Annotated in this window: 51 protein-coding genes, 2 tRNA genes, 1 rRNA gene and 1 riboswitch (1 of these 55 cut by a window edge); of the genes, 29 read left to right on the forward strand and 25 right to left on the reverse strand. The window is 70.3% G+C overall.

Translation table 11 applies throughout. The annotated features are described in order from the left end of the window. The 7 genes from AW274_RS37785 to AW274_RS37815 form a co-directional block, all read right to left on the reverse strand. Nucleotides 1-281, reverse strand: a 16S ribosomal RNA gene (locus tag AW274_RS37785); the annotation flags it as partial. A 435-nt stretch (nucleotides 282-716) separates the two neighbouring features. After that, nucleotides 717-3299, reverse strand: coding sequence for a valine--tRNA ligase (locus AW274_RS37790; RefSeq protein ID WP_439648812.1), 2583 nt, complete (start codon nucleotides 3297-3299; stop codon nucleotides 717-719). Nucleotides 3300-3347: 48 nt separating this feature from the next. Next, a complete protein-coding gene (clpX, locus tag AW274_RS37795) occupies nucleotides 3348-4625 on the reverse strand; it encodes an ATP-dependent Clp protease ATP-binding subunit ClpX (protein WP_030456815.1) in 1278 nt (425 codons plus the stop codon). A 198-nt stretch (nucleotides 4626-4823) separates the two neighbouring features. Further along, nucleotides 4824-5468 (reverse strand): ATP-dependent Clp protease proteolytic subunit, encoded by a 645-nt coding sequence (locus tag AW274_RS37800; RefSeq protein WP_062443779.1) that lies wholly within the window; start codon nucleotides 5466-5468, stop codon nucleotides 4824-4826. An 11-nt stretch (nucleotides 5469-5479) separates the two neighbouring features. After that, a complete protein-coding gene (locus AW274_RS37805; RefSeq protein ID WP_083975497.1) occupies nucleotides 5480-6124 on the reverse strand; it encodes a ClpP family protease in 645 nt (214 codons plus the stop codon). A gap of 217 nt (nucleotides 6125-6341) precedes the next feature. Further along, nucleotides 6342-7721 carry a trigger factor gene (gene tig, locus AW274_RS37810; RefSeq protein WP_062443782.1) on the reverse strand — a complete coding sequence of 460 codons (1380 nt, stop codon included), beginning with the start codon at nucleotides 7719-7721 and terminating at the stop codon, nucleotides 6342-6344. Between the two features lie 173 nt (nucleotides 7722-7894). After that, on the reverse strand, nucleotides 7895-8764 hold the full coding sequence (locus tag AW274_RS37815; protein ID WP_062443783.1) for a Sco1979 family transcriptional regulator: 870 nt from the start codon (nucleotides 8762-8764) through the stop codon (nucleotides 7895-7897). Nucleotides 8765-9028: 264 nt separating this feature from the next. Here AW274_RS37815 and AW274_RS37820 point away from each other — a divergent pair, with 264 nt between their 5' ends. Beyond that, complete coding sequence (locus AW274_RS37820; RefSeq protein ID WP_062443785.1) at nucleotides 9029-9496, forward strand: ATP-binding protein; 468 nt, start codon at nucleotides 9029-9031, stop codon at nucleotides 9494-9496. A 110-nt stretch (nucleotides 9497-9606) separates the two neighbouring features. On the opposite strand, the gene AW274_RS39915 is transcribed toward AW274_RS37820, so the two are convergent. From AW274_RS39915 to AW274_RS37840, 3 genes are read right to left on the reverse strand one after another with little or no spacing between them, the layout of a single operon-like run. Next, complete coding sequence (locus AW274_RS39915) at nucleotides 9607-10503, reverse strand: GNAT family N-acetyltransferase (RefSeq protein ID WP_232320690.1); 897 nt, start codon at nucleotides 10501-10503, stop codon at nucleotides 9607-9609. An 11-nt stretch (nucleotides 10504-10514) separates the two neighbouring features. Then, the gene (locus AW274_RS37835) at nucleotides 10515-11411 is read right to left on the reverse strand and encodes an SDR family oxidoreductase (RefSeq protein ID WP_062443787.1); all 897 of its coding nucleotides are present in this window, start codon (nucleotides 11409-11411) and stop codon (nucleotides 10515-10517) included. Beyond that, the gene (locus tag AW274_RS37840; protein ID WP_062443789.1) at nucleotides 11408-11887 is read right to left on the reverse strand and encodes a flavoprotein; all 480 of its coding nucleotides are present in this window, start codon (nucleotides 11885-11887) and stop codon (nucleotides 11408-11410) included. Before AW274_RS37840 ends, AW274_RS37835 begins: the two co-directional genes overlap by 4 nt. Before the next feature lie 25 nt (nucleotides 11888-11912). On the opposite strand from AW274_RS37840, the gene cutA reads away from it, so the two are divergent. The 3 genes from cutA (at nucleotide 11913) to AW274_RS37855 (ending at nucleotide 15466) form a co-directional block, all read left to right on the forward strand. Beyond that, a complete protein-coding gene (gene cutA, locus AW274_RS37845) occupies nucleotides 11913-12233 on the forward strand; it encodes a divalent-cation tolerance protein CutA (protein WP_062443792.1) in 321 nt (106 codons plus the stop codon). Nucleotides 12234-12321: 88 nt separating this feature from the next. After that, nucleotides 12322-14571 carry an Hsp70 family protein gene (locus tag AW274_RS37850; protein ID WP_198169601.1) on the forward strand — a complete coding sequence of 750 codons (2250 nt, stop codon included), beginning with the start codon at nucleotides 12322-12324 and terminating at the stop codon, nucleotides 14569-14571. A gap of 13 nt (nucleotides 14572-14584) precedes the next feature. Continuing rightward, nucleotides 14585-15466 carry an NUDIX domain-containing protein gene (locus AW274_RS37855; protein WP_198169602.1) on the forward strand — a complete coding sequence of 294 codons (882 nt, stop codon included), beginning with the start codon at nucleotides 14585-14587 and terminating at the stop codon, nucleotides 15464-15466. Nucleotides 15467-15468: 2 nt separating this feature from the next. Here the strand turns inward: AW274_RS37855 and AW274_RS37860 are convergent, their stop codons facing one another. Further along, complete coding sequence (locus AW274_RS37860; RefSeq protein WP_062443801.1) at nucleotides 15469-16092, reverse strand: hypothetical protein; 624 nt, start codon at nucleotides 16090-16092, stop codon at nucleotides 15469-15471. Next, nucleotides 16089-16769, reverse strand: coding sequence for a Crp/Fnr family transcriptional regulator (locus tag AW274_RS37865; protein ID WP_062443805.1), 681 nt, complete (start codon nucleotides 16767-16769; stop codon nucleotides 16089-16091). Before AW274_RS37865 ends, AW274_RS37860 begins: the two co-directional genes overlap by 4 nt. 95 nt (nucleotides 16770-16864) lie before the next feature. Between AW274_RS37865 and AW274_RS37870 the strand changes: the two genes are divergently transcribed. The 5 genes from AW274_RS37870 to AW274_RS37890 are packed head-to-tail and all read left to right on the forward strand — an operon-like array spanning nucleotide 16865 to nucleotide 21468. Next, nucleotides 16865-17377, forward strand: a complete 513-nt coding sequence (locus AW274_RS37870) for a cysteine peptidase family C39 domain-containing protein (RefSeq protein ID WP_157520942.1) — start codon at nucleotides 16865-16867, stop codon at nucleotides 17375-17377. Further along, nucleotides 17374-17922: a hypothetical protein gene (locus AW274_RS37875; RefSeq protein WP_062443811.1), complete on the forward strand. Its 549-nt coding sequence runs from the start codon at nucleotides 17374-17376 to the stop codon at nucleotides 17920-17922. Before AW274_RS37870 ends, AW274_RS37875 begins: the two co-directional genes overlap by 4 nt. Then, entirely contained in the window at nucleotides 17919-18164 is a 246-nt protein-coding gene (locus AW274_RS37880; RefSeq protein ID WP_062443815.1) for a hypothetical protein, read from the forward strand. The genes AW274_RS37875 and AW274_RS37880 overlap by 4 nt, the downstream gene beginning before the upstream one ends. Next, nucleotides 18161-20005, forward strand: a complete 1845-nt coding sequence (locus tag AW274_RS37885) for a dynamin family protein (protein WP_062443818.1) — start codon at nucleotides 18161-18163, stop codon at nucleotides 20003-20005. The genes AW274_RS37880 and AW274_RS37885 overlap by 4 nt, the downstream gene beginning before the upstream one ends. Beyond that, nucleotides 20002-21468 (forward strand): dynamin family protein, encoded by a 1467-nt coding sequence (locus tag AW274_RS37890; RefSeq protein WP_062443822.1) that lies wholly within the window; start codon nucleotides 20002-20004, stop codon nucleotides 21466-21468. The genes AW274_RS37885 and AW274_RS37890 overlap by 4 nt, the downstream gene beginning before the upstream one ends. On the opposite strand, the gene AW274_RS37895 is transcribed toward AW274_RS37890, so the two are convergent. Together AW274_RS37895 and AW274_RS37900 are read right to left on the reverse strand one after the other, a co-directional pair. Beyond that, nucleotides 21447-21965, reverse strand: a complete 519-nt coding sequence (locus tag AW274_RS37895; RefSeq protein WP_062443825.1) for a hypothetical protein — start codon at nucleotides 21963-21965, stop codon at nucleotides 21447-21449. The two genes, AW274_RS37890 and AW274_RS37895, sit on opposite strands and share 22 nt — an antisense overlap. A 106-nt stretch (nucleotides 21966-22071) precedes the next feature. Next, a tRNA-Gly gene (locus tag AW274_RS37900) sits at nucleotides 22072-22145 on the reverse strand. Between the two features lie 89 nt (nucleotides 22146-22234). On the opposite strand from AW274_RS37900, the gene AW274_RS37905 reads away from it, so the two are divergent. Together AW274_RS37905 and AW274_RS37910 are read left to right on the forward strand one after the other, a co-directional pair. Then, nucleotides 22235-22308: transfer RNA gene (locus tag AW274_RS37905), tRNA-Pro, on the forward strand. A 227-nt stretch (nucleotides 22309-22535) separates the two neighbouring features. Further along, a complete protein-coding gene (locus AW274_RS37910) occupies nucleotides 22536-24272 on the forward strand; it encodes an ATP-binding SpoIIE family protein phosphatase (RefSeq protein ID WP_062443828.1) in 1737 nt (578 codons plus the stop codon). Between the two features lie 7 nt (nucleotides 24273-24279). Here the strand turns inward: AW274_RS37910 and AW274_RS37915 are convergent, their stop codons facing one another. After that, nucleotides 24280-24696: a DUF7144 family membrane protein gene (locus AW274_RS37915; protein WP_157520943.1), complete on the reverse strand. Its 417-nt coding sequence runs from the start codon at nucleotides 24694-24696 to the stop codon at nucleotides 24280-24282. A gap of 153 nt (nucleotides 24697-24849) precedes the next feature. On the opposite strand from AW274_RS37915, the gene AW274_RS37920 reads away from it, so the two are divergent. Continuing rightward, on the forward strand, nucleotides 24850-26064 hold the full coding sequence (locus AW274_RS37920) for an ion channel protein (protein ID WP_062443835.1): 1215 nt from the start codon (nucleotides 24850-24852) through the stop codon (nucleotides 26062-26064). 59 nt (nucleotides 26065-26123) lie between these two features. Beyond that, nucleotides 26124-26696 (forward strand): TIGR03086 family metal-binding protein, encoded by a 573-nt coding sequence (locus tag AW274_RS37925; RefSeq protein ID WP_083975501.1) that lies wholly within the window; start codon nucleotides 26124-26126, stop codon nucleotides 26694-26696. Here AW274_RS37925 and AW274_RS43185 read toward each other — a convergent pair. Next, nucleotides 26693-26770, reverse strand: a complete 78-nt coding sequence (locus tag AW274_RS43185; protein ID WP_407929421.1) for a 50S ribosomal protein bL37 — start codon at nucleotides 26768-26770, stop codon at nucleotides 26693-26695. The genes AW274_RS37925 and AW274_RS43185 overlap by 4 nt on opposite strands. A 99-nt stretch (nucleotides 26771-26869) precedes the next feature. Here AW274_RS43185 and AW274_RS37930 point away from each other — a divergent pair, with 99 nt between their 5' ends. The 10 genes from AW274_RS37930 (at nucleotide 26870) to AW274_RS37975 (ending at nucleotide 40757) form a co-directional block, all read left to right on the forward strand. Further along, nucleotides 26870-27646 (forward strand): DeoR/GlpR family DNA-binding transcription regulator, encoded by a 777-nt coding sequence (locus AW274_RS37930; RefSeq protein WP_062443838.1) that lies wholly within the window; start codon nucleotides 26870-26872, stop codon nucleotides 27644-27646. Further along, entirely contained in the window at nucleotides 27643-28659 is a 1017-nt protein-coding gene (locus tag AW274_RS37935; RefSeq protein WP_062443841.1) for a galactose-1-phosphate uridylyltransferase, read from the forward strand. Before AW274_RS37930 ends, AW274_RS37935 begins: the two co-directional genes overlap by 4 nt. 74 nt (nucleotides 28660-28733) lie before the next feature. Continuing rightward, a riboswitch (cyclic di-AMP (ydaO/yuaA leader) is annotated at nucleotides 28734-28870 on the forward strand. Between the two features lie 52 nt (nucleotides 28871-28922). Beyond that, on the forward strand, nucleotides 28923-29846 hold the full coding sequence (locus AW274_RS37940) for a coiled-coil domain-containing protein (protein ID WP_062443844.1): 924 nt from the start codon (nucleotides 28923-28925) through the stop codon (nucleotides 29844-29846). A gap of 895 nt (nucleotides 29847-30741) precedes the next feature. Further along, nucleotides 30742-32007, forward strand: a complete 1266-nt coding sequence (locus tag AW274_RS37945) for a glycosyltransferase family 2 protein (RefSeq protein ID WP_083975503.1) — start codon at nucleotides 30742-30744, stop codon at nucleotides 32005-32007. Between the two features lie 5 nt (nucleotides 32008-32012). Further along, on the forward strand, nucleotides 32013-34106 hold the full coding sequence (locus AW274_RS37950) for a right-handed parallel beta-helix repeat-containing protein (RefSeq protein ID WP_157520944.1): 2094 nt from the start codon (nucleotides 32013-32015) through the stop codon (nucleotides 34104-34106). Beyond that, a complete protein-coding gene (locus AW274_RS37955) occupies nucleotides 34103-35968 on the forward strand; it encodes a right-handed parallel beta-helix repeat-containing protein (RefSeq protein ID WP_062443850.1) in 1866 nt (621 codons plus the stop codon). The genes AW274_RS37950 and AW274_RS37955 overlap by 4 nt, the downstream gene beginning before the upstream one ends. 2 nt (nucleotides 35969-35970) lie before the next feature. Beyond that, on the forward strand, nucleotides 35971-37179 hold the full coding sequence (locus AW274_RS37960) for a right-handed parallel beta-helix repeat-containing protein (RefSeq protein ID WP_062443853.1): 1209 nt from the start codon (nucleotides 35971-35973) through the stop codon (nucleotides 37177-37179). A gap of 21 nt (nucleotides 37180-37200) precedes the next feature. Next, complete coding sequence (locus tag AW274_RS37965) at nucleotides 37201-38532, forward strand: UDP-glucose dehydrogenase family protein (protein WP_062443856.1); 1332 nt, start codon at nucleotides 37201-37203, stop codon at nucleotides 38530-38532. Between the two features lie 111 nt (nucleotides 38533-38643). Beyond that, entirely contained in the window at nucleotides 38644-40338 is a 1695-nt protein-coding gene (locus AW274_RS37970; RefSeq protein ID WP_062443862.1) for an MFS transporter, read from the forward strand. Then, nucleotides 40335-40757 (forward strand): MarR family winged helix-turn-helix transcriptional regulator, encoded by a 423-nt coding sequence (locus tag AW274_RS37975; protein WP_062443865.1) that lies wholly within the window; start codon nucleotides 40335-40337, stop codon nucleotides 40755-40757. Before AW274_RS37970 ends, AW274_RS37975 begins: the two co-directional genes overlap by 4 nt. On the opposite strand, the gene AW274_RS37980 is transcribed toward AW274_RS37975, so the two are convergent. Next, complete coding sequence (locus tag AW274_RS37980) at nucleotides 40752-42305, reverse strand: peptidoglycan-binding domain-containing protein (protein ID WP_062443869.1); 1554 nt, start codon at nucleotides 42303-42305, stop codon at nucleotides 40752-40754. The two genes, AW274_RS37975 and AW274_RS37980, sit on opposite strands and share 6 nt — an antisense overlap. 140 nt (nucleotides 42306-42445) lie before the next feature. Between AW274_RS37980 and AW274_RS37985 the strand changes: the two genes are divergently transcribed. Further along, complete coding sequence (locus AW274_RS37985; RefSeq protein WP_157520945.1) at nucleotides 42446-42880, forward strand: hypothetical protein; 435 nt, start codon at nucleotides 42446-42448, stop codon at nucleotides 42878-42880. 8 nt (nucleotides 42881-42888) lie between these two features. Here the strand turns inward: AW274_RS37985 and AW274_RS37990 are convergent, their stop codons facing one another. From AW274_RS37990 to AW274_RS38005, 4 genes are read right to left on the reverse strand one after another with little or no spacing between them, the layout of a single operon-like run. Then, a complete protein-coding gene (locus tag AW274_RS37990) occupies nucleotides 42889-45513 on the reverse strand; it encodes an AAA family ATPase (RefSeq protein ID WP_083975505.1) in 2625 nt (874 codons plus the stop codon). Further along, on the reverse strand, nucleotides 45498-45911 hold the full coding sequence (locus AW274_RS37995; protein WP_062443878.1) for a hypothetical protein: 414 nt from the start codon (nucleotides 45909-45911) through the stop codon (nucleotides 45498-45500). The genes AW274_RS37990 and AW274_RS37995 overlap by 16 nt, the downstream gene beginning before the upstream one ends. Then, on the reverse strand, nucleotides 45908-46483 hold the full coding sequence (locus AW274_RS38000; RefSeq protein ID WP_062443880.1) for an RNA polymerase sigma factor: 576 nt from the start codon (nucleotides 46481-46483) through the stop codon (nucleotides 45908-45910). Before AW274_RS38000 ends, AW274_RS37995 begins: the two co-directional genes overlap by 4 nt. 11 nt (nucleotides 46484-46494) lie before the next feature. Beyond that, entirely contained in the window at nucleotides 46495-48018 is a 1524-nt protein-coding gene (locus AW274_RS38005) for a S8/S53 family peptidase (protein ID WP_062443882.1), read from the reverse strand. 231 nt (nucleotides 48019-48249) lie between these two features. Between AW274_RS38005 and AW274_RS38010 the strand changes: the two genes are divergently transcribed. Continuing rightward, nucleotides 48250-50715 (forward strand): CHAT domain-containing protein, encoded by a 2466-nt coding sequence (locus AW274_RS38010; RefSeq protein ID WP_198169603.1) that lies wholly within the window; start codon nucleotides 48250-48252, stop codon nucleotides 50713-50715. On the opposite strand, the gene AW274_RS38015 is transcribed toward AW274_RS38010, so the two are convergent. After that, nucleotides 50710-51492: an SDR family NAD(P)-dependent oxidoreductase gene (locus AW274_RS38015; protein WP_062443886.1), complete on the reverse strand. Its 783-nt coding sequence runs from the start codon at nucleotides 51490-51492 to the stop codon at nucleotides 50710-50712. The two genes, AW274_RS38010 and AW274_RS38015, sit on opposite strands and share 6 nt — an antisense overlap. A 58-nt stretch (nucleotides 51493-51550) precedes the next feature. Between AW274_RS38015 and AW274_RS38020 the strand changes: the two genes are divergently transcribed. Beyond that, complete coding sequence (locus tag AW274_RS38020) at nucleotides 51551-52051, forward strand: DinB family protein (RefSeq protein WP_062443889.1); 501 nt, start codon at nucleotides 51551-51553, stop codon at nucleotides 52049-52051. On the opposite strand, the gene AW274_RS38025 is transcribed toward AW274_RS38020, so the two are convergent. Next, entirely contained in the window at nucleotides 52052-53326 is a 1275-nt protein-coding gene (locus AW274_RS38025) for a M50 family metallopeptidase (protein WP_369408698.1), read from the reverse strand. It lies immediately after the preceding gene. 216 nt (nucleotides 53327-53542) lie between these two features. Between AW274_RS38025 and AW274_RS38030 the strand changes: the two genes are divergently transcribed. Then, nucleotides 53543-54148: a response regulator transcription factor gene (locus AW274_RS38030; protein ID WP_062444016.1), complete on the forward strand. Its 606-nt coding sequence runs from the start codon at nucleotides 53543-53545 to the stop codon at nucleotides 54146-54148. A gap of 171 nt (nucleotides 54149-54319) precedes the next feature. On the opposite strand, the gene AW274_RS38035 is transcribed toward AW274_RS38030, so the two are convergent. Next, on the reverse strand, nucleotides 54320-55432 hold the full coding sequence (locus AW274_RS38035; RefSeq protein ID WP_062443895.1) for a PP2C family protein-serine/threonine phosphatase: 1113 nt from the start codon (nucleotides 55430-55432) through the stop codon (nucleotides 54320-54322). 117 nt (nucleotides 55433-55549) lie between these two features. Between AW274_RS38035 and AW274_RS38040 the strand changes: the two genes are divergently transcribed. Next, the gene (locus AW274_RS38040; protein WP_062443899.1) at nucleotides 55550-56773 is read left to right on the forward strand and encodes a GNAT family N-acetyltransferase; all 1224 of its coding nucleotides are present in this window, start codon (nucleotides 55550-55552) and stop codon (nucleotides 56771-56773) included. Between the two features lie 10 nt (nucleotides 56774-56783). Continuing rightward, nucleotides 56784-56930 (forward strand): hypothetical protein, encoded by a 147-nt coding sequence (locus AW274_RS40935; RefSeq protein ID WP_157520946.1) that lies wholly within the window; start codon nucleotides 56784-56786, stop codon nucleotides 56928-56930. Here the strand turns inward: AW274_RS40935 and AW274_RS38045 are convergent. After that, nucleotides 56927-57064: the 3' portion of a ribose-5-phosphate isomerase gene (locus tag AW274_RS38045; RefSeq protein ID WP_062443903.1), read on the reverse strand. It continues 330 nt past the right edge of the window; the window shows 138 of its 468 coding nt (coding positions 331-468); its start codon lies off the right edge, out of view; it ends in the stop codon at nucleotides 56927-56929. The two genes, AW274_RS40935 and AW274_RS38045, sit on opposite strands and share 4 nt — an antisense overlap.

The raw sequence follows: 57064 nt of genomic DNA on the forward strand, positions 1-57064 counted from the left end.
TACCCGTCGTCGCCTTGGTAGGCCACTACCCCACCAACAAGCTGATAGGCCGCGAGTCCATCCCTGACCGAAAAAACTTTCCACGTCCATCCGATGCCGGAAGACGTCACATCCGGTATTAGACCCAGTTTCCCAGGCTTATCCCAGAGTCAGGGGCAGGTTACTCACGTGTTACTCACCCGTTCGCCGCTCGAGTACCCCGAAGGGCCTTTCCGCTCGACTTGCATGTGTTAAGCACGCCGCCAGCGTTCGTCCTGAGCCAGGATCAAACTCTCCAAAAGATGTCTTCAGAGAATTTTCCCGGCTGACATAATGTCAACCAAAGGAATCCGTCATCAAATGACGGGGTTGTGCATCATGCACTGGCTTTTAGCACACTGTTGAGTTCTCAAGAAACGGACTTGCTTTTTTCTTTGTGTCTTTATCTTCGCAGCGCTTCCGGTTAGTGTCAAATTCAGTGATTCGACATTTTCCTTTTCCCGCTGGAAGTGCTCCCTTTCGAGAGCAACCCGTCTAACTTACCCGAGCTCCGGGCGATGTCAAATCGCCCGGTTTCCCGGAGGAAGTTGTTGGGGACGCCTTGGGGATCTGATCGCCCCGGCTCTTCCGAGTCCGGGCCGCGCCGTCCCGCTTGGCGTAACAAGAACATTAGCACCTTGGCGGGGATGCCGCGACCCAGTTCGGCAACCCGGTAATCATTCCCTGGCCACGAAACCCTAAACCTGGGGCAACGAGGCAAGTTGAGCCTCAAGACGGGCGATGTCCTCGACCGCCTGGGCGGCCCGCGCACGGACCTTCGCGACTACGTCGTCGGGGGCCTTCGCCATGAACTGCTCGTTGCCGAGCTTGCCCGTGACCTGGGCCTGTTCCTTCTTCGCGACCGCGAGGTCCTTCTCCAGGCGCTTGCGCTCGGCCGCCACGTCGATGGCGCCGGCCGTGTCGATCTCGACGATGACCGTGCCCACCGCGAGGCGGGCGGTCGGGGTGAAAGTTTCTCCCGACGGGTCGAGCCTGAGGAGGGAACGGATGGCGTCTTCGTGGGCGGCGGTGGCCGTACCGGAGAGAGACAATCGGGCCGCGACCCGCTGACCGGGCTTGAGGCCCTGGTCGGAACGGAACCGGCGGACCTCGGTGACGAGGTTCTGGACCGCCTCGATCTCCGACTCGGCTCCCGGGTCGGCGAGAGCCGGGTCGTGCGCCGGCCACGGCGCGACCACGATCGACTCCTTGCCGGTGACCGCGCGCCACAGCTCCTCGGTGACGAACGGGATCAGCGGGTGGAGCAGGCGCAGCAGCGCGTCGAAGACGTGGCCGAGGACACGCTTGGTGTTCTCGGCGACCTGGCCGCCGCCGGCGATCTGGATCTTCGCGAGCTCCAGATACCAGTCGCAGACCTCGTCCCACGCAAAGTGGTAGAGCGAGTCGCTGATCTTGGCGAACTCGAAGTCGTCGAAGGCCGTGTCGACCAGCGACACCACCGAGTGCAGGCGCGACAGGATCCAGCGGTCGGCCGCGGTCAGCTCCTCGGGCAGGCCGTCGCTGACGGCGCCGTTCATGAGGGCGAACCGGGTTGCGTTCCAGATCTTGTTGCAGAAGTTGCGGGAGCCGGCCGCCCAGTCTTCGCTGATCGCCACGTCGGAGCCGGGGTTGGCGCCGCGCAGCAGGGTGAAGCGGGTGGCGTCGGCGCCGTAGCGCTCGATCCAGTCGAGGGGGTCGATGACGTTGCCGAACGACTTCGACATCTTCTTGCCGAACTGGTCGCGGACCATGCCGTGCAGCGCGACGGTCTTGAACGGCGGCTGCCCGTCCATGGCGTAGAGGCCGAACATCATCATTCTGGCGACCCAGAAGAAGAGGATGTCGTAGCCGGTGACCAGGACGGTCGTCGGATAGAACTTCTTGAGGTCGTCGGTCTGCTCGGGCCAGCCGAGCGTCGAGAACGGCCACAGGCCCGAGGAGAACCAGGTGTCGAGGACGTCGGGGTCCTGCGTGTAGCCCTCGGGGATCTCGTCGTCGGGGCCGACGCAGACGACCTCGCCCTCGGGGCCGTACCAGACCGGGATGCGGTGGCCCCACCACAGCTGGCGCGAGATGCACCAGTCGTGCATGTCGTCGACCCAGTCGAAGTAGCGCTTGGCCAGCTCCGGCGGGTGGATGCGGGTGCGGCCGTCGCGGACGGCGTCGCCCGCGGCCTTGGCCAGCGGCGAGACGTTGACGAACCACTGCAGCGACAGCCGGGGCTCGACCACGGTCTTGCAGCGCGAGCAGTGGCCGACGCTGTGGAGGTAGGGACGCTTCTCGGCGACGATCCGGCCCTCGGCGCGCAGCGCCGCGACGACCGCGGGGCGCGCCTCGAACCGGTCGAGCCCCTGGAAGGGCCCGTGGGCGGTGATGACGCCGCGTTCGTCCATGATCGCCAGGGACGGCAGGTCGTGGCGGCGGCCGATCTCGAAGTCGTTGGGGTCGTGGGCCGGGGTGACCTTCACGGCGCCGGTGCCGAACGCGGGGTCGACGTGGTCGTCGGCGACGATCGGGATGCGCCGGCCGGTCAGCGGCAGCTCGACCTCGCGGCCGATCAGATGGGCGTAGCGCTCGTCGGAGGGGTGGACCGCGACGGCGGTGTCGCCGAGCATGGTCTCGGCCCGGGTGGTCGCCACCACGATCGCGTCGTCGCCGTCGCCGTAGCGGATCGAGACGAGCTCGCCCTCGTCTTCCTGGTGCTCGACCTCGATGTCGGACAGCGCGGTCAGGCAGCGGGGGCACCAGTTGATGATGCGGTTGGCCCGGTAGATGAGGCCGTCGTCGAAGAGGCGCTTGAAGATCGTCTGGACGGCCCGAGACAGGCCCTCGTCCATCGTGAAGCGCTCGCGGGACCAGTCGACTCCGTCGCCGAGCTTCTTCATCTGGCCGAGGATGCGGCCGCCCGACTCCTCTTTCCACTGCCAGACCCGGTTGACGAAGGCCTCGCGGCCGAGGTCGTGGCGCGAGAGGCCGTCTTTGGCCAGCTCGCGCTCGACGACGTTCTGCGTCGCGATTCCGGCGTGGTCCATGCCGGGCAGCCAGAGAGTGGCGTTGCCCTGCATGCGGGCCCGGCGGGTCAGCACGTCTTGGATCGAGTGGTCGAGGGCGTGGCCCACATGGAGCGAGCCGGTCACGTTCGGCGGCGGGAGGACGATGCTGTACGGCTCTCGCCCGTCTACCGCGCTCGCTCCGAAGTGACCGGCCGCTACCCAGCGCTCGTAGCTGGGGGCCTCGACATCGGCAGGGGCATACTGGGTCGGCAGTTCAGGCGTCGTCACGAGAGCCAATTCTAGAAGCTCCCACCGAGCGCCCCGGCCCAATATGTGTTATGCGGACTTCTCTCGCGGGGTTCGCTGCTGCTTCAGCTGGTCGCGCGGGATCAGTGTCGGGTTGACGTGTTCGAGGACCGCCTCGCGGGTGATCACGACCCGGGCGACATCCTGTCGCGAGGGCACTTCGTACATCACCGAGAGGAGGACCTCCTCCAGGATCGCGCGCAGGCCACGGGCGCCGGTGCCGCGCAGGATCGCCTGGTCGGCGATGGCCTCGAGCGCGTCGTCGGAGAACTCCAGCTCCACGTTGTCGAGCTCGAACAGCCGCCGGTACTGCTTGACCAGCGCGTTGCGGGGCTCGGTGAGGATCTGGATCAGGGCCTCGCGGTCGAGGTTGTGGACGCTGGTGATGACCGGCAGACGGCCCACGAACTCGGGGATCATGCCGAACTTCAGCAGGTCTTCGGGCATCACGTCGCCGAAGATGTCGACCGAGTCGACCTCTTCCTTCGACCTGATGATCGCGTTGAAGCCGATGCCCTTCTTGCCCACCCGGGACTCGATGATCTTCTCGAGGCCCGCGAAGGCGCCACCGCAGATGAACAGCACGTTGGTGGTGTCGATCTGGATGAACTCCTGGTGGGGGTGCTTGCGGCCGCCCTGCGGAGGCACCGATGCGGTGGTGCCCTCCAGTATCTTCAGCAGCGCCTGCTGCACGCCCTCGCCGGAGACGTCGCGGGTGATCGACGGGTTCTCGCTCTTGCGGGCGATCTTGTCGACCTCGTCGATGTAGATGATGCCGGTCTCGGCCTTCTTGACGTCGTAGTCGGCGGCCTGGATCAGCTTCAGCAGGATGTTCTCGACGTCTTCGCCCACGTAGCCGGCCTCGGTGAGGGCGGTGGCGTCGGCGATGGCGAACGGCACGTTGAGCATCTTGGCCAGGGTCTGGGCCAGGAGCGTCTTGCCGGAGCCGGTGGGGCCGAGAAGGAGGATGTTGGACTTGGACAACTCGAGCCCGTCGTCACGGCCGCGCTCGCCGGACTGGACGCGCTTGTAGTGGTTGTAGACCGCGACGGAAAGGGCCTTCTTGGCCTTGTCCTGGCCGATCACGTAGGCGTCGAGGAACTCGTAGATCTCTCGAGGCTTGGGGAGGTTGTCCCACTTCAGCTCAGAGGACTCGGAGAGCTCCTCCTCGATGATCTCGTTGCAGAGCTCGATGCACTCATCGCAGATGTAGACGCCTGGTCCAGCGATGAGCTTCTTGACCTGCTTCTGGCTCTTGCCACAGAACGAGCATTTGAGCAGGTCTCCCCCGTCGCCGATGCGTGCCACCCCAGACTCTCCTTTGCGTGGGACCGCCCTGCTGCCGCGGTCCGGTCATTCGCGCCGGTCACTTCGGTGCGAAAACGTCATCCCGCTCAGGTTTCGACGTTACCGTCTTCCGGGCCCTAGGTGAGCCCCCTAGCGGTGAGTCGCACCGGAAGGTGCCCAATTGGGCACCGTTCCGGTGCACTTGCGACCTTCGATCTCTTACGAAGCGACGGAAGCCGTCTGGCGCTTACGCGACGGAATGATGTCGTCGACGATTCCGTAGGCCTTGGCCTCGTCGGCGCTGAGGATCTTGTCGCGCTCGATGTCGCGACGGACCTCGGCCGGCTCCTTGCGCGTGTGCTTGGCCACGATCTGCTCCAGAAGGTCCCGCATACGCAGGATCTCACGAGCCTGGATCTCGATGTCGGATCCCTGGCCGCCGCCCTCGGTGGAGGGCTGGTGGATCAGGACCCGGGCGTTCGGCAGGGCGAAGCGCTTGCCGGGCGTGCCGCCCGCGAGCAGCACCGCCGCGGCCGAGGCCGCCTGGCCCAGGCACACCGTCTGGATCTCCGGCCGGACGAACTGCATCGTGTCGTAGATCGCCGTCATGGCCGTGAAGGAGCCGCCGGGCGAGTTGATGTAGATGCTGATGTCACGGTCGGGGTCGAGCGACTCCAGCGTCAGGAGCTGGGCCATCACGTCGTTGGCCGACGCGTCGTCGATCTGCACGCCGAGGAAGATGATGCGGTCCTCGAACAGCTTGTTGTACGGGTTCATCTCCTTCACGCCGTAGGTCGTACGCTCGACGAACGAAGGGATGATGTAACGGCCGTTGATGTCACCCGGCCGGATCAGGTCACTCATGGACGCTCCCGTCATGAAACGGCGCCCTCGGAGGGCACCTGCCGCGCGCTGCGGATCACTTGGTCGATGAAGCCGTAGTCCTTGGCCTCGTCGGCCGTGAACCAGCGGTCGCGGTCGGAGTCGCGCTCGATCTGGTCGAGCGACTGGCCCGTGTGGTGGGCGATGCGCTCGGCCAGCGTCTTCTTGACGTAGAGCATCTGCTCGGCCTGGATCGCGATGTCGGCGGCGGTGCCGCCGATGCCTCCGGAAGGCTGGTGCATCATGATCCGGGCGTGGGGCAGGGCGAAACGCTTGCCCGGCGCCCCGGCGCACAGAAGGAACTGGCCCATGGAAGCGGCCAGGCCCATGCCCACCGTGCAGACGTCGTTCGGCACATACTCCATCATGTCGTAAATCGCCATGCCGGCCGTCACGGAACCGCCGGGGGAGTTGATGTACAGCCAGATGTCGCGGTTGGGATCGTCGGCGGCGAGCAGCAGGAGCTCGGCGCAGAGCCGGTTGGCGACCTCGTCATTGACCTGAGTGCCGAGCACCACGATTCGCTCACGCAGCAGACGCTGGTAGAGCTGGTCTTCAAGCCGGGCGGGGCCGTTCTCTCTGCCTCGCGACTCGGGCTCGAAGCCGATGGGCTGGAAGAAGGTCGGCGGGCTGGTCACAGCGTCACCTTCCGATGCGTCGTTATCGATTGGCTTTGCTCGACCCTAACGCGCGCCGCCTACAGCTCATGCCCCCTCACCCGGGTGTTCGCTGACGGCGCATGCTCCCCCACGCCCTGTTTGTACGGGTTTCGACCGCCCCATGACGTACCGAACCCATACAGACAGGCCCCCGGTGAAAACCGGGGGCCTGAAAGAGACTGCGGTGAGCCGTCGCCTACTCGGCGGAGGCGCCGGCCGGGGCCTGGGCGAGCCCCTCGGCCTCCTGCTCGGGGTTGAGCTCGGCGTAGATGGCCTTGAGGTCGACCTCGTTGCCCTCGGAGTCGACGACCTTGGCGGCGTCGCCCACGACCGACTTGGCCTTCTCGCGGACGATCTCCATCATCGCGAGGGTCAGCTGGTCGTTGTCGGCGAGGTGCTGGGCCAGCGTGTTCGGCGCGACGCCCATCTGGGCGGCGCGGCGCACCACGAACTGGGTCAGCTCCTCTTCGCTGACGCCGATGTCCTCCGCCTTGACGATCTTGTCGAGGACGAAGCCCATCTTCAGCGCCCGGGCGGAGTTGGCGTCGAACTCGGCGAAGCGCTCCTCCTCGGTCGTCTGGTAGAGGCGGAAGTATGCCTCGCGGCTCAGGCCGCTCTCGGCGATCTGGTGCTCGAGGTTGTGCTTGCGGGCGTCGACCTCGGCCTTGAGGGCGCTGTCGGGCAGCGGGATCTCGAGACCGCCGATGAGGGCGTCGACGGCCTTCTCACGGGCCTGGACGACCTGCTCGATCAGCTTGTTGCGGCGGACCTGCTCGCGGATGCTGTTCTTGAGCTCCTCGAGCGTGTCGAACTCGGAGGCCAGCTGCGCGAACTCGTCGTCGAGCTCGGGGAGGACCTTCTCCTTGACCGACTTGACGTTGATGATCACGTCGGCCTCTTCGCCGGCGTTCTCGCCGCCGACGAGCGTGGTGCGGAAGGTCTTCTCCTCGTCGGCCGACAGGCCCTCGAGCGCGGCGTCGAGGCCCTCGAGGACCGAACCGGCGCCGACCTCGTAGGAGACGTCGGCGGCCTGCTGCTCGTCGAGGTTGCGGCCGTCGATCTCGGCGCGCAGGTCCATGACGACGTAGTCGCCCTTGGTGGCCGCGCGCTCCACGCCGGTCAGCGTGGCGAAGCGCTGGCGCAGCGCGTCGAGCTGGGTGTCGACGTCGCCGTCGGCGACGGTCGCGGCGTCGACGGTGACCTCGGTGCCCGCGTAGTCGGGCAGGTCGAAGGTGGGACGGACGTCGACCTCGGCGGTGAACTCCACCTGCTGGCCGTCGTCGATCCGGGTGACCTCGATCTCGGGCTGGCTCACCGGGAAGAGATCGACCTCGTCGACGGCGCGGCCGTAGAGGCCGGGCAGCGCGTCGTTCAGGGTCTCCTCGAGCACGACCGCGCGGCCGAAGCGCTGCTCGATGATCCGGGCCGGAACCTTACCGGGGCGGAAGCCGGGGACGCGCACCTGCTGCGCGACCTTCTTGTAGGCGGCCTTCAGGCTCGGCTCGAGCTCCTCGAACGGCACCTCGACGGTGAGCTTCACCCGAGTGGGGCTGAGCTCCTCGACAGCGGTCTTCACGGGGTGGTCTCCTAAATAACAGCATCTGGTGATCGCGGGCGCGTCATGCACAGCTACCGCGGCACGTTACGCGCACCGCGCCCACGAAGAGGGCACATGGGCATGCTCCACTGCGGCGGGGTGTCCAGCGCCAAACTTCAGTCTAGAGCAGAGCAGCCCCCGCGAGTGACGCCTCAGAGTTCGCGCGAGATCTTTCTGAGAATGTCGACGGTCTCGCTCGGGGTGGTGGAGACCGCGCAGAGGCGTTCCATCACCTCGCTGTACTTGTCGACCTCGTCGCGTTTGTCGAGATAGAGGGCGCTGCCGAGCTGCTCGACGTAGACGATGTCGGGGAGCTCCGCCTCGGGGAAACGCAGGATGCTGAACGCGCCGCCCTCCGCGGCGTGTCCGCCGAAGTGGAAGGGCATCACCTGGATCGTGACATTCGTCTGGTCCATCAGCTCGATCAGGTGCTGGATCTGCCCGCGCATCACGTCGACGCCGCCGATCGGGCGGCGCAGCGCCGCCTCGTCGATGACGGCCCAGAAGGTGGGCGGGGTGGTGCGTTCGAGGACCTGGCGCTGGCGTTCGAGCCGCAGGTCGACCCGCCGGGCGATCTCTTCGGGGGCCGAGCCGACCGCGCCGGCCGTGATGACCGCGCGGGAGTACTCCTTGGTCTGCAGCAGGCCCGGCACGAACTGGACCTCGTAGGTCCGGATGCGGGCGGCCGCCTCTTCGAGGCCGACGTAGGCCTGGAACCAGCCGGGCAGGACGTCGCTGAAGCGGTGCCACCAGCCGGGCTCGTTGGCCTGCTTGACCAGTTCGAGGATGGGCTTGCGGGCGGCCTCTTCGGCCACGCCGTACATGGTGAGGAGGTCTTCGACGTCGCGTTCGCGGAAGCTGACGCGGCCGAGCTCCATGCGGCTGATCTTCGACTCGGAGCCGCGGATGAGGTGCCCCGCCTCGAAGCGCGAGATGCCGCGTTCTTCACGGAGTTTGCGCAGCTGGGTGCCGAGGAGGATGCGCAGCGCCGTGGGACCTTGTCCCGGTTGGGTACGTGTCACGGCGCCTCCCTTTCTGCTCGACTCGCCGGGGAAGGTCGAGCCGACACCCCCAGCCCACACAGTGTCACCACTTCCGGCCAGGAAGACAAGGCTTGGGTCCCCCGTCCATTTCACAATCGCTCAACGTTTTGGGCAAGTGCACAGGGCGCTTGCACGTGCATTTGGGTCTTGCAGGGGGCGGGCCCTTGTCCCATGATGGCCTAGTGCATATTGGGCCAAAGGTGCACTAGTTCTCAAATCTGGCGATCGGGAGGTGCGGGCAGGATGTTGGATAATCCCATATCCGCCCGCGATGTCGGGGTGGAGCGCCTGCTGCGCACCGCCCCCAAGTCCGACGCCGCCACCTGTCCGTTACGCCCCCTCGCGGACTCGGTGAAGACCGCACGCGATGTTACGCGATCGACGTTGCAGGGTTGGGGACTTTCGGAACTCACCGACGACGCCACCCTGGTCGTTTCGGAGCTGGTGACCAACGCCGTTCGTTACGCTCTGTATCCGGCGCGGGCGTTCACCGACCACCCGATCACCCTCATGCTGGTGCGCATCGCCCCCCACGTGATACTCGCCGTCGCCGACCCCAGCGACGAGGTGCCCACCCGCAAGGAGCCCGACTTCGTCTCGGAGAACGGGCGCGGCCTCTACATCGTGGAGACCTACAGCCAGGCGTGGGGCTGGGACCCGCTCGACGAGGGCGGCAAGGCCGTCTGGGCGATGTTCCGCACCGGAGCCTGACACTTCTCTTTCCGTCCGGCCACCCGCTTGGGTTGTGCGCCATAACGGGATGGTCTGGCGCTCCGTAATGGCGTCGACACTACGGAGCGGAACGTTGGCCGGCGAAAGTTTCAGCTCTCCAGCACGTAGAGCACGAACCCCTCGTCGTCGACGATGGTCCGGGTGAAGCCGAGCCGCTCCAGCAGCCTGACCGAGGCCGCGTTGCCGCCGTGGGGGTCGGCGTGGAGCGGCCTCACCTGCTCCTTCTCCAGGAACAGGGTCAGCGCGCGGGTGCCGACGCCGCTCCCCCAGAACTCGCGCCCCAGCCAGTAGCCCAGGAACCGCCGGTCGCCCTCCCACCACGCGATGACGTTGCCGGCGATCTGCCCGCCGACCTCGACGGTCTGCACGTGGTTGGCCTTGTCGGGGAAGATGTTCCGCCGCCAGTGGTTCAGGAACCTCTCGCGCTCGCGGGCGGGGAACCGGGAGCGGCGGGTGGCCTCCGGGTCCTGTTCCTGGGCGTGGAAGGTCTCCAGGTCGGAGTCTCTGACGTCTCTCAGGCGAACGTGCATTCGCAGGCGCGCGAGGTCGTCCACGTCCTTCTCCCTCCGGGGCAGGCCGGGCACCCAGACCGGCATCATCTCCTTGATCTCGATCTGCGCGGCCAGGCCGATGACGGGGCAGCTCAGGCCGTCGAGGCTGCCCGCGGGGGCGTCGAGCAGGCCCTCGGGCCAGCGTTCTCCCTTATATGGGCCGCCCGCGACGGTCAGGTCGCGGGCGAGCAGGGCGAAGCTGACCTCGACCCCGTCGCGGCCGAAATCGCGCTGCTGGTCGCGCGGCGGCCCCGGCTGCGGGACGAACCCGCGGGCGAGCAGGGCCGCTTCGAGCCGGTCGGCGTCGTCGGCCCAGGCGAACCAGTCGACGTCGACGTGGTCGCGGGTCACCTCGCCCAACGTGAAGTCCATCGCCCAGCCGCCCCGCAACCAGACGTCGAACCCCATTCCGGCGATCTCGGCGATCGCCGTCAACTGGCGCTCTCTCACCGGTAGCCCGTGGTGTCGGCCGGCTTTCCGGCGTCTTGCACCTCCACGACGTAACGCCAGGCGTCGGGGCTGCTGCCGTCGACGTCGGTGAAGCCGTAGACCTGGGCCAGCCCGCCGCTGGACAACGACGCGCCGTTCCACCGGGCCCGGCTGGGGTCGCGCACCAGCGCGGCCACGGCCCTGCCGACGTAGGCCGGCGACTCGGAGATCGCGAAGTGGGGCTCGTTCTCCAGGGCGTCGCGCCAGTTCTCCTCGCCGACGCCGAAGTGCTCCAGCATGAGTTCCGACCGCAACCAGCCGGGCGTCAGCGCGACGGCCGTGGCCCCTCTGGGCCCGAGCTCCTTGGACAACCCGAACGCCATGCGCAGCACCGAACTCTTCACCAGGTCGTAGAAGAAGGTGACGCGGTAGTTGACGGCGTTGTAGTCGGCCGTGCCGTCGGTCATCTCGACGACCAGGCCGCCCTCGTGCCGGAGCAGCAGCGGCAGGGCGTAGTGGCTGGTGATGATGTGGGTGTCGACGGCCAGCCGCAACATCCGCATGCCGTCGTCGAGGTCGTGCTCCCAGAGCGGCTTGTCCCAGCTGAACAGGTTCTCGGAACCCCAGATGTTGTTGACCAGGACGTCGAGCCGCCCCTGCTCCCGGTCGATGCGCTCGACGAGCGCCTTGACCTGGTCTCTGTCGAGGTGGTCGGCCTGGACGGCGATGCCGCGGCCGCCCGCCCGGGTGACGAGCTCGGCGGTCTCCTCGATGGTCTCGGGACGCTGGTATTCCGACTGCTGGTCACGGGTGGTGCGACCGGTGACGTAGACGGTCGCCCCGATCGCCCCCAGCTCGGCGGCGATTCCTCTTCCGGCCCCTCGGGTCGCGCCCGCGACGAGTGCGATGGTCATCCGTTCAGTCTGTCGGGCGGCACCGACAAAAACGGCCCGGCCTCCCGCCAGCCGGCGGCGAAACGTACACCTTCTTCTTGGAGCGCGGCCACGGCGGCGCGGTAGGGAGCCCTGGCGGCCAGGGCGTCGTTGACGAAGGGCACCAGCGTGACCGGGATGCCGAGCCCCGGGGCCTCGGCCAGCAGCCCCAGGGCATAGGTGTCAGTGATGCCGAGGGCGAACTTGTTGATCGTGTTGAACGTGGCCGGATAGACGACGATCGCGTCGGCCCGGGGCGGCTTGGGCTCGCTGGGGTGCCGGTAGTTCACCCGCACCTTTCTTCCGGTACGCCGTTCGAGCTCGGCCACGTCGACGAAGTCGACCGCCTTGGGGGTGGTGACGACCTGGACGGTCCAGTCTCTGGCCTGCGCCTCGGCGACCAGCTCGGGGAGGTCCCGGACGGGCCCGGCGGCGCAGACGATCACGTAGAGGTCCATGGGTCTCCCGGGTTAGCGTGCAGGCATGTCTGACCATATTGAGGTGCGCGTGACGGCCGGATCGGCGGAGGAGGCCGATCTCCTGGCCGAGACGGTGGTCGGGCGGCGCCACGCGGCCTGCGCCCAGATCGTGGGACCGATCACCTCCGTCTATTGGTGGGAGGGCGAGGTGAACCGGTCGCGGGAGTGGCTGGTGCTGTTCAAGACGACGGCGGAACGGTTCGGGGACCTGTCGGGGAGCGTGCGGGAGGTGCACTCGTACGACGTGCCGGAGATCGTCGCGGTGCCGGTGGCGATGGGGTCGGGCGACTATCTGGCGTGGGTGACGGCGGAGACCGGCAGCTGAATTCCAAATAAATCGGGCGAATTATGAATAGCGCTGGAAACCCTTAAATAAGGGGATGTCCCGGCGGGGCGCCGGTCACTCTGAATGCGTGAGACAAGCCATTCTCGCGGTCGATTTCGGCACCTGTTCTTCTTCGGCCGCACTCGTCGGTCCCGGGCGGGTGGAACTGGTGAAGGAGCCCGCGTCCGGGCTCTGGTCGTGGCCGTCGGTGGTGTGCCTGGCCGGTGACACCCTCCTCGTCGGCACCCTCGCCGACAACCGCAAGACCATCGTCGCGCCCGACCGGTTCCGCGACGAGTTCAAGCGCGAGCTGCGGTCCGACGCCCGCATCGACCTGGGCGGGCGGGTCGTCACCGCGTCGGAGCTGGTCATGACGATGATCCGGGCGCTCAAGGGTGAGGCCGAGCGGATCTCCGGGGGCCCGGTCGAGCGGGCCGTGCTGACCGTGCCGGCCTCCTACGGCGAGGGCGATCCCCGGCGGGCGCTGATGGTCAGGGCCGCCGAGGGCGCCGGGTTCGGGCTCGTCGAGCTGCTCGCCGAGCCGGTGGCCGCCGCGCTCGCGCCGCTGGCCGGGGCGCCGCCGGTGCCCGGCGACCTGCTGCTCGTGTACGACTTCGGCGGCGGCACCTTCGACTGCGCGCTGGTCAGGGTCGGGGAGCAGGGCGTCCACGAGATCCTCGGGCACGCCAGCCTCGACGACTGCGGGGGCGGCGACGTCGACGCGCTGCTCTACCACGAGCTGGTGGCGCAGCTCCCGTCCGGGCCGCCGCCGGGCCACCGGCACCAGGTTCTGGTGCGGGATCTGGCCAAACGCGTCAAACACCAGCTCAGCGACGTGAGCCCGGGGGAGGCGATCTTCGAACCGGCCGGGACGCTGCTCTCCCTGACCGCCGGGCGGCTGGCGGAACTGGTGGTGCCGGTGCTCGACCGGACCACCACCTGCTGCCTGGACCTGCTGAGGCGGTGCGGGGTCGCGCCCGAGCAGGTCACCTCGGTGGTCATGGTGGGCGGCAGCACCCGGATGCCGGTGATCACCGACGTCGTGATCCGCGCCTTCGGCCGCCCGCTGCGGCACACCCGCGACCCCGACCTGGCGGTCATCCAGGGGGCCGCCGTGTGGGCGGGGCTGGCGCACACCCGCACCTCGGCCGCCTCGCCTCCGGCCGCCGGGGAGGTGCCGTTGCGCTGGGAGATCCCGGGGCGGTGGGGGGTGCTGCAGAAGTGGCGGGTCGCCGAGGGCGACCTGGTCGAGGCGGGCGGCCTGCTGGGTTCGGTCCGCCTCCCGGATGGAGCGCTCCACGACCTGGCGTCGGGTGGAGAGGGGCCGATGACGGTTCAGGCGCTCCACTACGACGCGGGCACGGCGGTGACCTCCGACGACTGGCTCGTCACGGCCCGGCCGCGACCCGCCGAGCCCGTCTCGCCCCCGGGGAGGGTGCGGCACACCATCCAGGCGACGGACGAGGTCTCCCACCTCGAACTGGTCGAGGTCGACGGGCGTCTCGTGGTCGTCACCTCGGAGAACGAGCACGTGGTGATACGCGACGCCGAGACCGGCCGGCGGCTCCGCGACCTGCCGGTGGAGTCGGGCGTCACCGCCTTGGCGGTCCTGCCCGGTGACGGCGAGCCCGTCGTCGTCACCGGGGACGACGACGACTACGTGACGACGTGGCACGCCTCCACCGGGGAGAAGCTCGACGAGGTCGACTACGGCGCCACGATCACCGCGCTGGCCGTCTCCCTCGGCGCTGGAGGCCGCCACCTGGCCGTCGGAAACGCCGATGGCGAGCTCCGTGTCGAGGCCGTGACCGGCGGGGCGTTGTCGTGTCCGGCTCCCCTCTTCGAGGTCTCCGAGAGGATCAGGTCCCTGGCCTTCCTGGACGACCGGGTGGCCGTCGCCACCGGTGACGACGTCTCCACGATCGACCCGGACGACCCCGAGGAACCGGACCAGTACGACTACGACGAGGACGACGACCTCGACGTGGTGTCGGTCGCGGCCGCCGGCCTCGACGGCCGCCCGCTGCTCGCCGTCGCCGGGGACGACGACCGTCTGGTGCTCCGGTTCCCGCTGGAAGACCGGCACTACGCCTACCTCGACTGCGACGGCGACCAGCGGGCCGTCGCCTTCGGAACGCTCCAGGGGGCCATGGTCCTCGTCAGCGGGGGCGACGACGGGCGGCTCCGGGTGTGGGACGTGCGGCAGCGGAGGGTCCTGCACCTCTTCGAAGACCACAACGACTGGATCAACGCCGTCGCGATCGCGACCTGGAACGGCCGCACCTTCGTGGCCAGCGGCGGCGACGGCCAGCTCATCCAGATCTACGAGCTCGACTGAGGAGATGACCGACATGGCCGACAGACAACCCGATCTCCTGCGTACCGCCGGCGCGCTCATCTGGCGGGGCGACCCGAAGAACCCCCTGGTCGCCGTCATCAACCGGACCAAGAAGAACGACTGGTGCCTGCCCAAGGGCAAGCTCGACCCCGGTGAGCACCTCATCGCGGCGGGATTCCGGGAGGCCGTCGAGGAGACAGGGCTGAAGATGACCTTCGGCCGGTGGCTGACCACCGTGAAGTACCGCAAGAAGGGCTGGAAGCGGCGGACCGACTACTGGGCCGCGCACTCTCCCGAGGGCGACTTCGTGCAGAACAGCGAGGTCAACCGGCTCCATTGGAAGACGCTCGACGAGGCCGAACGGCTGCTGACGGAGTCGCGCGACGCGCCGGTGGTGCGCGCCTTCGAGGCCAGGACCGCCGTGACCAAGGTCCTGATCATGGCCGTCCACGGGACTCTTGAAGGCGGCGACGACGGCTGGCAGGGCAAGGGCCGGATCCGGCCGCTCGACGCTCGGGGTCTCTGGCAGGCCGACCGGCTGCACGGCGTCCTCAACGCCTACCGGCCCTCCTATGTCGTGGCCGGTCAGAGCGAACGTTGCCGGCAGACCCTCGGCCCCTACGCCACCGAGCAGGGCTTGGGCATCCGCAACGAGAAGCTGCTCACCAAGAAGGACTTCGAGCCGAACTGCGCGCTCCGGATGATCCACACGACGATGGAGGCCGGGGAGTGCGCGGTGGTCTGCGGGTACCGGCAGCCGGTGGAGGACACGCTGAAGCTGCTGCTGGCGGCCAGGAACGTCGACGACGAGAAGATCGAGTTGTTCCCCGGCGCCTTCGTGGTCGTCCACTACACCGAGAAGAAGATCATCAGTCTGGAGCGTTACCTGAACTGAGGTCAGTCGAAGGCCAGGTCGAGCCAGTCGCGCACCGGACGGCCCGGCACGTGGACCCAGCCGTCGAGGTACTCCCCCGTCTTCGTCACGACGCTGACGTAGCGGAAGCCCGCCGGGTCGAGGCCGGGGTAGCCGCCGGCGACCAGGTCGTCGTACAGGGGACCGGAGACGACGACCACCAGGTCGGCGGTGCTGTCGCGGACGACCTCGCGCACCTCGGCGGAGTCGAGGAGGCGGACCAGCCGGACCACGGCCTGGCCGGCGAAGCCCGCCACGGCCTCGTGGACGACGCCCTCGTGGAGGGCGAGCCGGAGTCGCCAGCGGTCGGCTCCGGCCTCGTTCTCCCCGGCCAGGCGGTCGGCGAGGGCGGTGATCAGGCGGCTGACGAAGCGGGGTTCGTCGAGGTCGGCGGGCATCAGGAAGACGCCGCCGTCGCCGTTGTACTGGCGGGTGCAGGCGTCGAGCGGCAGGCCGGCCTCGGCCCAGGCGTCGGTGAGGACGGCGTGCAGGGTCTGCTGGGCGGTGATGTGCCGCCAGTTGCCGCGGACGCTGTAGCCGACCAGGTCGGCGGCGGCGCACAACCGGCGCACGCCGACCGGGGCGCCGTCGAAGGGGTCGGCGGTCATTGGGCGCGTTTGGCCAGGCGGGCCGGGTCGAGGATGACGATGCGGCGGTATCCGGTGGACAGGATCTCCTCCTGGCGGAGTTCGCGGAGCACGGCTTCGACGCGGGGTTTGCTGGTGCCGGTCAGGGCCGCGAGGTCGGGCTGCGACAGCGCGAGCTCCACGGTGTCGCCGGGCCCGGGGATGCCGTGGGTGTCGGCCAGTTCGCGTAACACGCGGGCGACCCGCAGCTGGGCCGGGGCGCCGCTGAGGTCGATGCGGCTGCGGGTGGCGCTGCGCAGTTTGGCGCCGATCGCCGAGCTGATCGCGACGGCCGCCTCGGGGTGGCCGGTCATGAAGGTGCGCAGGACGTCGTGCCTGATCACGCGGGCGATCAGGGACGACGCCGCCGTGATGGTGGCCGATCGGGGGCGGCCGTCGAGGGCGGCCAGTTCGCCGATGAGGTCGCCGGCGCCCCGGATGGCGAGCAGGGCCACGCGGCCCGCCTCGGTGGTGCCGGTGACGCGGACGTACCCGCTGACGAGGAGGAAGGCGTGCCGGGTCTGCTCGCCCTCGTGCATCAGGACGGAGTCGGGGTCTTTGCCGATCTCGAAGCCGAGAGACAACAACCGGGTGCGGAGTGCGGGCGGCAGGGAGCCGAGCAGGCTGGCCGGCGGCCATCGATGCACGGAACCGAACACGTTCTCATTGTGCGCCCCGCCAACGCTGAAATCAGCATTTATCGGAGTGAATCGTGGACGACGACCTATTTGACTTTTGGGATGAACACCAAGAAATGCCGGATGACAATGAATGGCATCCCCAGCACCACTCCGACACCTGTGCCATCGCCGCTCAGGAAGGGGTGCTGGAGGACGTCGGCGGCGTCCGTCCTCCGGAGGAGGAGATGATCGGCGTCGCCGAGCGCGAGGGCTGGTACACCCCCGGCGGCGGCACCCCGATGCTCGACGTCGGGCGGCTGCTGGCCTATTACGGCCTGGAGGTGGCCCAGCACGTCCACGCCGATCTCGGGTCGCTGCACGACGCCCTCGGCCGGGGCGAGGGGGTGATCGTCGGGGTGCGGGCGGAGACGCTCGCCGACGAACCCGGCGACCTCGACCTGGCGGCGTGCTCGGGGATCCCCGGGCAGACGGCCGACCACGCCGTCCGCGTGGTCGGGTTCGAGGGCCGCGACGTCGTCCTGGACGACCCGGCGCGCGGGGTGGGCACGGTGCCGGTCGAGGTGTTCCTGGAATCGTGGCGCGGGTCGGGCAACTTCATGGTGACGGCGGCCGGGGGCCGGTCATGAGCGCCAGCCGCCTCGGCACGTTCATGTCGGCCGAACTGCGGGCGATGCCGCTGTTCCGCCAGTCGGTCCCGATGGAGTCGGGCCTCGGCTGGCCGATCCCCGTCCGCCACCGGCCGGCGTGGGACGGCTCGGCGGCCGGGGTGTTCGTCCGGATCCCGCTGTTCGGGTTCAGGGGGCGGCCCACGGGCGGCACCGACATCTATCCGTTCTTCGCCACCATCACCGTCGACTGGCGCACCCGGCGGGCCGTCGAGTACGCCGACCTGCGCTACACCCGGCCGTGGAAACCAGGGAACCGCGACCCCGCCGGGGTGTTCCCGCACGAGTCGCTGCGCGGCAGCAAGCGCGCCTACCTGGAGAAACGCGACGCCTTGCTGAGCCTGTACGACGAGATGCTCGACGGCATGCTGCACGACCGCCCGTTCGGGGCCGGCGACGAGTTCGGCCGGCTGCTGCGCGAGCTGCTCGAACCCCCGCTGGAGCACTACTACCGCGTGCTGGGCCCGGCGTTCTTCGGCCGCTTCCTCGGGCCGGAGGCCCCGTGACCGACGACGACCTCCCCTATGACGACGACGACCCCGAGTTCGCGCCCGCCGACGACGCGTGGGACGGCTGGGACGACCAGGACCCCGGCGACCTGTCGCACGCCGCCGCCTTCGACGAGATCAGGTTCGGTACCTCGCTCCCCCACCAGGGCCTGACCGAGGGCGGCGACACCGTCTCCTACTCCACCTCGTGGAACGAATACTACAACGACCGCACCGGCGAGCAGGTGACCCCGAAATGACCTACGAATCTCTCCGCGACGGCGTCCTCGCCCTCCTGGCCGACGTCGCGGCGATCTCGACCGGCACCACGACCACCCTCCTGGACGAGGCCGCCGCCCGCCTGCGCGACGGCAGGCTGCGCGTCCTGGTCTGCGGCGAGTTCAAGCGCGGCAAGTCCAGCCTGATCAACGCGCTGCTGGAGGAGCCCGATCTGCTGCCGGTCGACACCTTCTACGCGACGCGGGCGATCGTCTCCATCGCGTACGGCGAGACCGAGGTCGTCACCGCCCACACCGGTGACCAGGTGAAGCGGATCACCCGGGCCGAGCTGGCCGACCACGCGGCCGAGGGCGGCGCCGCCCGTGACACCTCCCTGGTGGAGATCCTGACCCCGAACCGGAAGCTGGCCTCCGGGCTGGTCCTGCTCGACAGCCCCGGCGTCGGCGGGGTGCTGCCCGACCACACGGCGGCCACGCTGAGCGCGCTGAACACGGCCGACGCGGTGATCTTCGTGACCGACACCTCCCAGCCGCTGATGGCCTCGGAGCTCGGCTTCCTCCGCACCGCCATGCGCTCGGCCCGCGCCACCGACGACGTGGACGCGCTGATCTGCGTCTGCACCCGCTTCGACAAGGGCGCCGACCGGCAGGAGCTGCTCGCGAACACGCGCGCGAAACTGGCCGACGTGACCGGCCGCGAGCCGGTCCTGATCCCGGTCTCCAGCGTGGCCCGGCAGCGTTACCTCGCCAAGGGGCACGACGACGACCGGCGGCTGGCCAACTTCGACGAACTCGAACGGGTGTTGTGGGCGACGCTGGCCCGCCGCCGCGTGAGGGCGATGCTCGGAGACGGGCTGCGGGCGGCGGCTGACGGCGTACAGGCCGCGTTGGGACCGGTGGACACCGAGATCGCCGCGCTGGACGCGGCCGACCAGGCCGAGCGGGACCGGATCAGACGGGACCTGGAGACGGCCCGCGCCCGCAAGGACACGCTGCGCCACGGCCGCGACTGGCGTGACCGGCTGAGGCGCGACCTCGACGACGCCGCGCGGCGGCTGCGGGCCACGGCCGACGGCTGGCTCGACGAGGTGTGGGACCGGTTCGAGCAGGACTTCCTCTTCGACGCGTCGCTGACCGGCGACCCGGAAGGGCTCGTCGGCCGGCTCACCGCGGAGTGCGCGGCCGTGACGACCCGGGTCAACCGCGCCGCGGAGCAGGAGGCGGCCCGGCTCCTGGCGGAGTTCACCACCCGGCACGGCATCGGCCTCGGCCACGGGCTGACCGGGACGATCGCGATCCCGTCACTGGACCGCCTGCGCGCCGGCCGCGACCGCGCCATGGCCGACCGTCCCGGCATCGCCCTGCCCGTCATGCGGGGCAGCTCTTTCGGCGCGGCGATCGGCGCCTCGATCGGCAGCGCGATCGTGCCCGGCCTCGGCACCCTGATCGGCGGCGTCATCGGCGCCTGCGCGGGCGCCTTCCGCGAGGTGAAGAGCCGCGCCTTCCAGGACAACCGCCTGGTCAGGGAGAACCTGCGGGCGGAACTCAAACCGGCTCACCGGACCGTCTCCCGCGAACTCGGCAACGGGATCACCGACGCCTTCCGCGACCTGGCGCGAGAGGCCGCCGACGACCTGACCGCCCGCCTCACCCAGGAGATCGAGTCGGCCTCCGAGAGCATCGCCTCGCTCGAACGCGCCTCCCGGACCACGGGAGAGCAGGGCAAGGCCAGAAGGGCGGAGCTCCAGGAGGCCCGTGGACGCCTGCTGTCGCTCGACGCGCGGGTCCGCCACCTGTCCAACGGCGTGTCGGCCCTGGCCGGGGCCCCCGCCGAGCCCGACGACTCCTGGGCCGACGAATGAGAGAACTGCGCGCCTCGGTGACCACCTCCTTCGAACGGGCCCGGCTGGCCCTGGGCGACCATCCGGCTCTCGATCCGGTACGCCGCTCGCTCGACGACCAGGTGTCGAAGCTGCGCGCGCCGATGACGGTGGCCCTGGTCGGCCGGGTCAGCTGCGGCAAGTCGACGCTGGTCAACGCCCTGCTCGGCGGCTACCGGGTGCCGACGGGCGTCAACGAGCTGACCTTCAACATCGCGATCCTCCGCCACGGCGCCGTGCCCGGCCTGACCGTCCACTACGACGACGGCCGGCCTCCCGAAAGTCACGACCTCCACGAGCTGGAGGCCCTGGTCGGCCGGCAGGCCAAGGACCTCAAGGGCATCTCCCACCTGGAGGTCGTCGCCGACCTCGACCAGCTCAGATCCTTCGACCTCGTCGACACGGTGGGCCTGGACGCCCACTTCGGCGACGAGTCGGGCAAGACGCTCGACTTCCTGGGGCGGACGGGCGCGGACGTGCGGTCGTCGTCCCTGACCCACGCGGCCCGCGCCGACGCCGTCGTGCTGGCCTTCGCCCGCGGCCTGAACCTCGACGACACCGCCCTGCTGGCCGACTTCAGCGGCCTGGACGTCGCCGGCCTCGGCCCCCTCAACGCGGTGGGGGTGCTGAACAAGGTCGAGATGGGCTGGAGCGCCGACCGCCCCGACCCGTTCCGGGACGCCGACCGGGTGGCCGCCCGCCTGATGTCCGCGCCGGGCGTGCGGAACACGATGCTGACGATCCTCCCGGTGGCCGGCCTGATGGCCTCGGCCGCCGGAAGCTGCACCGAGACGGACTTCGCCGACCTGACCACGCTCAGCCGCCTGGACCCCGTCGAACTGGCCGAGCGGATCGACCGCGGCGAGATCTTCTTCGAGTACGCGGACCTCGACGTCCCCGGCCCCCGGCGGGCCGACCTGGTGCGGCGCTTCAGCGAGTTCGGCGTGGTGACGGCCTGCGGCCTGATCAGGGACGGCGCCGACCTGCCGGCGCTCCGCTCGGAACTCGCCAACCGGTCACGGCTGACCGCCCTGCGGACGTTGCTGCTCGACCACTTCGGCCGCCGGGCCGACGTGATCAAGACGACCGGCGCCCTGGCATGGCTGCGCACCCTGCGCCCGGCAGGCCTCCCGGCGCGGGCCGAACTGGCCTACGGACGGGCGCTGGCCGAACTCGCCCACATGGAGGCGCGGGAGAGCGTGGCGCTGGAACAGCTCAAGGTCCTGCGGGACGGATACGAGGGACGGCTCGGGCTGTCGCCGGAGGACCTGGAGGAGTCCCGGCGCGTGCTCGGCGAGTACGGCGACGCCGACCCGCCCGCGGACGTGGGCGACCGGGTCAGACACTGGAGCGAGCTGGCATTCCATCCCGGGTTCGACGTGGCGACCCGGAACGCGGCGCGGGTGGTGCGGGCGGCCTTCAGTCAGCGCGGCCGGCGCCAGTAGGCGAGGTGCCCGCTCGCGCTCTGGACGACGCGGGGTTCGGACTCGTCCTGGGGCCAGATCTGCAGCAGGTAGCGGTCGATGACCTCCCGCGAGGTGTCGGCCTCGGCCGCCTGGTCCATGTTCTGGGCGTGGTAGCGCAGCCGGTACCAGCCCGGCCCGGCCGGCAGCTCGGGGAGTTCGTGGACGTCGCCGCCGCCCCATTCGTGCAGCTCGAACCGTCCGGCCTCGGACTCGATGCTGATCTCGACGATGTCCTCGTAGCCGGTCTCCGGGCCCGGGTCGTCCGCCGCCACCGCGACGGAGAAGCCGACGGTGCCGGTGTGCAGGCCCGTGATCAGGAAGGCGTCGCCGTCTTCGACGCGGATGATGCCGACGGGGTGGGTGGGGTGGTCGTCGAGCATCCCGTCGGGGCCCATGGCGTCGTCGGTGGCGTCGACCAGATAGGCCTGCCAGTAGTGGACGTGGAGGCCGAAGGACACGGTCTGGGTGGTGGTCATGGTGGCGGAGCCTACGATCACGCACCGACGAATCCCGATCGGGCGACGTGAATTCGTAAATCACGAAGGCCAGGCATCCCACCCGGGATGACCTGGCCTTTCGAAGTGGAGCGGACGACGGGAATCGAACCCGCGTAGCCAGTTTGGAAGACTGGGGCTCTACCATTGAGCTACGTCCGCGCGCGCCGGTCGGCATCTGGTCTAGACTTCTCCCGGCCGTCAATGCGTAAGCGTACCGGAGATCTCGGGGCGTCGGCGCCAGGCGGCAACGGGGTGTGGCGCAGCTTGGTAGCGCACCTGCTTTGGGAGCAGGGGGCCGCAGGTTCAAATCCTGTCACCCCGACACACGACTGGCGGTTGCGGGCGAAAGGTAATAATTCCCGTCCGCAATCCTCCGCCCGGGATCGGGCATCGCGTCGTAAACGCCGACGAACACTACCTTTCCGCGCCGATGACTCGGCTTCTTGACGATCGGTCCGGGCTTGACCCTGCGATCCACCGCGTAAAGCGCCGTACAGTCTGGGAAAAGGCATGAAATGCCGTGGTTGTCCTCCCTACGATGCGGAAGAGATGAACCGGAACAGCGTGATCAAGACGCCGGCGCCGGGTGACCGGCTGGAGTGGCGGCAGGCCTCGGCGGCCTCCGCTCAGGAGCGGCTGGCCTATCTCAACGAGGCCAGCCGCCGCATCGGGACGACCCTCGATCTGGGTGAGACCAGCCGTGAGCTGATGGACGTCGCCGTGCCTCGGTTCGCCGACACCTCGGCGATCATGGTGCAGGATCGGCTGGTCATCGACGGAGAGTTCCCGTCGCGGCCGGTCGACGGCACGGCGCTGGTGCGGCGGGTGGCCATCGGGGTGGCGGAGGTCGACCCGACCGAGTGGGTCGACGCCTTTCCGATCAACGAGGTCACGGTGTACTCGGCGCAGCTGCCGCAGGCGCAGTGCATGTCGACCGGGCATCCGATCATGTATCCGGAGCTCGACGAGCACACCGCGGAGCTCATCGGGGCCAGCCTCGACCGTGACGTGGTCGCCAAGCTGCTGGTGGGCGGGTCGTTCATCGCCGTGCCGCTGAAGGCGCGCGGGCGGGTGCTCGGGTGTGCGATCTTCAGCCGCAACCCGGGCGGGTCGCCGTTCGAGGAGGAGGACGTCGCGGTCGCCGAGGAGCTGGCCGCGCGCACCGCCGTCTGCATAGACAACGCGCGCCTGTACGCCCGGGAGCGGCGCACCGCCCTCACGCTCCAGAGCAGCCTCCTGCCGGCCGACCTGCACCAGCCGCTGGGCATGGAGATCGCCTCGCGCTACCTGCCGGCCAGCGACCTCATGGGGGTCGGCGGCGACTGGTTCGACGTCATCCCGCTGCCGGGGTGCCGGGCGGCGCTCGTGGTGGGCGACGTCATGGGGCACGGCACCAGAGCCGCGGCCACGATGGGGCAGCTCCGGACCGCCGCGCGCACGCTCGCCTCGCTCGACCTGCCGCCGGACGAGGTGCTGTTCCGGCTCAACCGGATGAGCCAGGACCTCGACCCGACCCAGATCGCCACGGCGGTCTACGCGACCTACGACCCGGTGACCCGGACCTGCGCGCTGGCGCGGGCGGGGCACGTTCCGCCGGTACTGATCCATCCCGACGGTCGTACCGAGATCATCGAACTGCCCTCGGGGCTGCCGCTAGGGATCGGGAACGACCCGCTGGAGACGGTGGAGATGGTGCTGCCGTCCGGGGGCATCCTCGCCTTCTACACCGACGGCCTGGTGGAGAGCCGGGACCGCGACATCGACCTGGGGATCATGGCGCTGCGCCGGCTGCTGTCGGCGCCCGACCAGGATCTGGAGGAGATGTGTGACGTGACCATCAACAGTCAGCGACCCGGGCACGAGCGCGACGACATCGCGCTGCTGCTTGCCCGGGTCCATGAACTCGCGCCCGACGAGATCGCCTCCTGCTCGCTGCCGGCCGATCCCCGGTTCGTCAGCCACGCCCGGCGGTTCGTCCGGGCGACGCTGGCCGAATGGGGGCTCGGGGCCGTGCGGGACACCACCGAACTGGTGGTCAGCGAGCTGGTGACCAACGCGCTCAAGCACGGCTGGCCGCCGATCGAGCTGAGGTTGCTGAGGGGCCGGGGCAGAACCCTGGTCTGCGAGGTCGCCGACGGCTCGCCCACCGTCCCGGCGTTGCGCACTCCGACTTCGGAGGACGACACCGGGCGCGGGCTGCAGCTCATCAAGCGGCTCACCTACCGGTGGGGCACACGCCCGACCCCTCTCGGGAAGATCGTCTGGGTGGAGCAGCGGCTCCCCTGACCCTCCCCTACGCGATGCTGCCGCGCGGCGGCACCACCAGGCCGTAGATCACGACCACGGCCAGTGCGACGACGATGAGGGACCAGATCGGGAACGCCCCGGCGTAGGCGAACTGGCCCAGGATGACCAGTGCCGCCAGGACGATGCCCAACGTGCGGGCCCACATCGCGCCTTGGAGAATGCCCACGCCCGCGATGACCATGAGGACCCCGGCGACCAGCCAGATGATGCCCCATGACGTGAGGTTGAAGATCAGCACGCCCGAAGACCCGACTACGAGGTAGTGGCTCTTCAAGATCGCGGCGAACCCGCCGACGATGTTGAGCAGCCCTACCACGATGCCGAGGATCCCGGCGAAGCGCAGCCAGTTGGAGGGGTGCGGCAGTCGTCCGCCCGAAGTGGGTGTCGTGGATGCGGTGGTCAACGCGACCAGCTCCTTCCTCGTCGACTAGCAATTGCCACCATAACCACATAAACCGCCACAAATGCCTCACATGGCGCACTATTGGCGATGCGAGGCTTTCTTTTGAGAACCCCACGGGTATTCCCGGTGCATTGAGGCCGGGGGGACACGCGAATGCCGAAGGCGACGTGGATCAGGCTGCTGGCATTGGTTTTGCCCGCTTTGGCGGTCGGCGTCGGCTCGGGTCTCCTCCTGTACGCCGTCACCGCGCTTGCCGAATGGTTGGAGCGCCTGATCTGGCCCTCATTCGAGTGGTGGCGGATTCTGCTCATGCTCACCCTCGCCGGAACCGTCACCGGCCTGCTGATCCGGCGCTTTCCCGGGCACGCCGGGCCCGACCCGGCCACCGAGGACCTGGTCGCGCCGCCGATGCCGGCCTGGGTGGTGCCCGGGGTGCTGCTGGCGGCGGTCGTCACCCTCTCGTGCGGGGTGAGCCTCGGACCGGAGAACCCGATCACCGCCGCCAACGTCGCGCTCGCCTTCGCGGCCGGACGCCGGCTGCTCCCCCGGGTGGAGGGCGACGTCTGGGTGGGCCTCGGCGCGTCGGGGACGATCGGGGCGCTGTTCGGCAGCCCCATCGCCGCGGCGCTGATCCTGTCGGAGCTGCCGCTGGGCAGGCCGGGGACGCCGTTGTGGGACCGCCTCTTCGCGCCGCTGCTGGCCGCCTCGGCCGGGGCGCTGACCACGATCTCCCTCGCGGGGCAGACCCTGCATATGAAGGTGCCGGGCTATCCGGGCTTCCGGCTGGTCGACCTGGTCTCGGGGTCGGTCATCGCGGTGGTCGCGACCGGCCTGGGGCTGCTGGCGGTCTACGCGTTCCCGTACGTCCACGCCGCCTTCCACCGCATCCCGAGCCCGGTGCTCATGGTCACGGCGGGCGGGCTGATCCTCGGCGGCCTGGGGATCGTCGGCGGCGAGGTGTCGATGTTCAAGGGGCTGACGCAGGCCGCGGAACTGCTCCGGGGCCACTACGCCGCCGCGACGGTGATCCTGGTGCTCCTGGTGAAGCTGGTCGCGCTGACCGTGGCGGCGGCCTGCGGGTTCCGGGGCGGACGCATCTTCCCGGCCGTGTTCATGGGGGTCGCGCTGGGCGTGGCGGCCAACGCGCTGGTCCCGGAGGTGTCGCTGGCGCTCGCGGTGACCACGGGGGTGCTGGGGTTCGTGCTGGCGATCACGCAGCACGGCTGGCTGAGCCTGTTCGCGTCGATCGCCATCGTCGGGGAGATGGCGCTGCTGCCCGTGGTGTGCGTGACGATTCTGCCCGCGTGGTTGCTGGTGACGGGCAAGAAGGAGATGGTCGTCCCAGGGCACATGCCAGGAATGCCCTAAATTGTCACTTTGGTCCGGAGCCCCATGACGTGGGCTCGTGTTCGGGTTACCGTCGAAATGTGACGATCGGAATCGAGGACGCCTACCGCCGGGCCCTGGACGCCTTCGGTATGCGCGTCCACCTCATCAAACCCGGCCAGTGGGACCTCCCGACGCCGTGCGTCGACTGGGACGTGCACGCCCTGGTGAACCACCTCGTCTACGAGTCGCTCTGGGCCCCCGAACTGCTCGCCGGGCGCAGCCCGGCCGAAGTGGGCGACGTCTTCGACGGCGACCTCATCGGCGACGACGCCGTCAAGGCGTTCGACTTCGCCGCGCACGCCGCGATCACGGCGGCCGCGGCGGAGGGCGTGCTCGACCGCACCGTGCACCTGTCGTTCGGCGACGTGCCGGGACGCGAGTACGTCACCGAGTTGTTCGCCGACGCGCTGATCCACACGTGGGACCTGTCGAACGCCATCGGCGTGGCCGACCGGCTCGACCCGGAGCTCGTCTCGCTCTGCGCGGCCTGGTTCGCCGCCTGTGAGGAGGGCTACCGGAGTTCGGGCATCATCGGCGGGCACGTGCCGGTGCCGGAGAACGCCGACGCGCAGACGCGCCTGCTGGCCGCCTGGGGACGCCGGGCCTCCTAACGCCCCGTGGGGCGCTTGCCGTGGTTGGCCTTCTTCTTGCGGCGGGCCTTGGACTTGCGCTGTCGTTTACCCATCCGCCAACTGTGCGCCTCCTGCGGACACCTGTCCACCTCCCATGTTCCAACATTTTCTATGCGATGATTTGTTGGAACATGTTTGGGAAGGAGAGGCCGATGCTGGCGCAACAACGGCAGCAGGCGATCCTCGACCGGGTCCGCCGCACGGGCGGGGTGCGGGTCGCCGAGCTCGTCCGCGACCTCGGCGTCTCCGACATGACGATCCGGCGCGACCTCGAGGCGCTGGCCGAGCGGGGCCTGATCGAGAAGGTGCACGGCGGCGCCACCGTCGCGGGGCCGGGCTCGACCGAGGAGCCCGGGTTCGCCGCCAAGTCGGTGCGGCAGCAGGCCGAGAAGGAGGCCCTCGCCCGCGCGGCCGCCCACCTGGTGCGGCCGGGCAGCGCGGTCGCCCTGTCGGCCGGCACCACCACCTGGACCTTCGCCCACCATCTCGTCGACGTGCCCGACCTGACCGTGATCACCAACTCGGTCAGGGTGGCCGAGGTGTTCCACCGCTCGGGGCGGCCCGGCCAGACGGTCGTGCTGGTGGGGGGTGTACGGACCCCGTCCGACGCCCTCGTCGGCCCGATCGCGGTCCAGGCGATCAGATCGCTCAACGTCGACACGCTCGTCCTCGGGGTGCACGGCATGAACGCGCGGGCCGGGTTCACCACGCCCAACCTGCTGGAGGCCGAGACCGACCGCGAGCTGGTGGCCGCCGCGCAGCAGCTCGTGGTGCTGGCCGACCACACCAAGTGGGGCACGGTCGGCATCTCCACCATCGCCCGGCTCGACCGGGCCAACGTACTCGTCACCGATTCCGGCCTGGACAAGGAGGCGCGCGACGAACTGGCCGGCCACGTCGGCGAGCTGATCGTCGCCGATCCCGCATGAACCGCCACACGACCCGCCTGGCCGACGGCCGGGAGCTCATCTACTTCGACCTCCACGAGCGCGACCACTCCGCCAAGGACCTGCGGGACCTGCCGCCCCGGCCCGCGCCCTCGGAACTGCGGCACGACCCGGTGCTCGACGAGTGGGTGGCCGTGGCCGGCCACCGGCAGACCCGCACCCACCTCCCGCCGCCCGAGGAGTGCCCGCTCTGCCCCGGCCGCCCGTGGTCGGAGATCCCCTCGGCCTACGACGTGGCCGTGTTCGAGAACCGGTTCCCCTCGTTCAGCGGGCCCATCGGGCGCTGCGAGGTGGTCTGCTTCACCGACGACCACGACGCCTCCTTCTCGGGCCTGAGCGACGAGCGGGCCGCGCTGGTCATGGACGCCTGGGTCGACCGCACCCGCGAGCTGTCCCGGCTCGACGGCGTGGAGCAGGTCTTCTGCTTCGAGAACCGGGGCGCCGAAATCGGCATCACTCTGCCCCATCCGCACGGGCAGATCTATGCGTATCCCTATGTGACACCCCGCACCCAGCGGATGCTCACCGTCGCCCGGCCCGGCTCGCTCGCGGCCGTGGTGGCGGAGGAGCGCGCTGGGGAGCGGGTGGTCGCCGCGAACGACCACTGGACGGCCTTCGTGCCGAGGGCCGCCCGGTATCCGTTCGAGGTGCACCTCTATCCCCACCGGCAGGCGCCCGACCTGCCCTCGCTCACTCCCGAGGAGCGGGCGGCGTTCGGGCCGCTCTACACCGGGGTGCTGCGGGCCCTCGACGGGTTGTTCGGGGTCCGTATGCCGTATGTGGCCGCCTGGCACCAGGCGCCGGTCCGATGGGGAAGGGAGGTGGCGTACGTGCACATGGAGCTCTTCAGCATCAGGAGGGCGCCGGAGAAGCTGAAGTACCTGGCAGGTAGCGAATCCGGTATGGGAGCGTTCGTCAACGACGTGCGGCCCGAGGAGGCCGCCTCTATGCTCAGGGCTGCATCAGGAAAGGTGGGGCGCCAGATTACGGATTGATCTCCGTATGGTCGCAACTTCAAGTAGCACTTGCCTCATCTTTACCACTACTATCCACACCAACCCGCCGAGATCTCGGCGGAATGCCTAATCCCGGGCGTGTCGCCCGGGAGCCGGGGACCCACCAGAACCTGGGGTAAAGGCGCGTCCCGCGCCCGGGCTTCTCCGCCCGAACCCGTCAGCTAACCCGGCCGGCGCAAGGAGAGGAGTGGGCGCTGCCCGCCACGACGCACCGTCGCAATCACCGGTGGTTCCTCCTTCCGGTGGCGGCCCTGGTGGCCGCTTTCTGCGCCGCGCTGGTGCCCGGCCCCGCCGTCGCGGCCCCCAAGCCCGACGCCGACCAACTGCGCAAGCAGCTCTCCGGCCTGGAGAAGAAGGTCAACTCGCTGATCGCCCAATATCACGCGGCGCGCGACGACCTCGCCGAAGCCAAGAACGCGTCCAAGGCCGCGCAGGCGAAGCTCGACAAGGCGCACGCCGAGTTCGCCGCCGCCCAGCGCGAGATGGCGAAACTGGCCGGCCTCAGCTACCAGTCGATCCCGGGCAACGGCGGCATCGTGCTGCCGCCCGGCATGGGCATGTCGCCGCTCGCGATGCAGCTCGGCAACGAGCAGGCCGCGATCGTGCGCAACTACAAGCAGAAGGAGCAGGCGCGGGCGCAGGCGGCGGCCGAGGCGAAGGGCCTGATCACCGAGATCGACAAGAAGTCCAAGGACATCGAGAGGCGCCGCGTCGAAGCGGAGGACCTCATCGACGACATCAAGGACCGGCTCGACGACCTGATCCCGATCGGCCCCGGCAAGCTGGCCAACGGCGGCTGGGCCCCGCAGCTGCCGACCGGCGCCGACAACATCACCGCCCGCACCCGCCTGATGCGCGAGCAGGCCAAGTCGGCCTTCAAGCTGCACAACTCCATCGGCTGCTTCCGCGTCGACACGATGGGCGAGCACCCGCTGGGCCGCGCCTGCGACTTCATGATGACCACCGGCGGCGCGATGGCCACCGGCTCGGCCAAGATCCTCGGCGACCAGCTGGCCGAGTGGGCCCTGAAGAACCGCACCAAGCTCGGCGTGAAGTACGTCATCTGGCGGCAGCGCATCAACAGCGGGACCGGCTGGCGCTTCATGAGCAACCGCGGCGGCAACACCGCCAACCACTACGACCACGTGCACATCTCGATGTTCTGAGCCCCATCCGCCGGCCCGGCCCGCCCTGACCCCCGCGAGCCGCCCGCGCACCCCCTGAGCCCACCCCAAGGGGCGGCCGGCACCGCGTCCGACCCCCGCGTAACAGCCGCCCCACCCAGGGAGTTCTCAGGTAGTACGGCTACCCTGACCCAAAACCCCCACAAAGCCCATCGAACCCCCCGTAAGCTCTCAAAGACCAACTGCCCCACCCACGATCACGCGGGTGTGCGCGCCCTGCCCCCGCGGTGCGCACGCCCGCGTGATCATCCTTCGGAACCCGAAGTAAGTGATCACCTACAGAAGCGCCCGAAGGTTTACCCGGATTCGATAACGATCATGTTTCGGCATTTATCCGAGCGCTGGTTACACGCACGTGAATTCTGCTGCAAAGAACCATCCGCAGGACACGTGCCCGAGACCCCAACCTGGAGCTCCAACCGCCCCCCACCAGGAAAGTCACACGACGTGCCGTGTTCACCTCAGGCCCAGCCGTCCCCACAGATAAAAGTTTCAACGACAGGCCCGTTGACACCCGACTTATCCCGAAATTAGCTTATGGAACGGTACACCTCGGGACTGCTGTGGCACCTGTGCCAGCTGCGACTCTTCGCAGCCGGCCGGGCGCGGATCCCGACACTCTCCCTCCCATGCCACGCGAGAGGACCAGCGTGAGATCCGCTGATTTTTCCCCGGCCCGCGGCCACCGGGCTCGCCGTCTCGGCGCGGCAACCGGGCTCACCCCCCAATAGGGGGCCCGGATCCATATCGACTTCGATGCGGAAGTTGACGTTAAAGCCGAACTAATTGTGTACGTCGCCGGTCATCTCATTCTCTGAGATTCCCGGCACGCGCGGCACATTCTTTCGCGTGCGGAAAAGCTCAGGAGAACAAGGTCGTGGGGTCTGATTCTGCGAATTGGCTCGACACCGCCTATGAATGGCTGGTGAGGTCGAGCGCCAACGGGAGCTGGCGGGACATCGTCCCGCTGGGGTTGGCGGGTCTGCTCGTCTGGGGTCTGTGGGTCTACCGGGTCGTGCTGTCCCGGCTGGCCAAGCCCGTCGTCAACGGTTACCGCGCGTCCGTCTCGGTCGTGGTGCCGTCGTTCCGTGAGGACGCCGAGATCCTGGTCCGGTGCCTGGGGAGCTGGCTCGCCCAGAACCCCGGCGAAGTGATCATCGTCGTCGACGTCGCGGACACCGAATGTCACGCGAAGCTGCGGGAGGTCAACGACCCCCGGCTGCGCGTGCTCGTCTACGAACACTCGGGAAAGCGGTCGGCGCTGGGGGTCGGCATCCGGGCCGCCCGCGGCGACATCGTGGTGTTCGCCGACTCCGACACCTGGTGGGAGCCCGGCCTGCTCGACGCCGTGCAGATGCCGTTCGAAGACCCGCAGGTCGGCGGCGTCGGCACCCAGCAGAACGTGTTCCAGCGCACCACCAGCGTCTGGCGGCGCATCGCCGACTGGCTGGTCAACCTGCGGTACTACGACTACGTGCCCGCGATGGGCAGCCGTGGTGGCGTGGCCTGCCTGTCCGGCCGCACCGCCGCCTACCGCCGATCGGCCATCCTGCCGGTCGTCCACCACCTGGAGAACGAGTTCTTCCTCGGCCGCCGCTGCATCGCCGGCGACGACGGGCGGCTCACCTGGCTGGTGCTGGCCTCCGGCTACAAGACGGTGCACCAGTCGTCCGCGCGGGCGATCTCGATGTTCCCGAGCTCGTTCCGGGCCTTCTTCAAGCAGCGCATCCGCTGGAGCCGCAACTCCTACCGCTGCTACCTGACCGCCCTGTGGAAGGGCTGGTTGTGGAAGACGCCGCTGGTCACCAAGGTCACCGTGCTGCAGATCCTGCTCACCCCGGTCACCATGGGCGTCACCCTCGGCTACCTGTTCTTCAGCCGCCTGGAACTCACCCCCTGGGGCATCGGCACCTGCGTCGGCTGGCTGCTGATCGGCCGCGGCATCCGCGGCTGGTCGCACCTGCGGCGCCACCCGCAGGAGATCCTGCTGCTGCCGCTGACCACCCTGGTCATCATCGGGATCGCGCTGCCGATCAAGCTCTACGCGTTCATCACCATGAACAAGCAGGGCTGGCTGACCCGCAAGGCCGACCAGGCGGGTTCGGAGGGCCAGACGGCCGCGACGCTGCAGGGACTGGCCTGATGGCCGTGAACCGGACCATCGTGACGGCCGGAGCCCTGCTGCTCGGCGCGCTCACGATCGGCGTACCGCCCGTGGCCGCCGCGCCGTCGCCCTCGCCGACTCCCCCGGCGAGCGCGCGGCCGTCCGCCGACACCGGGATGACCAGCACCATCCCGAGCGCGAAACCCTCCCCGGCCACCCCGGCGGCCTCCCCGGCGGCCACCCCCGCGGCCGTCCCGAGCGACGCGCCGAGCATCCCGAGCTCCGAGCCCGAGCCGCTGATCCAGATCTCGCCCGAGGACGCCGAGTCGCAGTCGGCGCTGGTCGACATGGAGGACCAGCGCATCCTGCAGACCCGGGCGGCGCTCACGGCGCTGCTCCAGCAGGGCGGGTTCTTCGCGGCCCAGCGCAAGCAGCCGCAGATCTTCTCCTCGTCGTTCGGCCGCACGATGGTGCTGCCGGCCCGCAACGACGAGCGGCCGTACACGCTGAAGGACCTGCTCACGGTCGAGAACGGCAAGTACGTCCGGCTGATGACCGACGGGTCCTACCTGCTCGGCATCCACATCTTCGTGGCCGACGGCGCGACCCTCCAGCTGCGGGGGCCGATGACGCTCCGGATGGGCAGCATCCCGGGGTCGTTCAGCTCGATCATCACCTTCGGCGGCAACATCGACATCAAGGGCACCGCGACCAAGCCGGTCCGGATCACCAGCTGGGACGTCAAGGCCAGCAAGCCCGACCTGGACACCACCGACGGCCGGGCCTACATCCGGGCCGTCGGCGGCCAGTTCAACATGGTGTACGGCCAGGTCTCCGACCTGGGCTTCTGGAGCGGCCGGACCGGCGGAATCGCGCTGACCGGCACCGAGCGCCCGTCGTCCAGCTACCGGCACCGCACCAAGACGCAGCGCCACCAGGACAAGGCCGAGCGGCTGGCCAGGAACACCAAGGACGAGGGCGGCGGCACCTACGGCGACGTCGAGACCTACCCGATCGGACCCGGCACCGCTTCCCACGTGCCGGCCGACGAACTGGTCACCGGCAAGATCGAGAACAGCGTGATCACCCGCGACGCCTACGGGCTGTTCGTCTCGGGCTCGAACCAGACGCAGATCATCAACAACAAGATCCGCGACAGCATCGTGCACGGCGTGTTCATGCACCGGTTCGCCAAGAACGCGACGATCTCGCACACCGAGGTGACCGGCAGCGGCGGCGACGGCTTCGTGCTCTCCCGCGCCACCGAGAAGGTCCAGGTCAACGACTGCCTGGCCGAGGACAACGGCCGCAACGGCTTCACCCTCGACGGCCGGGCGCTGGCCCACGGCCCGTCGGCCTCGGGCGAGTCGCTGGCCGTCTACGGCGACAGCTCGGTCAACAACAGCGTGGCCCGGGGCAACGGCCGCTACGGCATCGAGGTCATGGGCGGCATCCGGCAGGCCGTGCAGACCAGCGAGGTGGTCGGCGGCGACATGGGCATCGTGGTCCGCGCCGGGGCCGAGGCCGTGCAGCTGTCGGGCAACAAGCTGACCGGCCAGAAGCGCCAGGGCATCGCGCTGCGCGACGGCGTGCGCAACGCCTACGTCTCGGGCAACACGATCACCGGCGGCCCGACCGGCGTCTACATGCGCGACTCCAACGGCCAGGTGGTCGGCAACAAGATCACCACCGTTAAGGACGTGAACGCCCACGGCGTCACGGTCGTCGGCGCGGCGGCCGGCTCCGAGGTGGCCCGCAACACGATCGTCGGCTCGGGCACCAGCGCGGTCAGCACCGCCCGGTCGAGCGGCGACGTGAGCGACCACAACAACGACGAGGACGCCTGGGTCGACACCTCGACCTTCTGGAGCAAGGCCAAGCGCTACATCAAGCCCATGAACGTCATCTGGGCCGGCGTGATCCTGCTCATCCTCGTCTCGGCGTTCCGCTCACGCGGCATCATGGACCGGCGCCGCCGGGGCATCGTCGACCCGTACGAGCTCCAGAAGGCCATGGAGGACCGGCCGTCCTGGGCGCTGCCGAACGCGGCGGCCGCCACCCCGGGCAGCGGGTTCAACGGCCGCAGCAGGCCGACGCAGCCGGCGGTCCCGACGGTCACCGTGGGAGGCGGGCGATGAAGAAGGCCTGGATCACGTTCTTCGTGCTGCTCCTGCTGGGCGCGGGCACCTGGGCGTACCTCTCGTACGCCGACCAGCCGGAGCCGACGCCCGCGGTCGACGACGTGACCGCCGCCGACGCCAAGCAGCAGTCGAACCTGGTCGACCAGGAGGACCTGCGGATCATGCAGACGCGGGCGACGCTGATGTCGGCGATCGCCCGCGGCGGCCCCAACGCGCAGCGGGCCCGGCAGCCGCACATCTCCAGCTCGGCCAACGGCCAGACGCTGGTGCTGCCCTCGCGCCGCGAGCCCTACCGGGTCGCCGACCTGGAGAAGCTGGGCGGGGAGTACTTCCAGAAGCAGAACGACGGGTCGTACATCCTCGGCATCAACCTGTTCGTCGGCCCCAACGCCAAGCTGGTGCTGCAGAACGCGACCGGCCCGCTGGTGATCCGGATGCGCAGCGAGCCGGGCTCGTTCGCCACGATCGTCGGCTTCGGCGCGAGCATCCGCATCAACGGCTCGCCGCAGAACCCGGTGCGCCTCACCAGCTGGGACCCGAACATCAACACGGCCGACAGCCGGGTCAACGACGGCCGGGCCTACCTGCGGGTGATCGGCGGCGAGCTGCGCATGAGCCACGCGCAGGTCGAGTACCTCGGGTTCTGGAGCGGCTCGACCGGCGGCCTGGCGCTGACCGGCAGCGACCGCACCACCCTCGACGCCAACCTCACCACGCCCGCGCCGCTCACCGACGAGAAGGTGCTGCTCCCGGGCGGCGCCCTGGTGCCGCGCATGGGCGAGGACGACCAGGTGGTCATCCACGACGGCAAGGGCCTGAAGAAGGTGGCGTACAAGCTGCCGGAGGCCAACCTCGTCACCGGGGAGATCACCGAGACCTCGATCAAGGGCAACGCCTACGGCATCTTCATCACGGCCTCCAACCAGACCCGGATGGCCAACGTGACGGTGGCCGACAGCCTGGTCGACGGGGTGCTGCTGCACCGGTTCGCCCGCAACGCCACCATCGAGAACACGACGGTGACCGGCTCGCGCGGCGACGGGTTCGTGCTCTCGCGCGGCACCCAGAACGTGACGATCACCGGTTCCGGCGCGGTCGCCAACGGCGGCAACGGCTTCACCCTCAGCGGCCTGCCGCTGGCCCGGGGCCCGTCGGCGTCGGGCGAGTCGCTGCAGAGCTTCGGCGGCAGCTCGGTGACCAGCTCGTGGTCGAAGGAGAACAAGCGCTACGGCGTCGAGATCCAGGGCGGCGTCGACCTGGCCGTCCAGACTACCGAGGTGACCGGCGGGCAGACGGGCATCGTGGTGAACAAGGACGCGACCGGGGTCCGGGTCTCCGGCAACCGGATCAGCGGCCAGTGGAGCCAGGGCATCGCGGTGCGCGACGGCGTCACCGGCGCCAAGATCGTCGGCAACATCGTGAACAACGTGCCGACCGCGATCTACCTGCGCAACGCCGAGGCCGAGGTGACGGGCAACACCGTCAACCAGGCGACCCTGCACGGCGTCTCGATCCTGGGAGTGGCGACCGGCACCGAGGTGGTCGGCAACACGCTGGGCGGGGCCGGGCGCAGCGCGCTCGACATCGACCGCGCGACCGGCATGGCCGCGGTGACCACCAACAACGTCGACGGCTGGCAGGACACGGCGGACTTCTGGACCACGGTCAAGCGCATCGCCAAGCCTATGAACCTGATCTGGTTCGGCGTCATCCTGCTCATCGTGATCTCCGCCATCCGGGCGCTCGGCAACAACGGGCCCCGCGTCGGACGTCGCATCGTCGACCCGTACGAGAGGCAGGCCGTCATGGAGGAGCGTCCCGTGTGGTCGCTCACCGGGGCGTCCGCCGAAAGGACCTGACCATGCGCATCGAGTTCGAGATCGACAAGAAGACCATGATCGCCGCGGGGGCCGGTGCGGCCTTCACGATCCTGATCGTGGTCGTCCTGTACGGGATCTTCGGCGGCGGCGGCGGTCAGGAGCAACAACCCGGCATGGTGGTGGAGAACATCCAGCCCGACACCGGCCCCCGGCCGCTCCCGACCCTGGGGGCCGACGACGCCGGCGACGAGTTCCAGGAGGAGGAGCAGGTGCGGGAGGAGGACGAGAAGAAGGAGGACTTCGAGCCCTTCACCGCCGTCCAGCAGCCCCCGGACATCGCGATCCCCGACGGCGAGGGCAAGATCGCCTGCCCCGACCCGACCGTGACCGTGACCACCGCCGACGAGCTCACCGAGGCCCTCGCCTCGGCCACGCCGGGCACCGTGATCTTCATGGAGCCGGGCGAGTACCAGGGCCACTTCGTCGCCGCCACGAAGGGGACCAAGAACGAGCCGATCTTCGTGTGCGGCTCCCGCGACGCGATCATCGACGGCGGCGGCCTCAAGGAGGGCTACGCCTTCCACCTGAACGAGGCCGAGTACTGGCGGCTCATCGGCTTCACCGTCCGGCACGCCCAGAAGGGCGTCATGGCCGACAAGTCGAACTTCAACGTCGTCCAGGACCTCGACGTCAACCACATCGGCGACGAGGCGATCCACTTCAGGAACTTCAGCTCCGACAACATCGCCCAGTACAACCTCATCTGGGGCACCGGGCTCCGTAAGGACAAGTACGGCGAGGGGGTCTACTTCGGCACCGCCGAGAGCAACTGGGCCACCTTCTCCGGCGGCCAGATGGACAAGAGCGACCGCAACATCGCGCGCGGGAACGTCATCCGCGCCACCGCCGAGGCCATCGACATCAAGGAGGGCACCTCCGACGGCAAGATCATCGGCAATGTCTTCGATGGATCGATGATCACCGGCGATGGTCACAACGACAGCTGGGTGGACGTCAAGGGGAACGGCTACCTGATCGAACGCAACACCGGACGCGGCTCCCCCGCGGACGGCTTCCAGACCCACAAGATCATCAATGGCTGGGGAACCGGGAACACCTTCCGGGCCAACGTCATCGATCTGGGCGGTTCAGGGGGCTACGGCATCAACGACACCGCAGGCGGCAACACGATCTCCTGCGACAACGAGGTGACCGGCGGCCCGCTCACCAAGAAGAGCGAATGCTCCTGAGTTTCTGCGAGAGAACTGACAATGACTGACACCGCACTCCCCCGGATCACCGTCATCGGGACCGGGTATCTCGGAGCCACTCACGCGATCTGCATGGCCTCCCTCGGCTATGAGGTGGTCGGACTCGACACCGACCCCCGCAAGATCGAGCGGCTGCAATCCGGCGAGGTGCCGTTCTTCGAGCCAGGTCTGCCCGAACTCCTCGACAAGACGATGGCGACCGGCCGGCTCCGGTTCACCACCTCGGTCGAGGAGGCCGCCGCCCACGGCGACGTGCACTTCATCTGTGTGGGCACCCCGCAGAAACCCGGCCAGGACGCCGCCGACCTCACCTACGTCGACGCCTCCGTGACCGCTCTGGCCCCCCTGCTGGACCGCAAGGTCCTGGTGGTCGGCAAGTCGACCGTCCCCGTCGGCACCGCCGCCCGCCTGACCGACCTGATCAAGGAGCTGGCCCCGGCCGGCGACGAGATCGAGCTCGCCTGGAACCCCGAGTTCCTGCGTGAGGGCTTCGCCGTCGAGGACACCCTGCGTCCCGACCGGCTGGTCTTCGGCGTGGCCTCCGACTGGGCCCGCGAGCAGCTCGAGGCGGCGTTCCGGCCGATCATCGAGAACGAGACCCCGGTCGTGGTGACCGACCTGGCCACCGCGGAGCTCGTGAAGGTGGCCGCGAACTCGTTCCTGGCCACGAAGATCTCCTACATCAACGCGATGGCGGAGATCTGCGAGGCCACCGGGGCCGACGTCCGGCACCTGGCCAAGGCGCTGGCCTTCGACGACCGCATCGGCGGCCGGTTCCTCCAGCCCGGCCTCGGCTTCGGCGGCGGCTGCCTGCCCAAGGACATCCGCGCCTTCGCCTCCCGGGCCGAGGAGATCGGCGTCGGCCAGGCCGTGTCGTTCCTGCGCGAGGTGGACGCGATCAACCGCCGCCGCCGCTCGCGCACGATCGACCTGGTCCGCGAGATGGTCGGCGGGCAGCTCAACGGCAAGAAGGTGGCCTGCCTCGGCGCGGCCTTCAAGCCGAACTCCGACGACATCCGCGACGCCCCCGCGCTCGACGTGGCCCGCACCATGCACGGCCTGGGCGCCAACGTCCGCGTCTACGACCCGGCCGCCCTCGACAACGCCCGCCGCGCCTACCCCGAGCTGCGCTACGGCACCAGCGCCATGGACGTGGCCGCCGACGCCGACGTCGTGGTGCTGCTGACCGAGTGGACCGAGTTCCGCGAGATCGAGCCGTCGGCCCTGGCCTCCGTGGTCAGGCACCGCCGCATCGTCGACGGCCGCCACGCCCTGAACGCCGAGTTCTGGCGTGCGGAGGGCTGGGAGTACCGGGCGCTCGGCATGCCGTAACCCCCCTCAACCGGAAGGGACGCGCGAGCTGCGCGTCCCTTTTGGTGTTGTATGGGGCATTTTCGCCGTCCACAACTCGTTAGTTAGGTTAAGCAAGTTGTGGGGGGTCTCATGTCGGACCGTTATCCGTGGATCGTGCTGAGCAACACGACCCTGGGCATGCTGCTGGCCACCGTCAACTCCTCGATCGTGATCATCTCGCTGCCGGCCGTCTTCCGCGGCATCCACCTCAACCCGCTGGAACCCGGCAACGTCTCCTACCTGCTGTGGATCCTGATGGGCTACATGCTCGTCTCGGCCGTCCTGGTCGTCACGCTCGGCCGCCTGGGCGACATGTTCGGCCGGGTCCGCATGTACAACGCGGGCTTCGCCGTCTTCACCGTGGGCACGGTCGTGCTGGCCCTGGACCCCTTCCAGCAGTCGGGCGGCGCTCTCTGGCTGATCGGCTGGCGGTTGTTCCAGGGCGTCGGGGGCGCGCTGCTGATGGCCAACTCGGCGGCGATCCTGACCGACGCGTTCCCCGCCGGGCGGCGCGGCACGGCGATGGGCGTCAACCAGGTGGCCGGCATCGCCGGGACCTTCCTGGGGCTGGTCGCGGGCGGGCTGCTCTCTCAGCTCGACTGGCGGCTGGTGTTCTGGGCCTCGGTGCCCATCGGGATCATCGGGACGGTGTGGGCGTACCGGAGCCTGCGGGAGACGGTCACCCGGGTCGAGGGCGCGAAGATCGACTGGTGGGGCAACCTCGCCTTCGCGACCGGCCTCACGATGCTGCTGGCGGCGGTGACCTACGGCATCCAGCCCTACGGCGGCCACACGATGGGCTGGACCAACCCGCTCGTGATCGGCGGCATCACCGTGGGCGTGCTGGTCCTGGCGGCCTTCTGCGTGATCGAGACCCGGGTCGCGCAGCCGATGTTCCACCTGTCGCTGTTCCGGATCAGGGCCTTCGCGGCCGGGAACGTGGCCGGGCTGCTGGCCTCGGTCGCCCGGGGCGGCCTGCAGTTCATGCTGATCATCTGGCTCCAGGGCATCTGGTTGCCGCTGCACGGCTACCGGTTCGAGGACACCCCGCTGTGGGCCGGCGTCTACCTGCTGCCGCTGACGGCCGGCTTCCTGCTGGCGGGCCCGCTGTCGGGCCACCTCTCCGACCGGTACGGCGCCCGCGCCTTCGCCTCCGGAGGGCTCGTGCTGTCGGCGCTGGCCTTCCTCGGGCTGCTGCTGGTGCCGATCGACTTCCCCTACGGGGTGTTCGCAGCGCTGATCTTCCTGAACGGCGTCGGGTCGGGCCTGTTCACCGCGCCCAACACCACCGCGATCATGAACTCGGTCCCGGCCGGGCAGCGCGGCGTGGCCTCGGGCATGCGCGCGACGTTCACCAACGCCGGGATGGTGTTGTCGATCGGCGTGTTCTTCTCACTGATGATCGCCGGCCTGGCCGCGACCCTGCCGCAGACCCTGACCGGCGGCCTCGCCCAGCACGGCGTGCCGCCCGCGCTCGCCGCGACGATCGGCGCGCTGCCCCCGGTCGGCACCCTCTTCGCCGCCTTCCTGGGCTACAACCCGATCGGGAACCTGCTCGGCCCGACCGGCGCGCTGAACCACCTGACCCCGGCGAACGCCGGCGCCCTGACCGGCCGCGAGTACTTCCCGAACCTGGTCTCCGGCCCCTTCCACCAGGGCCTGGTGGTGGTGTTCCTGCTGGCCATCGCGATGTCGCTGGTCGCCGCCGTCGCCTCGCTGCTCAGAGGCCGCCGGTACGTCCACGACGAACTGCCCGCCGCGGCGCTCCCGGTGAGCCGGTCATGAGCGACGTCGACGTGCTGGCCGAACGGCTCAAGGCGGCCCTGGCCCGTCTCGGCCGGCGCAGCCGCAGGCAGACGCGTGGCGACCTGACCGCCGGCCAGACCTCGACCCTCGCCGCCGCCGCGCAGCTCGGCCCGGTGCGCCTCGGCGACCTGGCCGCCCACGAGGGCGTCAGCGCCCCGACGCTGAGCCGGGTGGTCGCCGGGCTGGAGACCCTCGGCCTGGTCGCCCGCACCCCCGACCCGGCCGACGGCCGCGCCTCCCTGATCAGCCTCACCCCGGAGGGCGAGGCGGAGCTGGCCCGGCTGCGGGGCGAGCACATCGCCTTCTTCGTGTCCCGGATCGCAGCCCTGCCGCCTGACCAGCGGGCGGCGCTGGAGGCGGCCCTGCCGGCCATCGAGGCGCTGGCCGGCCCGTCATAGGCCGTCGGTGTCGAGGGCGAAGGAGCCCCGGGCCGCGCTGAGCCGCAGCCCGTCGGCCGGGAGGGTGTAGCCGCGCGTCTTCGGCATCTTCTCCGGCCACGCCTCGACGTACTCCATCGAGGGGGTGAGGGAGGCCGGGGCCGCCTTGACCAGCTCGGTGATGAGGGCCAGCTCCTCGGTGTCGCCCCAGCCCGCCGGGTCGCCGGTCAGCCCGGCGGCCGTTCTGGCGATGGCGAGCCCCGGACCGGCCTGGCCGCCGGTGCAGACGTCGGCGGGCCGGTTGACGTGCCAGCGCAGCAGCAGCGCCACCCCGCGTTCGGAGGTGACGACGTCGCCGACGCGGTGGCCGTCCCACGGGATCGACAGGATGTCGCGCAGGCGGATGCGGCTCATCGTCCACATGCCCCGGCGGAAACCGTCGACCGTGCGGCAGGCCATCTGGAACCGGTGGAACCAGTGCCAGCCCCGGAAGACGTCGTACTCGTCTCGGGTGGCCGGGAGCGGCTGCGGGCCTCCCTTCTCCTGGACGACCAGGGCACGGCCCACGTACTTGCGCTGGTTGGCGTTGAACTCGACCGACTCCCAGGGCACCACGTCGAGCCCGAAGCGGCCGACCGCCTCGTCGAAGGCGTCGCGGTCACGGCTCCTGAGCAGGCTCAGGTAGGGCCACAACTCGGCCTTATCGACGGCGGTCTCCGGGTTGCCGCGCAGCCCCGCCGTCCAGTGGCACAGGCCGAGCGACAGGTAGCCGTTGTCGTAGGCGTTCAGGCTGTCGAAGTAGCCGTAGCACTCCACGTCGGCGACCGCTCGCACCACCTTGAAGGTGCTCAGCTGCGGCACGGTCAGGTCGCCGATCGCGGGCGAACCGGGCAGCAGGTGCTCCGGCAGCACCTCGCCGAGCGGCTGCCAGGTGTGGATCGGCGGCACCGACCGCGCCCCGCCGCGGACCGCCGGCGTGTAGTCGCCCGCGACGTCGGGCTCCGCCGTCGTCCAGGCCCCGCTGAGGTCTATCACGTGGAAGCGCGGGGTGTTGTCGGGCACCTCGTCGGGCCGCCACACGTTGTCGGCGACCACGGTGCCGCCCGTCCTGGCCTCGACGACGACCGGGCAGCGGCGGCGGTTGTCCAGCCAGTGGCGCAGGGTGAACCGGGTCCAGGCGTTGAGCACGCCCGTGGCCCTTCCCCGGTACCGCTCGTGGACGGCGATCGGGAGCGCGGCAAGCCGGTCTGACCAGCGCGGCAGGTGGGGGAACCGCTCGACGGCCGAGGCCGGGAGGGTGGCGTACCGCTGGAACTCCTGCAGCGCCCAGCGGGTCTCGCGGGTGAACTCGCCCCCGGGCGGGGCGAGCAGGAAGCCGAGGGTGCGCAGGGCCTGGTTGAGGTCGTGGACGTGGGTCGTGCCGAGCAGGCCGGGGCGGTCCTGACCGGCATAGCGGGCGGTCGCGCCCGGGGAGGGGTCGCGGTCGCCGTCGCGGAGATCGAGCTCGCCGAACAGACCCGAGGTGGGACGGGTCAGGACGGCGATCAGCCAGCGGAGGAAGTCGGTCATGAGGGCGACGGTAGGCGGGCCCGGGGTCGGCGCACCCAGGGACAGACCAGGGGAAATGCCCGGTTGCTCGCCTGACGCGGGCCCGGTGACCCGCTCCGTAGCGTGCTGAGCAATCGATCCAGACGAAAACGGAGAAACCAATGGCAGTGAAAACGGGGAACATCAGCGTCCCGGCGGGCCTGACGGCGGCACTCCTCGCCGCCACCATCGAGGCCGAGGTCCTGGACAACGACGGCAACGCCCCAGAAGTGATCATCAAGGCGGGGACCGACCTGCGCGTGCGGGTGCGGTGGACACTCAGCGGGCTGCTGGCCGGCATGATCGGTGGATCCTTCCGCGCGGAGGCGCGGTTCGACGGAGCCGGCGCGATCCCCGACTTCTCGACGACCGCCCCGGACCAGCCCGCCCAGCCGCTCCCCGCCGGTGGCTACAGCGTCGACGTGCTGGTCCCCGCCGCCGCCTTCACCGGAGACGCCTACAACGTCACCGCGGTGCTGACCTACATCGACGGCCTCGGGGTCGCCGGGCCCATCAAGGGCTTCGTGACCCTCGACCAGATCGCGCTGGCCCCCTGACCCGCGCATCACTCCCTGAACCGGCGGGCGAGTTGGGCCCGGGAGCTGATGTCGAGCTTGGTGAAGACGTGGCCGAGGTGGTACTCGACCGTCTTCACGCTGAGCACCAGTTCCCGGGCCACCTGCCGGTTCGTCAGGCCGGCCGCGACGAGGCGGGCCACCGCGTGTTCCTGGGGCGTGAGGGCGCGGGGACCCGCCTGCCGCACCTGGTCCGCCGCGCCGCAGGCCGCCAGTTCGCGGCGGCAGCGGGCCAGCGCCGGGGCCGCACCAAGCGGGGCGAGCAGGTCGCGGGCGGCCTTCAGGTGGTCGGCGGCCTGGCGGCGGGCCGCGCCCCGGCGCAGGAACGCCCCGAACTCCAGGTGCGTCAGGGCGGTCTCATACGGCTGGGCCGCCCTCTTGGCGTGGATGAGCGCTCCTTCGAACGCCGCCTCGGCGTCCATGCGCCGTCCACGCTCGGCCGTCAGCAGGCCGCGTGCCCGGCCGGCCGCCACGAGCGCCCAGGCCCGGTCGCGCGCCTCGGCCAGCTGCTCCAGGCGTGTCAGCACCGCCTCGGCGGTGTCCAGGTCTCCCGTCCTGACCAGCGCCTCCACGTAGGCTTCCCGCCAGCCGACCAGGCCGGGTTCGTCGACGCCGTCGCGGTGTCCGGGGCGGTGGAGTGGGGCGAGCGCCCGTACCGCCCCGGCCGCGTCGGTCACCGAGGCGCGGGCGAGCGCCGCGTAGGCGGCGTTGCTCGGGTCGCCGAGCGCCGTCGCCCAGCGGGTCGCCGCCTCGGCGTGGGCGGTGGCGGCCGGGAGGTCTCCCCGGGCGGCCAGCGGCCGGGTGGCGACCGTGTGGGCCAGGCAGCACAACCAGCTCTGGCCGCTGTCGGCCGCCAGCGAGACGGCCTGTTCGGCGTGCGCGACGGCGTCGTCCCAGCGCCCGGCGCGGAACTCGGTCTCGGCCAGGTAGGCGGTCGCCATCGGCCCCAGGTGCGGCAGCCCGGCCCGCGCCGACGCGGCCCTGGCCAGGTCGCCCAGGGCTCCGTCGAGGTCGTCGGTCCACAACCGCAACACGCCCCGGGCCACCGGAGCGTCGGCCACGTCGTCGCCGGGCAGGAAGGCCAGGCCCTCGGCGTACCGGCCGGTGATGCCGAGCGCGAGCGCGAGCGTGTCGCGCATGCCAGGCGACCCGCCCGAGCGGCGGGCCCACTCGATGGCCGCCTCGCCCCGGGCCTGCGTCAGCGCCAGCCAGGCCAGCTGTTCGGCCGCGCCTTCGTGGGCACCGCCGTCCCAGGCGGCGGTGAGCAGGGTTTCCGCGTCGTCCTGGCGGCCGGAGGCCAGGGCCAGCCGGCCGAGCACGTAGTCGCGGCGCGGCGTCGGCGGCATCGCCTCGACCTGGGCGGTGAGCTCGGCGGCGCGCACCGCGTCGCCGTCGCGGAGCCGGTGGTCGGCGGCGGTCAGCACCCGGGCGTCCCGCATCGCCGGGTCGGGGGTGAGCCGGGCGGAGGTGAGCAGGTGGTCGGCGGCGGCGCTCCAGCGTCCACGATCGGCTTCGTCGGCGGCCAGGTCGTCGAGTTCGGCGGCGACGCAGGCGTCGGCGCCGACGACGGCGGCGGCCCGGTGGGCCAGCGCGCGGGCCGGATCGTGCTCGCGGGCGGCGGCGCGGGTGTGCAGCCGGGCCCGTTCGGCCGGACCGATGTGCTGGTAGACCGCCGCCCGCACGAGCGGGTGCCGGAACCCCACGGCGGGCCCCGCGCCGGTCTCGATCAGCAGCCCGGCCGCTTCGAGCGCCTCCAGCGGATCGCCCACCCCCGCGACCGCCGCGACGGCGCTCAGCGCGCACCCGTCGCCGAGCACGGCCGCCGCCCGCGTCAGCGCCCGCGCCGCGAGCGGGCCGGCCGCCAGGGTCCGGGTCACCAGCCTCGTGTACGACAAGGGCGCCGGCAACGCCCGCCCCATGTCGGCCAGCCGGGCGGCCGGCACCTGGTCGACCAGCGCCCCGATGTGCAGAGGGTTGCCCACCGTGTGGGCGCGCAGCCGTTCGGCCGCCGGAGCGGGCAGCCCGGTCAGCTCCCGGACGTCGCCCGGCGTCAGCCCGTCCAGCCGGAGCCGCAGGGTGGTGTCCTCGGCGAGCAGCCGGTGCAGCCCGCCGGGCAGGTCCCCGATGTCCGGCGCGACGATCACCGCGAGCACCCCGTCGGCCCGCAACCGCCGCAACGCGAACGTGAGGGCGGTCAGCGAGGGCGCGTCGGCCCAGTGGGCGTCGTCCACGACGATGACGACGACCCCGGCGGCCTGGCGTACCCCGATGTGGTCGAGCAGCAGCGACCCGGCCTCCAGCGGATCGGCGTCGGGCCGCTCGGCCGGCATGAGCTGGCCGAGCACCCCGTACCGCAACGAGCTCTCCTCGCTCGCGCCGCTGGCCGACAGGACGGTCAGCCCGGGATGCCCGGCCAGGAACCGCCTGACCAGAGACGACTTGCCGATCCCCGCCGTCCCTTCGACGGCCACGACCGCCGGACGGCCTTCCCCGACCCCGCGCAACACGTCGGCGAGGGCGGCCAGCTCGGCCCGGCGGCCGACGAATTTGGTGGTCTCCACATAAGTGCGGATGGTTCGGCACGCGTCCTGATACAGGGTCAGACGGTCAGCCATTCGGTGACGACGGTCCGCCCCGGCACCTCGCACCGCAGACTGAGCGACCCGGCGGGCACGCCGTCGGCCTCGAACCGCCCGAACACGTCGACGACCAGCGCGAGCCGCCCGTTCACGACGACGGCCGCCTCCTGCGGCGGCAGCAACTGCCCCAGGAGACGCCCCCCGATGATCTCCACCTCGATCGACAACCCCGGCACCGAGAACGTCAGCAGCCGGGACGTATCCCCCGACCTGACCAGCGCGGGCTCGTCGAGCGAGTCGAACGACAACGCCGCCAGCTCGGCGTCCAGCGCGTGCACCACGAAGGCGTCCACGGCGATCTGCAGCGCGTCGCCGGGCAGCGGGTCGAGCATGGCGGCGGCGAGACGCAGCTCGTCTTCGAGGTCGTCGCTCACCGGACGCCCCTCTCCTCCAGCAGCGCCCGGAGCCGCGCCAGGCAGCGTTGCCGGATCGGCCCGATGCTGCCCACCGCCATCCCGGTGGCCGCGGACACCTCGGCGTAGGAGGGCGGCGGACTGGTCATGAGCACCCGCAACAACCGCTGACAGGTCTCCCCGAGATCCTGCACGGCCAGCCACAGGGCCCGCATCCGGGCCCGCCGATCGGCCTCCTTCTCGGCCTCCACGACGGCCTCCTCGGGCGTCGGCTCGGGCGACCGCAGATCGAGCACGGCCGGATGATCGTCGATCTGCACCGGCCGCGCGGTTTTCGCGATCTTCAGGCACTCGTGGCGGGTCGTGCTGGCGAGCCAGGCCCCGACCTTGTCGGGCTCCCGTATTCGCCCCAGATTCTGGACCAGCTTGAACCAGGCGGTGGCGTACACCTCCCGGCAGTCGGCGTCGGAGAGCCGATAGGAGCGCGCGATCGACCAGACGAGCGGCGCGAGCGCCGTGACAAGCTCCTTCCAGGCGGCGTTGTCACCAGCGGCCGCCGCCCGGAACAGTTCTCCGGTGTCCGCACGCTCCATGTCTCCTCCGGTCAGGTTGACGGGTAGACCATTGACGGCCGCCATCCAGGGGGTCGAACGATCTTCGCGGGCCGGCCACGCAGGGGCTTCGACTCGGCCATCGTGTTCAGCAGATGCTTGGCCGCGGCATGGGAGGTCAGCTGCTTTTCTGACATCACATTGGCGATCATGGCGGCTACCAGCGGGGTCGAGAACGACGTCCCGCTCCATTCGGCCAGCCCGTGGAAGTTGACCCGCTTGAGTCTGCGGTCGGTGGCCAGATCCCAGTGCTCGAAGTCGCGGTTCTGACTGAGTTCGCCGAGGTGCGGGGGCGATAGGCAGGTGCAAACGTAGGTCTGGTGGTAGCGGCACTCGCTGAAGGTGGAGTGCTGGTAGTCGTAGGCGGTTGCGACGCCCTTCTGGGTGAAGGTGCTGATCAGGCGCTCGCCAGGCGCGAAGACCGAGACCCAGCGGCCGTGGTTGCTGAAGCAGGCGGCATCCGTGCCGTCGGCGCGCAGGGCCCCGACCGACACCACGAAATCGCCGTACTTCGTGGAGTCAGCCCAGGCGGCAGGGTAGAAGCGCTGGTCAGAGCCGTTGTTCCCGGCCGCCGCGACGAGAAGGATCTCCTTCTTGTCCCCCTCCCTGGTCTTCAGGCCGGCAAGCCGGTTCATGAACTCTTCCAGGGCGAGCAGCGGCTGCACCTCGGGAGTGTTCGACTGCCCCTCGGAGGAATGGAGCCGGGTCAGGCCATCGCAGGCGACCGGCGTGCCGGAAGAGAGGGAGATGATGTCGGGCCACTCTGAAGACGGCAACTGCTGGAACTCGCTGAGGATGTCGTTCAAGTCCTCGCCGAGAGCGTGTTGGCTGCCCGCGCCCGCGTTCGAGAAGCAGTTGCGAACGGTGATCTCCACATTGTGGGCGACGGCCGCGATCAGACCCGCGATGAAGGTGCCGTGACCGACGTATTGCCGGAGCACGTTTTGCGTGTCCATGGGCCTGATCTCGCTGTCGAGTTTCCCCACGGGATTGCTCGGCTTCCGGATCACCGGAGCAAGGGTCGGGTGAGTCTCGTAGCCCGGCACCAAGCCGGTGTCGATGACCAGGACACGCACCGGGGCGGCGCCGAAAACCGGGCGCGTGACCGGGATCGCCGGGTTGTGGGTGTCGTCGTAAACCGGCACCGGCTCGTCGGCCGGACAGCAGTTGACGTCGGCGATGGTGAGCAGATAGTCGCGTTCGGCAGGGATGTTCATCGCCAGCAGCAAGTCGATCACGTCACTGACGACGGGGTCGTGCCAACGTTCGTCTGGGGAGGAGTCGGCGAACGTCAAGGTGGTGAGCCGGGTGCTCTCGTCGTTGCTCCTTTCGGCCTCCAGCCCGGCTTCGGCCAGTACGGGCAAGGCGTATTCGAGGTCGGCGGTACGAATGAGAACAACGCCCCTGCGGTACAGGTATTCGGGTGTGCCGTTGGGTCCGGCGACCAGCCGCACTCTGTGTTCGTCGTAGCTCCGCTGGATCATGTCGAATTGTTCGCGGAATCGGTCTGGCTCCATCTCGCGGTCCTTGTGGGTCGAAGTGAAGACCTTTCTCCTGTGGGGAGCCGGACCCGGGTCCGGTGATACACCATGATCGAACTGCCATGATCACGGAGCGTGGACGCCTCGTCCCCTCACGTCTAACATCGATCTGTGCCGGGGGGAAGGTCACGTTTTGGGGGCGTACCAGGGGATTTACTCCCCCTGGTCTTCGCCCGTCCCACCGACGCCGTGACCAGCGCGCGTGCCTTGCTGGACAGTCGTCCCACGCCGCACGACGCGTCCATCGCGTACCAGGTCATCGGCATCTGGGAGCGCGACTTCGGCGAGCTCGCCACCGCCCTCCGCCATCTCCGCCGGGCCCGTGACCTCGCCGTCCGCTCGGGGTCGCCCGACCGTGAGGCCGATGTGCTGGCGACCCTGGGAGCGGCGCTGGTCCACTCCGGGCGCACCCGGCAGGGGCTGCGCACCATGGAGCGGGCGGTCGCGCGGGGTGAGGGGGTCACGGCGGCGCGGGTGCTGTTCCGGCGGGCCTACGTGCGGTGGGTGGTCGGGGACCACGAGGGCTCGCTCTCCGACTGCCGGCGGGCGCTGCCCGTGCTGAGGAAGGAGGGGGACGTCATCTGGACGGCCCGGACCCTCACCCTGCGCGCGACCGTGCACCTGGCGGTGGGGGCGGCCGATCGGGCGGCGGCCGACTTCGCGGCGGCCGAGGAGCTCTGGGCCGCCACCGACCAGGATCACGACAAGGCGAAGGCCGTGGAGAACCGAGGGCTGGTCGCCTCGCGGGCGGGGGACGCGCCCGCCGCACTGCGGCATCTCGACGAGGCCGCCCGGCTCTACGAGTCGCTCGGCACGCCGGCCGTCATGCTGACCATCCAGCGGTGTGAGGTGCTGCTGTCGGCGGGGCTGGCCCGGGAGGCGCTCGACGAAGCCCGTGCCGCGCTGACCGTGAACGGGCAGGCCACCCGGGCGGCCGAGCTCCGGCTGGTCGCCGCTCGGGCGGCGGTGGCCGCGGGTGATCCCGCCCTGGCGGCCGAGCACGCCACGGTGGCGGCCCGGGTGTTCGCCCGGCAACATCGCGCCTGGTGGCATGCCCACGCACGGCTGGTGCTGCTGCATGCCCGGTACGCCACCGGCGACCACACCGCGCGCGACGCGCCCGCGCTGGCCGCCCGGCTGGCCGGGCTGCGGTCGCCCGAGGCGGTGCAGGCGCGGCTGCTGGCCGGGCGGCTCGCACTGGCCAGAGGCGATCTCGCGGCCGCCCGCGTGCATCTGACCTCCGCCGCCGAGGCGCGCCGCCGGGGGCCCGCCCACGTCAGGGCCGACGGATGGACCGCGCTCGCGCTGCTCGCCGCCGCGACCGGCGATCGGCGGGTGGTGCTGAACGCCTGCCGGCGGGGGCTCGACGTCCTCGACGAGCACCGGATGACCATGGGGGCCGCCGAGTTGCGGGTGCGGGCCACCGTGCAGGGGGCCGAGCTGGCCACGCTGGCCCAGCGGGCCGCCCGCTCGGCCCGTGACCTGCTGCGCTGGAGCGACCGGTGGCGGGCGACCGCGCTGGCGGTGCCGCCCGCGCGGCCGCCGGCCGATCCGGAGCTGGCCCGTGACCTGACCGCGTTCCGCGAGGTCGGCAGCCGGGCCGAGGCGGCCCGCGCGGCCGGGGCACCGCAGCCCGCGCTCGACCGGGAGCAGCGGCGGCTCGAACGGCGGATCCGCGCCCACGCGCTGCGCCTGCGCGGCCACTTCGACGACGACCGGCTCGACGTCGACACGCTGCTGACCACCCTGGGCGACGAGCGGCTGGTCGCGATCGTGCCGGTCGACGGGCTGCTGCACGCGGTCGTCTGCGGCGGCGGGAAGGTCCGCCGGTGGCCGGCCGGGCCCGTGGCCGACGCCGCCCTGGAGGCCGAGCGGCTGCGCTCGGCGCTCCGGCGGCTGGCGCACCGGGGGTCGGCCGACTGGCTGCCCATCGTGGCCGCCGGGGCCCGGCGGCTGGAGGCGTGCCTGTTCGGGGCGGCGCTGGGCCACCTGGGCGACGGGCCGGTCACCGTCGTGCCGCCGGGGCGGCTCCACGGGGTGCCCTGGGCGGCGCTGCCCTCGTTGCGCGAGCGCGCGGTCGGCACCTCGCCGTCAGCGCGGGCGTGGTTGCGGGCCCGCCGGATCGCGCCGCCCGACGGCGGGGTGGTGCTGGTCAGGGGGCCCGGCCTGGTCTCCGGCGGGGCCGAGGTGCCCGCCCTGGCCCGCGACTACGGCTCGGCGACCGTGCTGGCCGACGGCGCCGCCACGGCCGGGGCGGTGCTGGCGGCGCTCGACGGGTCGCGGCTGGCCCACATCGCCGCCCACGGCGTGTTCCGCGACGACAGCCCCATGTTCTCGGCGCTGCGGATGGACGACGGGCCGCTGACCGTCCACGACGTCGAGGGCCTGCGGGCGGCGCCGTACCGGATGATCCTGTCGAGCTGCGAGGGCGGGCGGCTCGCGCCCGCCGGAGCCGACGAGCTGCTGGGCCTGGCCGCCGCCCTGCTGCCGCTCGGCACCGCCGGGCTGGTCGCCAGCGTGGTGCCCGTCAACGACGAGGCGGCGGTGCCGTTCATGGTCGCCCTGCACGACGGCCTGCGGGCCGGGCTGACCTGCGCCCAGGCCCTCAGAGACGCCCGGACGTCGGCCGACCCGGCCACCGGGTGGTCGTTCTCGGCGATCGGCGCGTCATGACGAGGCGGCCTTCATCATCTGCGGCGGCTTGTTCCCGGCCGCGATCCCGCCGTCGACCGGCAGCGTCACCCCGGTGATGTACGACGACTGGTCGGAGAACAACCAGATCACCGTCGCGGCGACCTCCTCGGGCAGCCCCACCCGGCGCATCGGCGCGGCGTTCCCGGCCCGGCGCTGGACGTCCTCCCCCGCCGCCTCCAGGTGGTAGGTGAGGATCGGCCCGGGGGCCAGCACGTTGGCCCTGATCCCCTGGTCGGCGTAGTCGAGCGCGGCGACCTTGGTGAGCCCGATGATCCCGGCCTTGGCGGCGACGTACCCGGCCATGCCGGCGGTGCCCTGCACCCCGGCGACCGAGGCCATGTTGACGATCGACCCGCCGCCGGAGGCCAGCATGGCGGGGATCTGGAACTTCATCCCGAGGAAGGTGCCCCGGACGTTGGTCCGGATGCCGAGGTCGAAGTCGAGCGGGTCGATCTCGGCCAGCGGCGCCGGCACGGGCCCGTCGGTGGCGTTGTTGAACGCCGCGTCGAGCCGCCCGAACTTCTCCAGCGTGATCGCGACGAGCCGTTCGGCCGAGTCGGAGTCGCCCACGTCGGTCGGCACGGCCAGGGCCCGCCCCCCGAAGGCCCGGATGTCGGCGGCGACGGTCTCGATGGCGGTGGTATCACGCGCGGCCAGCACGACGGCGGCTCCGGCGCGGGCCAGCGCCCGCCCGGTGATCGCACCGATGCCCCTGCTCGCTCCGGCGACAATCGCGACTTTCCCGTCAAGTGTCATAAATGACTTGTTCCCGCAGGATGTCGGGCTTCTGGTAATCGTTTGGCACCATAACCCCATGAGAATCGACCCGCCCCTCGCCGGCGACGAGCGCGACACCCTGACCGCCTTCCTCGACTACCACCGCGACACCCTGGCGATGAAGTGCGAGGGGCTGACCGACGAGCAGCTGCGGACGCGGGCCGTCGAGCCCTCGTCGTTGTCGCTGCTGGGCCTGGTCAGGCACCTGGCCGACGTCGAGCGGGCCTGGTTCCGCATCCGCCTCGACGGCGAGGACCTGCCGCCGATCTTCTTCACCGACGCCGCCCCCGACGACGACTTCGACGCCCTCGACTCGGTGCCGGTCGAGGAGGTCTTCGCCACCTGGCGGGCCGAGATCGAGGCCGCCCGGAGGATCAGCGCGGAGACCTCGCTCGACACGCTGATGAAGCGGCCCAACCGGGCCGGCGAGCACATGTCGCACCGGTGGATCCTGGCCCACATGCTGGAGGAGTACGCCCGCCACAACGGGCACGCCGACTTCCTGCGCGAGCGCGTCGACGGCGTGACCGGCGAGTAGCTAGCCGCTCAGCCTGACCGGGTTGACGATGTCGGCGAAGATCAGCAGGCCGCCCATGAAGAGCAGCACGGCCGCCATCGCGTAGGTGAGCGGCAGCGCCTTGGCGACGTCGACGTAGCCGGGCGCGGGCCGCCGGGCGACGCGGGCGAAGCCGCGCTTGACGCCCTCCCACAGGCCGCCCGCGATGTGGCCGCCGTCGAGCGGCAGCAGCGGGATCAGGTTGAAGATGCCGATCGCCAGGTTCAGCCCGGCCAGCAGGTTGATGAAGATGACGATCTTGTTCTCGATCGGGGCGGCGGAGGCGGCGATCTCGCCGCCGATGCGGCCGGCTCCGACGATGCCGATCGGGCCGTTGGGGTCGCGCTCCTCACCCGAGAAGGCGGCGTGCCAGACGCCGACCATCTTGCCGGGGATGTCGAGCATCGAGGCGGCGGTCCGGGTCGTCATGTCCCACATCTCGGTGACGACGTAGCCGGGGCCCTGGCGCTCGGTCACCTGGGTCGGCTCGACGCCGAGGAAGCCCACGTTCTTCACGATCTTGGTGGGGTCTTCGAGGTCGGGCCGCTCGGTGGCGATCAAGTTGACCGTGAGCGACTGCTGCCGACCGGCCCGCTCGATCACGATGGGGACCGGCCCGGCGCCGTGGGCGCGGATGGTCGCGGTCGCGCCGTCCCACGAGGTCACCGGCTTGCCGTCGATGGAGACGAACGTGTCGCCCTTCTGCAGCCCGGCCTCCAGGGCCGGCGTCTTGGGGTCGGTGGCCGCGCACGCGCGGTTGGCCTGGGACGCCGGGATCACGCACTTGCTGACGTCGTTGACGGTCGGCTTCAGCACGGTCACCCCGAAGCCCATCATGACCACCGCGAACAGCCCGAAGGCCAGCACGAAGTTCATGAACGGGCCGCCGAACATGATGATGACCTTCTGCCACCACGGCTTGCGGTAGAAGACCCGGCTCTCGTCGCCGGGCCTGATCTCCTCGGACGCCACCTGCCGGGCGTTCTCGATGAGGCCCTGCCAGGGCCCGGTCGAGATCGAGCGCAGCTTGGTGGGGTCGTCGCTCGGGCGCGGCGGCAGCATGCCGATCATGCGGATGTAGCCGCCCATGGGGATCCACTTGACGCCGTATTCGGTCTCGCCCCGCCGCCGCGACCACATCGTGGACCCGAAGCCCACCATGTACTGGGTGACGCGCACGCCGAAGATCTTGGCCGGGATGAGGTGGCCGATCTCGTGGAGGGCGATCGACACCAGCAGGCCGACGAAGAGAATCACGAATCCGGCAATGAACTGCCAGCTCATCGGCGCATACCCCCGGCAGGCGGAAAATCGGTCGTCGCATCGAGAGTAGCCCACGTCTTCGCGCGTCCGGCCGTGTCCGCATTCGCGGGCATTTCCTCTGGGGAGCTTGCGGCGGGTTTGCCGAATGGAGAGACTTCGATGACACTGTGCGTCTGGCCGATCACCCTGAGGTATGAAATGGGGGGCCTCATGATCAAGATCCTGGTGGCCGAGCACCTACCTTTCGTCCGGCATGGCCTGGTCGCCTCCCTCAACGGGGAGAGCGACCTCGAAGTCGTGGCCGGGGTGGCGTCGGGGGAGGACGCCATCCCGGCCGCCGTGCACCACCGTCCCGACACCGCCGTGATCGACATCGACCTGCCCGCCATGGGCGGCCTGGCCGCCGCGGCCCGGCTACAGGAGAAGGTGCCCGCCTGCCGGGTGATGATCCTGTCGTCCCAGGCCAACCCCGGTCAGGTGCGCCGCGCGTTCGCGGCCAACGCGCTGGGGTTCATGGGCACCGACGCCGGGCCCGAGAAGCTGGCCGAGGGCATCCGGCTGATCGCGGCCGGGCGCCGGGCGGTCGACTCCGACCTGGCGGTGGCCGCGCTGCAGACGGCCGACAACCCGCTGACCCGCCGTGAGCTCGACGTCCTGCGCATCGCCGCGCAGGGGGCGCGCTCCAAGGAGATCGCCGAGGAGCTCTATCTCTCGGTGGGCACCGTACGCAACCACCTGTCGCGCATCATGTGCAAGACCGGCGCCAGGAACCGGGTCGACGCGGTGCGCATCGCCGCCGACTCGGGCTGGTTATAGCTCGAAGCACCGAGTCGCAGAAACACAGCCGGGCCTCCGCAGGTGAGCCGCGCCGCCAACCTGAGAAGGCCCGGGGACCCTGAATGGGGCCGCTCTCCGGCGACACCCCCGTACCGCCGGCGACCGGATAAAGGGTCTCAACCCGGATCAGTAGCCGACCAGTGACTAACGTCACGGTCTCCAGATCAAGACCAGCGCGCAGTCGTCGTTGTGGCCCGACGACATCGAGTTCACCAGCTGGCGGGCGCTCTTGGAGAACCCGCCGGGCAGCAGCCGTTCGGCCTCGCCGAGCAGCCGGTCGAGGCCGGCGTCGATGTCGCGGCCGGGCTGCTCGATCAGCCCGTCGGTGTAGAGCATGAGCGCGTCGCCCTTGCGCAGGATGCCGCGGTCGGGCTCGCAGGCCAGGTCGGGCACCACGCCGAGCACGACGCCCTTGGCCGTGGAGACCCGCCAGGTGCCGGTGCCCGAGTCGAACTTCACGACCGGAGGGTGGCCCGCCGAGGTGATCTCATAGGCGCCGGTCGCCAGGTCGAGGCTCAGGTGCACGGCCGTGACGAAGCCCTCGCCCTCGCGCTGGCGGCGCAGATAGGCGTTGCAGGCGCCGAGGAAGTCGTCCACGGAACCGAGCAGCCCGCCGAACGTGCCGGAGAGCAGCAGCGCCCGGGTGCCGGCGTCGACGCCCTTGCCCGAGACGTCGACCACGGCCAGCTCGACCCTGGTCCCCTCGCGCATGGAGACGACGAAGTCGCCGCCGAACGACGACCCGCCCGCCTGTTTGAGCACGACCTTGCCGCCCCACGCCTTCGGGAAGGAGGGCAGCTCGCTCTGTCTCTTGAGCCGGTCGCGCAGCTCCAGCAGCATCGCGTCGCCGCGCAGCCCCTGCACGCCGAGGGTGCCCCGGGTGCGCGACATCAGCCCGGCCAGCACGACCGTGAACGCCATCGTCAGCAGATAGCCGGGCCCGACCTGCCGGGCGCCGTAGGTGATCCCCAGGTAGGTGACCGACGCGGCGACCGCGACCAGCAGCAGCATCAGGCTGCGCAGCCGCAGTTGGAGGCCGGCGACGAGGGTCACCAGGATGAGCAGCGAGGGCGAGAACCAACGCGTCGAGATCTGGACGCCGAGCACTCCGATGAGCAGGCTCACGACGACCAGGGCGATCAGCAGATGGCTATCTTTCGACGAACTCTTCCTTACGAACCGGACGATCGGCACCAGAAACGGGACCCGCACCAAAATCGCGCGGAGCCGAGGGGGAATGAGCGGCACCGGACGGGAACTCATGATGCCCCCGACTGTATCGGTCGGCTTCGTGACGGGGCGCTGTCTTGACCAACACCTTGATCATTTAGCACGTATATTGGGTGGCCGTCCCTCTTTGCCCGGCCCTACGGTGGTGCCGTGAATCACCCCGTTCGCCCCATCGCCGAATCCGAGTTCCCCGCCGTCTGCGACCTGCTCGACGAGGCGTTCGTCTCCTCCTGGGCGCCCGGTCAGATCGAGCGCTTCAAAGGCGTCACCGAGTTCGACCGCTCCCTCGCCGCCTTCGACGGCGACCGCATGGTCGGCTTCACCCAGGTGATGAGCTTCGACATGACCGTGCCGGGCGGCGTGCTGCCGGTGGCGGGGGTGAGCTCCGTCGGCGTGCTGGCCTCCCACCGGCGGCGCGGCGTGCTGAGTTCGCTGATGCGGCGGCAGCTGGCCGACGTCCACGCGAAGGGCGAGGTGTTCGCCGCGCTCTACGCCTCCGAGGCCGCCATCTACGGCCGCTACGGATACGGCCGCGCGGTCGACAACGTCTTCTACGCCATCCCCAAGCACTCCAGCGCCTTCCGCGCCGACGCGCCCGCCGACCCGTCGCTGCGCCTGCGGGTCGAACGGCCCGAGCACGCTCGCGACGACTTCGTGCGGGTCTTCGACCTGGTCAGGCCCACCCGGCCCGGCCTCTATTCGCGCACCGCCGCCCGCTGGGACGCGGCCCTGGCCGACGACGAGAACGCGCGCGGTTCGTCGGGGCGGCTGCGCTGCGTGCTGGCCGAGGACGACGACGGCGTGCGCGGCTACGCCCTGTTCCGGGTGAAGCGCGGCGTCACCGACCACGACGTGCCCGACGGCGAGGTGCAGCTCCAGGAGCTGTTCGCGGTCGACCCGGCCGCCTACGCGGCGTTGTGGCGCAGCCTGCTCGACCGCGACCTGTGCGCGCGCGTGTTCGCCGCCAACCGGCCCGTGGACGACCCGGTCATGCACCTGCTGGCCGAACCCCGGCACCTGAACGCCGGCACCCTCGACGAGTTGTGGATCCGCCTGGTCGACGTGCCGGGCGCGCTCACCAGGCGCGTCTACAGCGCGGCCGTGGAGCTGGTGATCGAGGTCGACGACGAGGTGTGCCCGTGGAACGCCGGGCGCTGGCGGCTCTCGACGGCCAAGCAGACGTGCGAACGCACCGACGACGCGCCCGACCTGACCCTGCCGGTCCGGATCCTGGGCGCCGGATACCTCGGGGGGCGGTCGCTGGAGTCGTACCGGATGGCCGGGCAGATCGCCGAGCACCGCGAAGGCGCGGTCAGGGAGTTGTCGGCGGCCATGTCGTGGAGCCCGCTGCCCTGGGGCGGGCTGGTCTTCTAGGCTGGCGGGCATGGCACTGACGAGTCTGACCATCACGGCGATCACCGCCATGCGCGCCCGCGACGTGTCGCGTCCGTCGAAGGAACAGCAGGAGGCCGCCGACCGGCGGCCCCTGCGCGACGAGATCCCCCGCAAGGAGACCCGCAAGAAGCCTTAGGGCAGCGGGGGCAGGTCCCCGGTCTGCTCGTATTCGGTCAGCATGTCGATGCGCCGGGTGTGGCGCTCGGCCCCCGAATAGGGCGTGGCCAGGAACAACTCGACGAAACGGGTGGCCTCGGCCTCGGTGTGCAT

This window comes from Herbidospora daliensis (assembly GCF_001570585.1).
GTDB lineage: Bacteria > Actinomycetota > Actinomycetes > Streptosporangiales > Streptosporangiaceae > Herbidospora > Herbidospora daliensis.

Coding starts and splice junctions, on each gene's coding strand:
- AW274_RS37975 (WP_062443865.1), top strand. CDS start 40,335: ATGAGCGACGTCGACGTGCTGGCCGAACGGCTCAAGGCGGCCCTGGCC.
- AW274_RS37960 (WP_062443853.1), top strand. CDS start 35,971: ATGCGCATCGAGTTCGAGATCGACAAGAAGACCATGATCGCCGCGGGG.
- AW274_RS38030 (WP_062444016.1), top strand. CDS start 53,543: ATGATCAAGATCCTGGTGGCCGAGCACCTACCTTTCGTCCGGCATGGC.
- AW274_RS38000 (WP_062443880.1), bottom strand. CDS start 46,483: ATGGAGCGTGCGGACACCGGAGAACTGTTCCGGGCGGCGGCCGCTGGT.
- AW274_RS37800 (WP_062443779.1), bottom strand. CDS start 5,468: ATGAGTGACCTGATCCGGCCGGGTGACATCAACGGCCGTTACATCATC.
- AW274_RS37855 (WP_198169602.1), top strand. CDS start 14,585: ATGGCCGACAGACAACCCGATCTCCTGCGTACCGCCGGCGCGCTCATC.
- AW274_RS37860 (WP_062443801.1), bottom strand. CDS start 16,092: ATGACCGCCGACCCCTTCGACGGCGCCCCGGTCGGCGTGCGCCGGTTG.
- AW274_RS37980 (WP_062443869.1), bottom strand. CDS start 42,305: ATGACCGACTTCCTCCGCTGGCTGATCGCCGTCCTGACCCGTCCCACC.
- AW274_RS37875 (WP_062443811.1), top strand. CDS start 17,374: ATGAGCGCCAGCCGCCTCGGCACGTTCATGTCGGCCGAACTGCGGGCG.
- AW274_RS37870 (WP_157520942.1), top strand. CDS start 16,865: ATGCCGGATGACAATGAATGGCATCCCCAGCACCACTCCGACACCTGT.
- AW274_RS37930 (WP_062443838.1), top strand. CDS start 26,870: ATGCTGGCGCAACAACGGCAGCAGGCGATCCTCGACCGGGTCCGCCGC.
- AW274_RS37970 (WP_062443862.1), top strand. CDS start 38,644: ATGTCGGACCGTTATCCGTGGATCGTGCTGAGCAACACGACCCTGGGC.
- AW274_RS37935 (WP_062443841.1), top strand. CDS start 27,643: ATGAACCGCCACACGACCCGCCTGGCCGACGGCCGGGAGCTCATCTAC.
- AW274_RS37985 (WP_157520945.1), top strand. CDS start 42,446: ATGGCAGTGAAAACGGGGAACATCAGCGTCCCGGCGGGCCTGACGGCG.
- AW274_RS37895 (WP_062443825.1), bottom strand. CDS start 21,965: ATGACCACCACCCAGACCGTGTCCTTCGGCCTCCACGTCCACTACTGG.
- AW274_RS37890 (WP_062443822.1), top strand. CDS start 20,002: ATGAGAGAACTGCGCGCCTCGGTGACCACCTCCTTCGAACGGGCCCGG.
- AW274_RS37820 (WP_062443785.1), top strand. CDS start 9,029: ATGTTGGATAATCCCATATCCGCCCGCGATGTCGGGGTGGAGCGCCTG.
- AW274_RS37910 (WP_062443828.1), top strand. CDS start 22,536: ATGAACCGGAACAGCGTGATCAAGACGCCGGCGCCGGGTGACCGGCTG.
- AW274_RS40935 (WP_157520946.1), top strand. CDS start 56,784: ATGGCACTGACGAGTCTGACCATCACGGCGATCACCGCCATGCGCGCC.
- AW274_RS38005 (WP_062443882.1), bottom strand. CDS start 48,018: ATGGAGCCAGACCGATTCCGCGAACAATTCGACATGATCCAGCGGAGC.
- AW274_RS37885 (WP_062443818.1), top strand. CDS start 18,161: ATGACCTACGAATCTCTCCGCGACGGCGTCCTCGCCCTCCTGGCCGAC.
- AW274_RS37965 (WP_062443856.1), top strand. CDS start 37,201: ATGACTGACACCGCACTCCCCCGGATCACCGTCATCGGGACCGGGTAT.
- cutA (WP_062443792.1), top strand. CDS start 11,913: ATGTCTGACCATATTGAGGTGCGCGTGACGGCCGGATCGGCGGAGGAG.
- AW274_RS37920 (WP_062443835.1), top strand. CDS start 24,850: ATGCCGAAGGCGACGTGGATCAGGCTGCTGGCATTGGTTTTGCCCGCT.
- AW274_RS38035 (WP_062443895.1), bottom strand. CDS start 55,432: ATGAGTTCCCGTCCGGTGCCGCTCATTCCCCCTCGGCTCCGCGCGATT.
- AW274_RS37840 (WP_062443789.1), bottom strand. CDS start 11,887: ATGGACCTCTACGTGATCGTCTGCGCCGCCGGGCCCGTCCGGGACCTC.
- AW274_RS37990 (WP_083975505.1), bottom strand. CDS start 45,513: ATGGCTGACCGTCTGACCCTGTATCAGGACGCGTGCCGAACCATCCGC.
- AW274_RS43185 (WP_407929421.1), bottom strand. CDS start 26,770: ATGGGTAAACGACAGCGCAAGTCCAAGGCCCGCCGCAAGAAGAAGGCC.
- AW274_RS38015 (WP_062443886.1), bottom strand. CDS start 51,492: ATGACACTTGACGGGAAAGTCGCGATTGTCGCCGGAGCGAGCAGGGGC.
- AW274_RS37955 (WP_062443850.1), top strand. CDS start 34,103: ATGAAGAAGGCCTGGATCACGTTCTTCGTGCTGCTCCTGCTGGGCGCG.
- AW274_RS38020 (WP_062443889.1), top strand. CDS start 51,551: ATGAGAATCGACCCGCCCCTCGCCGGCGACGAGCGCGACACCCTGACC.
- AW274_RS37835 (WP_062443787.1), bottom strand. CDS start 11,411: ATGACCATCGCACTCGTCGCGGGCGCGACCCGAGGGGCCGGAAGAGGA.